Here is a 56780-nt window from a genome sequence, read left to right on the forward strand (position 1 = left end):
CGCGCTTTCGATCAGCGCGCCGGCCGTCGGCAACGCGATCAGTTCGGGCGGCAGCACCGCGCCGGCGAGTTCGGCGCAACGCATGGCGAGCGGCGCTTCCTTGGGCGCGGCGAGCGCCGGCGCAGCGCTCAGCCAGAACGCGACAGCGCCGACAGAAACCGCGGCGACCACACGCCGCTCTCGTGTTCGACGCACCCGGCGCTGCCACGCCATCATCCGCAGCCCGCGCCATTCGCGGCCGCGCGCGGCGGCTGGCGCTTCCAGCCCTGCCAGCCGCGTGCAATCATCAGCAGCGCGCCGATCGCGACCAGATCGCCGCCGAGCCCGATCAGCACGCCGCGAAAACCATGGAACATGTGCGGCGTGGCTGTATCGACGATCAGCGACACGAGCGTGCCCGCGACGAAACACACGAGCCCCGTGCGGCCGACCGTCACCACGGCAGGCAGCCGCTGCGCGAGCCACGCAATGCTTCCCATGCGCACGAACTGCGCGGCGAGCCAGGCGATAACGACGAAATTGATCACGCGGTCAGGAGAGAGGTTCTGTTTCAGTGCGCCGGGCAACGGTTGCGTCAGCACGAATAGTTTAACCACAGCGAATGTCAGCGCCGCGATCACGGCGATCCAGGTCAACGAGCGCGCCGTGCGGCTGGTGTGAAACCGCTCACTGATCGGCTGCACCCGGCACAGAATACCCAGCACGAACATGAGTTGCCAGGCAAACGGATTAAAGGCCCAGTCGGCCATGTCGTCAATGCTGAAAAACGCGGCCAGCGGCCGCGCCAACGCCCAGATCGCCACGCTCAAGGCGAGTGCCAGCCACCACGAGCGGCGCGCGAGCGGCACCGCGAACGGCACGCAGAGCGCGAAAATCACGTACATGGGCAGCACGCTCGACAGATACGGCTGGCGCCGCAGCACTGCGATATCGAATGCCGTATGCAGCGGCTGTGCCGAGAACGGCGTCCAGCCGGTCAGGTCGACCATCGGCGGATTGAGATGCAACAGCGCGAGTATGGCGCCGGACACCAGCGTCAACACGGCCGTCAGTAGATAGGCACGGTAGATCTCCCAGCAGCGTTTCACGAAGCGCAGCTTCGCCGCGCTCTCGCCGCGGCCGGCGAGCACCGCCGTATACGCCGCCGCCGATGCATAGCCGCCGAGAAACACGAACACTTCGGCGGAGTCGCACAGCGCGTAGGCATGCAACATCAGATGCGACAGCGTGCTGCCGGGAATGTGATCCAGCACGATCACGATCAGCACGACGCCGCGAAAGAAGTCCACTTCGATCGAACGTCCCGCGGGCGGACTGCCTTCGGAGAGTCCGTGACGGTTTTCCATTCGGCTTCTCTCAGGATGACACGCGCAAGCGGCGCGTAATGACAGACGGCCGGGCGCCGCTGTTGTTCGTAGGAACCCCATGACAATAAAACGTTCCCACTCATGTCGTGCGCCAAACTCCCGCGCGCTGACAAGCCGCCTTTAATTGCATCGCTCGACGCGGCGATCTGAAATGCCACTGTCGGCGTGCGGTAATCCGGAGTCGTCGGCAATTCAATTCGCGGCAAGTTTTGCGGCTTTACACGGGGCCTGCAAAACCAATCGGTAATCCTCGCGAAAAATAAATCGTTGAATCGGCCGTGCGATTTTTTTCGGTTTTTTTCATCGTACGATGGATTACCTTCCGTTACCGCCCAGTCCGGCTGCGCAGCGCGCGCCGCCCTCGCTCAGGAAGACAATCACATGAACAACCGGATTGCCGGCTTCGACGGACTGCGAGCAATTGCAGTCCTGATGGTATTTTTTCAGCACCGCCTATTCGGCGACGCCGGCGAGATCGGTCATCTCGGCGTATGGATTTTTTTCGCGCTCAGCGGCTTTCTCATCATCGGCATTCTGTCGGCGCAGCGCACGCGGATCGAAACTGCCGGCGCCCGCTTCGGCGCCGAGCTCAAGCGCTTTCTGTTTCGCCGGACGCTGCGTATCTTTCCGATCTACTACCTGATGCTCGTCGTGATGTGCGTGTTGATGGCGTTCGGCATGGCGAGTCCGGAACTCGCGAGCGGCATGCCGTATCACTTCGCTTATCTGTCGAATCTCTGGATCGGCTCGGTGCTGCATTTCTGGCCGGGACGTTACTCGCATTTGTGGAGTCTCGCGATCGAAGAGCAGTTCTATCTGGTATTCGCGCCGCTGTTATTGCTGCTGGCCGCGCGCCGGCATCGCGCGGTGTGCTGGGTGATCGTCGCGGCCGGTCTCGTCGCGTTGCTGGCCATGCGTGCGGCGCATTGGCCAGAAATCACCATTTACACGCACCCGTTGACCAATTTCTGGCTGCTGGCCCTGGGTGGAATCGGCGGCTTGACGATTGCGCGGAAGCAGGACGCATTGCGTGCCTGGCTCGGGCATGGCGCGACGTTGTTCGGCTTGAGTCTTGCGCTAGTCGGCCTGTGCGCGAGCGAGCCGGTGTGGAGTCAGTTGCACAACGCACTTTCATTCACCGCGATCAGCGCGTTGTACGGCGTTTGTATCGCGGCGCTGGTGTGTTCGGTGGCGTGCTGCCGCAATGCCGTGGTGATCGGTCTGCTTGAAACCGGCTGGCTGGCGGGGCTCGGGCGCATCAGCTACGGCTTTTATCTCTATCACAACCTGATCCCCGACCTGACTCGCAACCGTCACGCCGTCGCGCTATTCGGTGGCACCGTGCCGTTGTGGGCGCATGTAATGGGTATCGTGGCGTCGTTTGCGATTTCGCTCGTCATGGCGATGTTGTCGTGGCGCTTGATTGAAGCGCCGATTCTTCGGTTGAAGACGCGGAGTGAAGCGAAGCCGATCGAAGCGGACATGGCTTCGGTTTCGCCGCGAACACCTACCGCTTTGGCCACCCGTCGCGAGCGGGCTCGAATTGTCGAACCACGCGATCAAAGCCGCGACACCAACACCGCTTCAGACGCCGTTTGATGCCAGCACAGCTTACGTTTCACTTTCAAGCAGTGCGACTCATGGCGCGGTATCATGCGGCCTCACTGAACGGCTGCTTCCTCTCTTGCGCGATCCGCGGGCATCGAACCGGCCGACCGATAACAACACGCCACTGCCCGCGCGACATCCTCTGATCGTTCGCACGCGGCCGGCTCGCGGACCTCAACGATGTTCCATTTCAATTTCGCCGACGGCGTGCTCGGCCCGAGCCTGCAGGCGCTCGATGTCTACGCGTTGCTGGGTATTGTCGTCGCGCTGTTGCTGGGCGGCATGGTCAAGGGCGTGGTCAGCATCGGCGTGCCGCTGGTCGCCATGCCGATTCTCAGCCACTTCCTGCCCATCAAAAGCGCCGTGCTGCTGCTGTCGATGCCGATCATTCTCGGCAATATCCCGCAGGCGCTGGAAGGCGGCAATCTGCTGCCCACCGTGCGGCGCATCGCGGCGCCGCTGGTCGGCACGGTGATCGGCAATATCGTCGGCGTGAGCCTGTTGATTTCGCTGGCGCCGCATCGCGCGCAAGCGGCTGCGGGCGCTTTTCTGATGATTGCCGCGTTGCTACTGCTGGCAACGCCGCGTTTGACGCTGTCGCCGAAGTGGGCGAAGCCCGCCGGGTTCGTGCTGGGTTTCGGCGCCGCGTTGATGGAGAGCATTGCGTCGGTGCCGGGCCCCTTGCTGGCGATGTATCTGATCGCCACGGGCGCTACCGGTAAAGCGTTCACCAAGCAGATCGCGATCATTCTGGTGGTGTCGATCGTCACGCTGGTGCTCGCGTTGAGCGGCGGTGCGCATGCCAGTTGGACCGATCTGCTGATCTCGGCCTGCGCGAGCCTGCCGGTAATCGTCGGCATGCTGTTGGTGCGGCCGTTGCGCGACCGCTTGCCGCCCACGGCGTTCCGCGCGTTGGTGTTGGTGTTCGTGGTGGCGGCCGCCGCGCAGATGATCTGGAAATCCGGGGTTTTATAAGCTGTTTTTATATCCGGTTTCGGACCGCGCCGGCTGGTTAGACCAATGTGCCTGGTACACGCCTTGCTGATTGGTGAGTATTGCCCTTACCAGCAGGAGAGTTCTCGTGACCAACCTGACTCAGCTTCCGAATGAGCCCGACCACCGGGCCGATGAAGACCCCGGCAGCCCGCCGACGGACGTGTCCAAGCCCATCGGCGACGCCATTCCGACGCCCGTCGAGCCGGGGCTCGATCAGCCGCTGCCGCCAAAAGGAGAAGCGCCCCAGCCGGCTAGGGGCGATGATGACGACGACGGCAACCCGTTAGGCGAAACCGATACGCCTGCCGGCGTGCCGTCGCCGGGTCCGTCCGACTTCGCCTGAAAATTCGAAGCCGGATTCGAAGCCGGTTAAGCAGCGGCCGGTTCATGCACGATCTTCAGCGTGCTTTTATGTTCCCGGATCAGCCGGTAAACCGTCTCTCCGGGAACGGTTTCCTGCTCCAGCAATTCGTCGGCGATAGCACGCAGCACGGGTTCATACGCGTGCAACAGCCCAAAACACAATTCGTTCAGTTCCTTGAGCAGCACGTTCGCGTGTTCGATCGCGCTTTTCATTTGCAGGCCCGCGTACTGCGACGGCAACGCCGCGAGACTGAACAGATCGCCGTCACGGTTGAAGCCAAACTTCGACACCATGTCGAGACTGATGCGCGACGCCTCCTGCAAATCCGACGCGGCCCCGCTCGATGCTTCTGAAAAGGTCAGAATTTCAGCGTTGCGACCGCCGAGCAACACCTGGATTTCGTTGCGAATTTCGCTCTCGCGATATAGATGCTTATCTTGTGCCTTGGTAATCAACGCAACGCCCAATGCGCCGCCGCGCGGCAGAATCGTCACCTCTTCCAGCACACCGGTGCCGAGCAATGCCGCGACCAGGCCATGCCCCGCTTCATGCACCGCGATGCGCGTGCGTTCGTCTTCGCTCAATGCGCGCTCCGCGCCACTCACGTCGCCGATCCGGGCAATCTTGATCGCTTCCATGAAATGCTTCGACGCGATTTCGACGTCGCCGGCCTTGCGCGCGACGAGCCCGGCCTGGTTCACCACCATCGCGACCGTTGCCGGCGACAGACCGGTCGTGAGACGTGCGAGCTGGTCGTAGTCGATGTCGGTGGATTTCGATTTCAGCCGCTCTGCGTAGAAGCGGAAAATCTTCGCGCGGTCTTCACGATCGGGCAAACGAACCTGCACGGTGCGATCAAAGCGGCCAGGCCGACGCAACGCTTCGTCGAGATTGTCGGGGTGATTGGTGGCCGCGACGATGATGACGCCTTCGTTCGACGCGAAGCCGTCCATTTCCGCCAGCAGTTGATTGATGATGCGGTTGCTCTCCGCTTCGACCGGACCACCGCCGGTATCGGTGCGTTTGGCGAGACCGTCGGCTTCGTCGATGAAGATTACCGTGGGCGCATTCTTGCGTGCCAGTTCGAACAGATGCTTGACCTTCTGAATACCGACGCCGTAGTACTTCGCGCTGAAATAGCTGCCCGTGATCGAGATGAAGCTCGCGCCGCATTCGCCCGCCAGCGCCTGCGCGAGTCGCGTCTTGCCGACGCCCGGTCCGCCCACCATCAGAATTCCGCATGGCGCGCGTACGCCCATCGCGGTGAACTGCTTCGGATCGGACAGGTAGCCGCGAATGTCGGCGAGCGCCGCCTTCGCCTCGCCGGCGCCGATCACGTCGTCGAAGCGCAGTGCGGGCGCCCTGGTCAGCAGCGAAGCGCCGCCGCGCATTTCGCGGCGCATGAACCACACCATGCCGCCGATCAGCAGCAACGGCAGCAGCAGACTAATCGCATCGCGTACCTGATCGAATACCGGAATCCAGCTCGATGCCCCCGTGCGAATATCCGCGTCGGGCAGCCAGACGAGTTGATACGCGGCGGCCTGATTCGAGCTGGGTTCGCCGAGCAGCAGCGCGTGCGAGAAGGTCGCGTTGTGGTCGGTGACGAAATACCTGGTGCCGTCGCGCCTCGACACCAGAATCGCACTGGGACTCACGCCGACCGCCGCGACGTTGCCGTCGCGAACGTCGCGCAGCATTTGCGACGCGTCTTTCTCCTCGTGAGTCCATGCGGAAGGATCCTGCCGCATCTGCTTCGCGACGCCGGTCAGCGCCGGCACGGCCTGCGCGTTGCGCTGCTGGACATGCCACACACTGAACGCGAGCAATGCCACGATCAACGCCGCCCCGATCGCCATGGCGATTTTGCGTGCGCGTTTTTTCTCAAGCGAGTTCTTTCCCGGCTTCATGGGTCACTTCCAAAAACGGGCTCAGGCGAGCCCTGATACTGATCAAAATCGGGTGGGTAGAAGTTGGCGAGGGGAATCGATCGATACGACACCATGCATGAATGGAAGACAGGACAACCAATCATGCGTCCCTTATTGCGCTTCGAACACGAGTCAGTATGCCGTGCCGGCACGCGTTCAAAATCGGGGAAAAAGCCTGTTTCTACCGTCTATCCGGCATTTCAGGCGGCCGGATTTCAGGGAGCGAACGGCGCCTGAAAAGGCCTGGCGTGCTGCTCCGGCGCACAGTTTATCAGCGCTAAATTCAGTGCGTATTCTGGATACTTACTATTAGTCCGCGCCCTATTTAAAAGCGGTCGGAATTACTGCATGCGCCGATATTTTATTTATTGGGGCACGGTGCCGCCATTAGCGCATGATGCGGGTCGATGTGCGACGGGCCTCTTTGGGCCCGTTCGCATCATCGCCACTTTCTCTCAGGTTCCTCGACTTGGACTACCGATGCCCGCGAGCATCGTTTGGTCCCCTGCTACACAGCTACTGCCCCCGGTCTTTGCGACTCTTTTATTTTCGCGGCTCAGGCGGCCGAGCGATTTTGCCGGCCCACCTGAGCTTGCGTCACCAGCCGCGCCAGCAGCTTCGTAATGCGCTGCCGCTGGCTGTGAATCAACTCGTGGGTCTCTTCCAGCGCACGAATGCGCTTTGCCCAGTACTCATGGTCGAGCGTGTGTTGCGCGTCGGGCGCGTCCCCACGCGTCACAAACTCCACCACGTTCTCAAGATGCTGCAATTGGCTGTCCACCAAACTGGACGGACGCAGACCGCCGCGTTGCGCGGAGGATTGCCTGTTCGTGCCGCTCATCTTTCGTTCCCCGTGAAATGCCAGCCGGCAAAGCATGGACCTCGCGCCCATTGCGCCGCGTATGGCGGACGGCGCCTTTTTCACGCGCAGCTGCGGTTCCAGCACGGGGCAACGGTCGATGAATCTGCCGCGCCATCAGCGAAAACGATCTGCATCTAATCATGTGACGATACGGCAAGATTTTTGACACGCTTTACCATACGTCTCAGTTTTGGCCGACAGTGTGCAAAAATACGTGCTCGCCGCCGCCCTCACGCCGGAATGGCCTTTCCTGTTCGCAGTACGTTATTCATGAACCTGCGCTCCTTGCCCCCGCATCTGGCCGCCGCAGCAGCAGCCGATTCGCGCTCGTCGATTTCCACGAGCCGTTTCAGCACGCACGGGGTCGCCACGCCGAAGCAGGCGTTGGCGTGGCGCGAACGGGTGGGACATGTGGTCGACGCGCCGCCGTCGAAAGAACAGATTGACGGCGGATTTCGCGGTGAAATCGACTTGTATGCGGTCGGCGGCATGGTGTTTACCGACTGCCGCACCGATTCGATGCAACTGGAGCGCTCGGTGGCACGCGTCTCCACGGACAGACGGCGCGATTACGTGTTTCAACTGTTCGTGGAAGGCGCGGTCGGCCACGTCACGGGCATGCAGAAGAAACGCAGCGCCACGGGCTCGGTGCAAGGCATCGTCGCGTTCGACCTGAACCAGCCGTTTCGCGCCGACCGACCCGCGTCGCGGCTGCTGAGTCTGTTCGTGCCGGCTGCGATCGTGGACCAGGAACTGGACGGTCCGGCCATTCACGGCCGCATCGTCGAGCAGGGCTCGCCGCTGACCGGCCTCGTACTCGACCATATGACGGCGCTGGCCCGCGAAATACCCACGCTGGGCCCCGCCGACGCGATCGAGGCTTTGCAGGCCGGCGGCCAGTTGCTGGTGGCCGCGTTCGGCAAGCAGGCTCGCCTGACCGGCGCGAGCCGCGCCGCGCTGCAAACCGCGGTGATGGGCCAGGTGCGCCGCTACATTGAAAAGAACCTGCACCGAAGCGAGCTCACGCCTACCAGCGTGGTTCAGGCGCTGCAATTAAAACGCGCGACGATTTACCGCTGGTTCGAGCACGAAGGCGGGTTGGGCGCCTATATCCGCAACCGCCGGTTGCGCGAGGCGGCGGACGAACTAGTCCGTTTTCCGGGCCTTCAGGTTGCGGAAATCGCTTATGGGCTCGGTTTTCAGAGCGCGTCCGACTTTACCCGCGCGTTTCGCCGCGCCTTCGACATGAGTCCGCAGGACATGCGCCTGCGCGCGCTGGACCTGCAACTGCGCAACGCAGCCTAGCGTTCATTGGGCCATCAGGCCGACGGTTGCGACGGGCAGGCGCTGCACGCGCCGCGCGTCGCCGACTCGGGAAAGCCCTTCAACGCCGCCAGCGTAAGCAGCGTCGCGCCCATCAGATACCAGGCGGGCACCATCGGATCGCCAGTCCGGTTGATCAGCCACGTCACGATGAACGGCGAAAATCCGCCGAACATCACCACGCCGAAGCTGTAGATCACCGCCAACCCAGCCGCGCGCCGGTGAACCGGCAGCGCTTCCATCATCAGCACCGAACTCGGTCCGGCATTGTTCACGGCGAGCGCAACGTAAGCCGTGATGATTGCCAACGCAACCAGATCGGTCGCGCCATGGGTCAGTGCCCAGAACGCCGGCCACGCCAGAACGAGCGACGCTCCAAGCGACGCGTATTGCAGCGTCTTGCGGCTCGCGAGCCGATCGGCGGCGCGGGCAAAGAGCGGTGTCACCACCAGAATCACGAGGCCGGACAGGCACGCCGTCCACAGGCTGATCGCCGGCGGCCGTTGCAGTGTACGGACCAGGTAGGCCGGCATGTAAAACACCGTAAGATAAATGCCCACCGACGGCGCGGCCATCATCAGCAGGCCGCAGACCAGCGCACGCGGATGTTCGGCGAACATCCGCGCCGGCGAGAGCCGCGCGCGTTTCCGCGGCGCGGCCGCCGGCATGCGACGGCGCAGATACCAGCCGACCGGGCCGATCAGGCCGCCCAGCACGAACGGAATGCGCCAGCCCCAGGCGTGCATTTCCACGGGAGACAGCAACATCGTGGTGCTTGCGCCGACCAGCGCGGCGGCGAAGGCGGCCGCGCCCTGGCTCGCGCCGCGCCAACTCACCATGAAGCAGCGCTGCCGGTAAGCGGCCGATTCCATCAGCGAGGCCGACGCGGGACCGATTTCGCCGCCCGCCGCGAGCCCCTGCATGAGCCGCGCGAGAACCATCAGCACGGTCGCGGCCGGCCCGATCGACGCGTAGACGGGCAGGCACGCGATCAGCCACGTGCCAAGCGTCATTAGCGTGAGCGAGACCGTGAGGCCCGCCTTGCGGCCACGGCTGTCCGCGATATGGCCGATCATGAGCGCGCCGAGCGGACGCATCACGAAGCCCGCGCCGAAGGTGGCAAGCGAGAGCAATAACGACGACGCGGGGTTGTGAGACGGAAAGAACAGATTGCCGATTATCACGGCGGAGAAGCTATAAACGGTGAAGTCGTACGCAACGAAGCCGTTGCCGATCACGATGGCGGTGACGATGCGTCGGAGTTCGGCGCGGGTCGGCGGAGCCGTTTTGCCGGCAGCAATTTGCATGAAGTCGGGAGGACGGGGACGTCGGGAAAGTCAGGAAAGGAGAGAAAAGCACGACAAACTCTACTTGTTTAACGGCCTGACGTTACGGAACTTTACACGGCGAGCAGCGATTCGCGCGTGTCGCGCCGTGCCGGCAGGCGTTCGCATACCCATGCGTTCGTACCGTTCTCCCGCGCTGCTACACTTGCGCCACGCCGGTTGCGCCGATCTGGCGAAGCGACCGTGCGGACCGACACGACACATCGCGACACACCGCGACACGACACGAAAACCCGCCTCTGCATCGCACCGGCAACTGAAGCGCCCTTCTTCCCCGACTCCGTTTTAATCCATGCTCCGATTCGACAACCTCAGCAAGCGCTACGGCGAACGCGTCATTTTTCAGGGACTGCACTACGACAATCAGGCCGGTTGCGTTGCACTGAACGATGAATCCGGCAGCGGCAAATCCACGCTGCTCGGTGTGCTGTCCGGCACGATCGAAGCCGATTCAGGGAATGTCTGGATTGGGGGTCACGCATTGGTCAGCGCGCCGCTCGCCGCGCAAACCGCGCTGACGTATGTGCCGGAAGATTGCATGACATATCCGGATCAAACCGGCCGCGCGTATCTGCACGACGTCGCCGCGGCGAGAAACACCACCGTCGACACAGCCGCGCTGGATCTGGCGAACCGTTTCGGCCTGACGCCGCATCTCGACAAACGCTTCGAGCAGATGTCGTTCGGCACGCGCAAGAAGATTTTCCTCACGGCTTCCGTGCTGGGTGAAACCAGCGTGCTGATCGCCGATGAGCCGGTCGGCGGACTCGATGCCTCCGCGCGTGCGGTACTCGTGGAGTTGTTCACCATGCTGGGCAAAACTCGCACGGTGTTTTTCTCCAGCTACGACACGATCTTTACCGAGGCTTGCCAGACGGCCCGCATTCAGTTTTCCGACCTGGCGGTTTAAGCGCGGCTGGTATCCAACGGTGCATTCGGCGTATGCGGGCTGCTCGTCAGGCAACCGCGCACAGCGTCACTGATAACTCATCGTAAAGGTGGCCAGCCCCTTCACCGTGCCCGGCCCCACCGTCCCCGTCGAAATGTACTGCGCCGTCAGCGGAATCCGCGTGGTGCTCGCGGATGCACCCACCAGCCACTGGTTCGGATTGCCAGCCACCGCCGAGTCCGGTCCATAGCTTATCGCCGTACCCCCGCCGTTCAACACACGCAGCTGCACACCCGTCGCGGTCGATCCGCTCGCCAGCGTCAGATTGCTGCTGGTGTTGCCGGGATTGGTCGCATCGGTCAAGGTCACGTAGACGTTCGCGCCGGCCTGGCATGAGAGCCCGATACTGAGCGCGGTGTTGCCCACCGTCGTGCCGGTCGATGTGAACGCGCTGGCATTGACCGACGGCAAAGTCACACTGACCGAGGGCGTCGTGACCGTGCAGGTGGTCGCCACGATCGACGTGTTGTTCACCGAAATCGTCACCAGCGCCGCCGACGTCACGTTCAATGGAATGTTGTGACTCACCAGCGTGAACAGCTGCGGAATGTTGATCGCGCCGCCGCTCGTCACCTGGGCGGCCGTTTTGACCAGTTGATAAGTGAATGTGAAATTGCCCTGAAACGCCGCAGTCGTAGTGATCGGCGCGCCGAAGTCGCTCCATCCGCCGACGTTGAGCGTCGACAGCGTCCGGTTGCCGTAGGTCACGTCGATCACGCGAATACCGATTCCCGCCATACCGGTATTCCACACGCCCGCCACCGGGCTGCCCGTCAGTTGCGGGTAATACTGAATGTACCAACCGTTGTTGTACGGCGGCACCGTGCCCGGATTCGACGGACAGTTGACCGCAACCGTCGACGATTGCACCGGGCCGATCGCCGTGCCGACCGGCGTATCGCGCGGCACCGTCAGCGTGCCGAAACTGATCGCGGCCGAGCCGCTGATCGTGCATTGCAGCGCCGCCGCGTGAGCCGGCACACTGACGATCAACACCACGCATCCCGCGACGTAAAGCGTCAGCATGCCGAGAACGTTCTTCAGCAGCCCGAGTGACAGAAACCGGTTCATTGCGTATTCCCTCCTGCGGACGAAGCCGCTTTCGCCTCGTTCGCCACACCAGGCGTGGCCCCGCATACCGCGTCGATGTGCGCGTACGCGCCGCGGTCCTCGCCCTTCGGCGGCAAGTGATAGCCGAAGCCGCACTGCTCGTCGGCGGCGTCGCCCCACTTCACCGTGAGCGCGCCGTCGTCGGTCACGCCGCGCACGAAGATGCGGCTGTTCTGGCCGATCGCGCCCACGCTCGCGCCCTTCGCGTCGAACACCGTCGCGCCGAATGGCAACGGCGCGCCGTTCGGCAAGCGTGCCGAGATCACCGCCGCGCGACCGGTCACCGTGCCGAAGCGGATCATCACCACCGAGTTCGCGCGCGGCGCGACCTGCTGGCTGGTCGATTTGAATTCGACGTCGAGGGGAATTCCTTTCGGATCGATGTCGACCGTGTTCAGGCTGTACGGTGTCAGATACGGAATCACCGCATAACCGAAGTTGTCGATCCGCACGCCCGACGAGTTGGTGATCCGCGCGCCCTTCGCGTCCTTCGCTTCCACCACGCCGATCGTGTCGCCGAGATCGTTGGCGAACGTCACGCCGCCCGGATGCGCGACGATGGCGCCGGTCACGCCCGCCGACACCTGCGAGTAACCCGAGCCGCCGCTCGCGCTGGCGGCGAGCGTCGCATACGGGCTGCGATACTGGCCGTTCGCGCCACCCGTGCTCGCGCCCGGCGCATGATTCGCGGTCACGCCGTAGGTAAATTCGTTGTCCACGCCGGCCGAGCCGTTCAACATGGCCTGTTCCGACGACCCGCTCTGGTTGTTGTGCGTGAAGCTGGTCGACAGGGTCGGCGCATGCTGGCCCGTGCCGAGCGGAATCGACACGCTCGCGAAGATCTGATTGTTCATTTGCCCGGTCACGCCATCGCGTTGTCGGGACAGCGACACGTTGTAGCTGAAGTTAGTGCCGAGCGCGCGCAGCACGTTGTTGTAGCCGATCTGAAACTGCGTGGTCGTGCCGCCGCGATTCCAGTAATCGAGCGTCGAGCCCACCACGTAAGCATTACCCCAGCCGTTGCCGAAGCTCTGGTTCATGGTCAGTTGAATCTGGTTGCGCTGGCGATCCACCGCGCTCGGGTCCTGCCCGGCGGCGACCAGGCTGCGCGCGAGCATCGCGTCGCGCAACGCCCAGAAACCGCTCGACGAATAGCGATACGCCGCCACCGTGAAGTTCGTATTGGTGGCCGGCACCAGCTTGCTATAGCTGATGCGCACGCTCTGGCCCGTGGTATTCGTCGCGCCGCGAATCTCCGCGCGCGCTTCCGTTACGTCCACGGCAACCGCGCCCAACGGCGTGTTGACCGCCGCCCCCAGCAGGCCCGCGAGATAGCCGTCGGCGACGATCGTCCCCGCGTAGCCGGTAATGACGTTGTTGAAACCGTGCTGCACGGTGCCCTGCAGCAGGTTGTCGTGCGGGCCGATCTGCGCGTCGCGCAACTGCCCCACTGCCACGTTGAAACGCGTGATACCCGGCCGCAGCAACTGCGCAACCGACGCATACGGCACCGAAAAACTGTGCTGACTGCCGTCCGCTTCCGTGACCGTGACGAGCAGGTTGCCGCCGTAGCCGGTCGCGTACAGATCATTGATTTCGAACGGCCCCGGCGCGACCGTGGTTTCGTAGAGCTTGTTGCCGTTCTGCGTGACGCTCACGCGCGCATTGGTCATGGCCACGCCGCGAATCAGCGGCGCGTAGCCGCGCAGCGAATCGGGCAGCATGCGGTCGTCGCTCGCCAGCTCCACGCCGCGAATGCCGATGCTGTCGAACACGGCGCCGTCGGTGAAGGCATCGCCGATCGTCAACTGACTGCGAATCGACGGCAAATCGTGCTGCAGGTAGGTCGCGATGTTCTGATACGTGCGCGGTCCGTTCGATTGCCACGTCAGCGCCGAGTTCTGCCTGAAATGCCAGCTACCGATATTGACACCGCCGTTCAAGCCCAGATAAGTCTGCGTGTTCGCTGCCACCGAGCCCGAACCGGTCACGCGAAACGAATTCAGGTTGTAGCCGAGCGTGGCCGACGTCACCCCTTCGTCCCAGAACTCGGGGCTGACATAGCCTTGCGGATTGCGCAACAAGGCCGCTTGCGGAATGCTCAGATCGAGCCGCAAGTCCGACAGATCGAACGATTGCGAGGCGCCGTCGACCAACTCGGACACGTTCGCACATTGACCCGCCTGCGCTTTCGCGAGCTCACCGCGGCCCTTGTCGGACAGCGCCGAAAAGTCGAGACCGAGCCGTTCGATCAGCGGTTTGTCGAAACACGGCGCGGCGCTGGTAGCGCCTTCGCGTGCGACGAAGCGCAGCGTGTCGTGACCGACCCAATTGCCGTTCACGTAGAGGTCCACCGTGTACTCGCCGGGCGGCACCGGATTGCCGCGTTCGAAACGCGACACGTCGACGCTCTCGCCTTTGGGTTTCATCAGGAAATCGCCGTTGAACTGCACGTCGGCGAGCGTCGTGGTGTCGGCGAATGCCGGCGTCGCGTGCCATGCGGCGAGCGCGCCGAGCATTACGGCGTGGCTGCGTCTGAGCGCGAACCACGTTCCGGCGCGCGGTCGCAATTGCGCGCGCGGAGAAGGTTTCCGGGTGCGCATGATTTACTGGCCGCTCTGGTCGCGAAGACGCTTGCCGCCTACACCGGCGCCGTAGTCGTTGAGGAAGGTGTAGTCCACTTGCGTGGGCACCTCGGCGAGCGGCGCCACGCTGCCGACGTCGAAGTCCGCGCTCGCGCCCGGATCGACCATGCCGCCCTTCTCGCTCGTCCAGTTGCTTGCCCCTTCGCTGGCGACGATCTTGCTGAAGGTGACGTGATAAGGCGTCGGGTTGGTCGCTTCCAGCGCGTAGGCGCCGTTCTCCTTGCGGACGAATTTCCAGCGCACTTGCGCGGCCGCGTCGTCCGCATTGCCCGGCAATCCCGCCGGACGGAAGAAAAGTTTGATGCGCGAACGAAACGCCAATTGCAGCGAATTCGGCTGCTCCGCGGTTGCGGTACTGGCTGCGCGCGGCGGCACTTCCAGCACGTTGAGCCAGAACAGCGACTCCTTGTCTTGCGGCAATGGCTCCTGCGTGTAAATCAAACGCAAGCTCTGCCCTTTCTTCGGATCGAGACGGAACAGCGGCGGCGACAACGTGAACGGCACCTTCGATTCGTCCGGCAACGCATTCGGATTGCCCGTGTCGAGCCATACCTGAACCAGCGCCGGCGCGTCGCCCTCATTGCCGAGCTTCACCGTGACTTCACGTTCTTTCGCCTGATAGATCACCCGCGTGCCGCTGATTACCACGCCCGCCTGGACACTGCTTGCCAACCATGACAACGCGAAAACCGTCATCGCTTTTGATATTTTCTTTCGCATTGTCATTCCGCAATCCCGATCTGAAGCACGACTCTGGAGGCCAACTCGCGGCTCGCCTCGATCTCCTCGACAGCCGGCGTCCCAAGGACACCGGCTACCACCCCGTAGCGTTTTTTTCTTACTGATAGACGATCGAATACAGCACCGTGGTATTCACCGTGCCGGCGGTCGACGCGCCATTCGTCGCGACGTATTGCGCGAAATACTTCAGCGTTGCCGCACCGCTTGCCAGCGCAACGGCCTTCGAGTTCTGCGAAGCCTGTGCCGCGCCGAGCGTGATGACGCTGCTGTCACCGTTGAGCAGACCGATTTCGACGTTGGTCGCGGTGCCCGATGCGTTGATCAACTGGCCGGTCGTCGTGTCGACGGTCGCGCCCGGTTCGAAATAGGTCGACACGTTGCCCGAATTCGGCGTGCAGTTCGACAGCGCGATGTTGAACGGCGTGCGGCCCGCGGTCGTGCCGGCGGTGGCGAGTGCCGAGGTCGACACGGTCGGCAGCGTGACGGTGAAGTTCTTGCCGCCACCGTTACCGCTGATCGTGCAGGTCTGGCTGGTGATCTGACCGTTGAAGGTAATCGTGCCGTCAGCCGCGTGCGAAACGGCCGGCACGGCGGCAGCAGCAGCGATAGCCGCGGCGAAGACGCCTGAGCGCGTGATTTTCATGATGATTCCCGTTGATGATAAGTAATACGTGGTATTTGAAAGACTGCCTGTATGGCGGGTTCAGCGATGGCGTTGCGCTCAACCGACCGCGCCGGGGCTCATTATCAGGAGAACGATCAGCGGGGACAGTCAAGCAATGTCAAGCGAAGTGACAGAAGGTTGAAGCACTGTTAAAACGAGGGAATGTACGGAGATAAAAGCGACGCGCCTGCGGTTGCAGGGCAATAAAGCGGGGGGACGCTGCTGCGATTCGTTGAATGAAGGGTTAAACGAAGCGTTAAACGAAGCAGCGCCGACTACGTGATCAATGCACCATCGTCACCGGCGTGACCGTGCGGCGTGCCAGCGACGCGAGCGTGACCATTCTGCGGAAGAAGCTCATATGACTGGCGTCGATCACCATGACGTCGGGTTGCGTCAGCGCCGCGTAGTCGGCGATCGCTTGGGTGCGGTGACCGAATACTCGTTTCCAGTGATACGGCACGCCGGCTTCTTCGAGGATCGTGCGGACGTCGATTAATGCTTTCAGCATCGCGCGTTTTTCTTCCCGTACAAGCGAACTGCGCGAGTGAAACGCCGCGGCCCGTCCCTGATCGACGGGTTCGAGTACTTCCAGCAATTCGACCTCGGTGACGCCACGCTCCAGAAACAGGAACGCCGCATAACGTGCGGCTTCGACCGCACCGCCATTGTCGAGGACAGGAATCAACATTCGTATCATGGGGCACCCGTGGCCGCAACTCGATATATTTAGCTTATCCAATGCCGCGTTAAAAGCGCGTAAAAGTATGGGCTGATATTGCCGTGATCGCGTTATGCCTGGACAGCTGCGGGATTCAACTCGATATGCAGAATCACCAGCCAGCGCTTCGGGCAGTCTTCCGCGATTCGCAGTTCCTGCTTGCCTTCGCCGCTCTTCTTGACGAAGCCCCTCTCGCGCGCAAAACCGAACGCGCGGCGCGCGTCGGACTGAAGCCAGAGCGTCAGCAGTCCGCAAGTCACGCAGCTGAACAGCCAGATCGTGTCATGAGGCAACGCCGAGTCGAGTTGCTGCGCGACATACGTGAAAATGGTCGTGAGCACCTGGTTCGTGACGAAGGCAATCGCCACGACCTTGCACAGTCCGCGGAACATCATGGCCTGTTTGGGCGATGTCGCGGCCATGTCAGACTCCAAGGATACGGCGCGCTTCGACTTCGGCCAGTTCGAGCGCTTGCGCGGCGCTGTGCATGGGCCGGCCGCAACCGCGCCCGATCACCTGCTGAATCTCCTTGTCGCCGCGTCGGGTCGTCACGCGGAGTGCGCCTTTGAACATCTGCCCCGGCGCGGGAAACACGCAAGCCTCGACGGTCACGTTGCCCTTCGTTTGTTTGAATGCCATACAGCCTCCAGCGAATCTCATCGTAGTTGCGGCGAACCGCCAACCTCGGACGATACGGAAAATGCCGTAAAAAGCGGGCAACGATCGCGGTCGGCGGTGTAAAAAACCTGTGAAAACCGGAGCCTCTTAAGGGTCTGGTCTCGCAGGTTGCCGATCGATAACACGCGACGTCCCGCCTCAACCCGTTGGCAACTCACCGGTGTACTCATAGGCCACCGTGCCTTTCGGATGCTTAAACCAGCCCGGATCGCGATAGTCGTCGCGCGCGAGTCCCTCGCGCACTTTGACGACGCTGAACATGCCGCCCATTTCGAGCGCGCCGAACGGGCCGGTGCCTGTCATCATCGGCAGCGTGTTGTCGGGCAGCGGCATTTCCATGCCGCCCATCGCCCCGCCCGTGCCGTCCATCGCCATGTAGCCGGGCACCAGCTTGTTGATGCGCTGCGCGAGATCCTTTTGCGGCACGCCGATCAGGTTCGGCACCTGGTGTCCCATCGCGTTCATTGTGTGGTGCGACTTGTGGCAATGAAACGCCCAGTCGCCGGGTCGATTGGCCGTGAATTCGATCGCACGCATCTGTCCGACCGCAACGTCCGCCGTCACCTCGGGCCAGCGCGCGGACGGCGGAATCCAGCCGCCGTCCGTGCCCACCACTTCGAAGTGATAGCCGTGCAGATGAACCGGATGATTGGTCATGGTCAGATTGCCGACGCGAATCCGCACCCGGTCGCCGGCACGCACCGGCAACGCGTCGATACCCGGAAACACGCGCGCATTCCACGCCCACAGATTGAAGTCGGTCATCTCGTTGACGCGCGGCGTGAAGCTGCCCGGGTCGATGTCGTACGCGGACATGATGAACACGAAGTCGCGATCCACCCGCATCACGCCCGGGTCTTTCGGATGGACGATGAACGTGCCCATCATGCCCATCGCCATCTGCACCATTTCGTCCGCGTGCGGGTGATACATGAAGGTGCCGTGCTTCTCCAGCTGGAACTCGTAGACGAAGGTCCTGCCCGGAGGAATATGCGGCTGCGTGAGACCGCCCACGCCGTCCATGCCGCACGACAGCAGCATGCCGTGCCAGTGCACCGTGGTGTGTTCCGGCAGCCGGTTCGTCACGAAGATGCGCACCTTGTCGCCCTCCACGGCTTCGATCGTCGGGCCGGGCGCCTGACCGTTGTAGCCCCACAGATTCGCGCTCATGCCCGGCGCCATTTCGCGCACCACGGGTTCGGCGATCAGATGAAACTCCTTCCAGCCGTTCTTCATGCGCCACGGCAACGACCAGCCGTTCAGCGTGGCGACCGGCGTATAGGGGCGGCCATCGGCCGGTGCGAGCGGCGGCTGCATCGTGGCGGCGGCCATCGTGGGTGCTTCGGGCAACGACGCCGCGCCGGCCTTGCTGACCAGTGCCGCGCCCAGCAAAGCGGCACCCGAGCCGCCGAGAAAATGTCGACGTGTCACCATGTCATTGACCTTTGGGTTGACTGGATTCGTTGGACGAGGCGGTTTGCGTCGCCGGTAAGGGAGGCGTGGCCGCCAGCGCGGCAGGCGGCAAACGGCCGCCGAGCGCCTGTTGCAGATCGGTTTCGGCTAGCCAGTAATCTTTCAGCGCGTCGATCGCGCCATTCACCGCGCCGATCTGCTCACGCGAATCGGCGAGTAGTTCGAACACGCTCGCGAGCATGCCGTTATAGCGAAGCAGTACTTCGTCCGAAATGGTTTTGCGGATCGGCACGACTTCGTCGCGGTAGTGCCTCGCGAGCTCGTAGTTGCTGGTATAGGCGGAATACGCTTCACGTACCTCGGAACGCGCGTCGATCGCCGTCTCGCCCAGCCGGTTCGCCGCTTGCAGATAGATCGCTTCGGCCCGCGCCACCTTCGCGCCGCCCCAGTCGAATACGGGAATCTCGACGCTAATTTCATACCCCTGCTCGCGGCCGTCGGAGGTGGTGAAATTGTTCTGGTAACCAAGGTCCAGCGCATTGATGAAACGCGTGGCCTTGCTCAGGCCTAGTGAACTCGCGACGCTTTGCGTTTGCAGTTTCGCCGCCTGAATGTCGAGGCGGTTGGTCATGGCGAAGCGCTCGATGTCGGGCAACTCGGCACGCTGCCGAGGAAGCTCGGGCAAACGCTTGGGTAGCGCGTATTGCGACGCTTGCGGGCCCCACAGGCCCATCACGCGCGTGAGCTTTTCTCGCGCCGCCACCGCCGCCTGCTGCGCTCGCGCACCCAGCGCCATGGTGTCCGCGTAAAGGGCCTGCTCGCGCGCGTATTCCAGCTTGCTGAAATGACCCGCCTGCTGCATCCGCAACGCAAGTTCCGCGCTCGCCTGCGCCGCGTCCGTCACCTGCACCGCGTAGGCCGCGGATTGCTGCGCCGCCACTGCGTTGATGTACGCGCGTCGCGCATCGGCCGCGACTTTTAGCATCGCGTCCGCCGCGAGCAAACGGGTCCGCTCGAAGCGACGGCTTTCGATACGTGTGGCCAGCGGCATCGTCAGCACGTTCATGAGGCCGAGTGTCAAGGTGCGGCTGATGCTCAGGTCGTTGCCGCCGTGAGCGCGGCTGAACGTGAAGCCGGGATTCGGCAGCCGTCCCGCCTGAACCAGATCGGCTTCGGCGATACCTAACTCGCTGTAGGCGGCTTGCAAGCCCCGGTTGTTCAATAACGCAATCTGGACCGCGTCGTCCATCTCGAGCGGTTTGGTCAGCAGTTCGTCGGTGCGTTTGGCGACCGCGTCGCGGTCCTGATCCGTGTTGATGAACGCGGTATCTTTGCCGAGCCGTTGCGACGCCGCGTTGGAAACGGTCGCAAATCCGCCGTCCTTCGAAAACGTCGTGCAACCGGCGAGCAACGCAAGTGCCGCGGCAATGGCCAACACGCGGGGAGTGGGACACATGGGCCGACTCATTTCGGCGGCTCCTCGTGGGACGTACCGTGCATGTCAAGCCCGGCGCCAGCGCCGGCGTCGCCGCTCATGGAATGCATCATTTCTTGATGCATTCCCTCATGACCGGACGACAGTTTCGTTACCGCACGATTGAGCGCCGGCCAGTTCGGCGCATCCGGCTCGCGGTAACCCACGTAGGCCGCGAAGAAGGACGGCGCGCTAAGCGCGGGCGCCGACGCGGCGGCATCCGCCGGGTCGGGAATGACAGGGGAGGTTTGGGCGTGCACGAGCGACGGCAAGCTTGCCGTCGCGGCGAGCAGCGCCGCAATAAACGTTCGCATGAATTGTCTCGTCGTATGCCGTCCCGGCAGCCGATATGCAGCCGGCCGCCGGAGCGAATGGGAACCACGCAGCGCGAGGCTGCGAAAGAACTAGACGAGCGAGAGGCGCGGAGGCCGTTCGATGCCGTCTGTCAGAAACGACGCGACACGAACAAAAGGAGGCAGGGGAACGGTGAACTGAATCGGCTCGATCGACAAGGACGCCGCCGCGCTATTCGGGAACGCGCCGCCGAAACAGCAGGCGGCACAGGTCGAGCACGCGTGCGCATGATGTTCTCCACCGGCCGCGCCGTGATGCGGAAGATCCACGCTATTGCCCATGTCACCGGCTTGCGCGGCCATCATGGCGGCATGGTCGTGATGTTGAAGCTGACGCACAGGCGCTTTCTCGCTCATGGCATGCGAGGAATCGCATGCCATGGAGACGGCCGCGAACGACTGAACCGGAAGGCTCAGCACGAGCAGCACGACGATGAAGAGTTTGCGCCAATAAGACATGGGTACGGAGTCTAGCACGCTGATTAAGGCGGCTGTAAGGCATCGGGATTCGTATAGGTCGGCGAATTCCGATGATCACGACACCGGTCGGAAACATGCGCCAACACCCTTGACCTTACCGCAATGGGAAGGTCCAAACTTGAGTCTGATCACTTATTGACGACGCTTTGAACTCATTGGAGGCAGCAAATGGAATTCGAAATCCCGGATATGACGTGCGGCGGATGCGCCAATGCCGTGAAACGCGCGGTCACCCAACTCGACCCCGCGGCGAAGCTCGACGTCGACGTCCCCGCTAAAATCGTCAAGGTCACGTCGACGCAATCGTCGCAGCGAATCGTCGAGGTCATTGAAGCGGCGGGTTTTCATCCTTCGCCGCGAGCCTCACGAAGCGACTGATTAACGCATCGACCGAGACACCCTTTTTCCAACGGACATCCACTATGAAAAACCTTCGCGCCTTTCGTGCCCTCTGTCTATTAAGCGGCCTGGCGTTCGCCGTCGCGGCCGCGCCGGTTCACGCGCAGCAAAGCGGCACCATGCCGGGCATGCCCGGCATGAAGATGCCCGCTTCAACGGACACCGGCTCGAGCGATTCGACGCAAGCGTTCAAGGCCGCCGACGACAAGATGATGCAAGGCATGAGCGCGCCCGCCTACACCGGCGACGCCGACAAGGACTTCGTCGCGCATATGATTCCGCACCATCAGGGCGCGGTCGACATGGCGCAAGTGGAATTGAAATACGGCAAGGACCCGGAGTTGAAGCGCCTGGCGCGCAACATCATCAAGGCCCAGCATGATGAAATTGCGTTCATGCAGCGTTGGCAGGCGAAACACGGCGTGAAGTAAGCGAGAGGCCGGGGCCTGCAAAAAAAGCGCCCCGGCATTCCTGTATGCACCTCAAGCGTCGCGCCCAACGTGCGCGAGACCCTGGACGAAGTCGTGAATCCGCCCGGCGACTTCAACCGGCGCTTCGAGCGGCGATAAATGCCCGACACCGGGCAGCACCTGCATCAGCGCGTGTGGAATGCGGCCGAGCACTTCCCGCTGCAGCACCGCCACGCTATCCACGCGATCCAGTTCGCCGGCAATGATGGTTGTCGGCACATCGATCAAGGCGACTTCACGCGTCATGTCTTCCCGGCTCGTGGAGCGCGGCCACGCGGCCTTCGCTTCGGGGCCGCCGCTCAGGCTGTCTTCGATCACTTGCCGGCGATGCGCGGGACTCAATGGTTTCGCGCACAACATCCCGTCAATGGACGCTTCGACCGAAGCTTGTGTGGCATACGCGCTTTCCATCTGGGCCAACACGTCGGCCGGCAATTGCAACGGCACCGGCGGCGACGGTGCGACCAGCACGAGACCCGCCAACCCTTGCGGACGGCGCGCCGCCAGCAACTGCGCCACCTTGCCGCCCATCGAATGGCCAATCAGCACGAAGCGCCGCAGCGCGAGCGCGTCGATCACGCGCTGGGCGTCGTCGGCGAGATCGGCGAGCGCGTAACCGGCGGCCGGCCTGTCCGAATCGCCCCAGCCGCGGTGATCCGGCGCGACCGTCCGGTACACGTTCGGCAACGCGGCGATCACGTCGTGCCACGTGCGCGACGAGCCGCCCCAGTAATGCAGAAAGACCAGAGCGGGCGTGTCGCCGCCGTCGTCGAAACCCAGTTCCCTGACGTGAATCCGTACACCGTTCGAGTCGATTTTCATTTGAAACCCCCTGCACGTTGAGCATGTCTCTGCTCGTTATCAAGCATTGAGGTCGATGGTAGATTTAATCGTCTCCCGCGATAATCCCGGTTCCATTATCATGATTCGATCGTAAAACTATCGACTGGAGTCGTAATGGACCGTTTCGCCAGCATCGCGGTGTTCGTGGCTGCGGTGGACGAAGGCAGCCTCGTGGCAGCGGGCCGGCGCTTCGGCCTATCCGCGTCGATGGCCGGCAAGCACCTGAGCAGGCTCGAAGCCGACCTCAAGGTCCGGCTCATGCAGCGCAGTACCCGCAGCCTTAGCCTGACGGACGCCGGCCGCGCGTATTACGCCCGCTGCAAACGCATTCTCGATGAGTTCGACGACGCCAACCGCGAGGCGAGCGACGCGCAGCGGATCGCGAGCGGCATGTTGCGCGTCGCCGCGCCGGTCACGTTCGGCGCGATGCATATGGGCGACGTCGTCACGCGGTATCTGAGCGATCACCCTCAGGTCGATATCGACATTACGCTCGACGATCGCTACGTCGATCTGCAAAACAATGGCATCGACGTCGCGATCCGTGTCGGGCGCTTGCCGGATTCGCAACTCGTCGCGCGTCGGCTGGCGCCGTGCCGGATGGTGATCTGCGCATCGCCGGCCTTTCTCGCGCGCGAAGGTGTGCCGCACACGCCCGGCGACCTGGCCCGCGCGCCGCGTCTCGCGTTCAGCGAGGCCGTGTCGGCGGGCGAATGGACGTTGCTGGACGAGCAGAATCGCCATCATGTGATCGGCGGGCCGCTGCGCATGCAGGCCAACAACATGCAGATGCTGGTGGCGGGCGCACTCGCCGGCATCGGCATTGCGTACGGTCCCACCTTCGTCTTCGGCGAGCACATCAAGGCGGGCAATCTCGTCGTACTGCTGCCGGGTTTCAAGGCGCCCGAGCTGACGATTCACGCGGTTTATCCGTCCGCGCGTTATGTGCCCTCGAAGCTGCGACGGTTTATCGAAAGCCTCGTCGAGGCATTCGGCGACGAACCGCCTTGGGATGCGTTCTAGCCCGCCACTCGACGTTACGCGTCGACCATCCCGGCACAGGCCTGCCGTACCTGTTCGATCAGCGAGGACCACCGTCCGCCCAACGGCTGACGAAACAGCCGTATCGTTCCCGGATACCACGGCGAGTCATCGCGTTCGAGCATCCAGCGCCAGTCGACGGACTGCTCCGGCAGCATCACCCAGCAGCGCGTGCCGACCGACGCGGCGAGATGCGCAATCGCCGTATCCACGCAGATCACCAGATCGAGTTGCGCGATGATCGCGGCGCTGTCGGCCATGTCTTTCGTTTCAGAACCGAGATGCAGCAGCGGTTGAGCGGTGGGCGGCGATTGCGCCTCGTCCTCGCCGTCGCCTTTTTGCAGACTCACGAAGCTCACGCCGGGCACACGCCAAAGCGGCGCGAGCGTCGCGAGAGACGACAGTGAGCGGTTCGCGTCGTTCTGGTGGAGCGGATTGCCTTTCCAGACGAGTCCGATTTTGCGGCCTGGAGGAAGCATGGCGAGGCGTTCGCGCCAGGCGTCGACGAGCAACGGATCCATGGACAGCCGCACGGGCGGCGGAATCGTTTCCGTCGTTGTCCGCAGGTAAAGCGGCGCGCTCAACGGACTGGTCCAGTAGTCGTAACGCGACGCCGCTGCCCAGCCCGCCTCGTGCGTCAGTACCACGTCGACGCCCTCGACCGTGGCAAACAGCCGATGCAGCGACGCCGCGCACACAAACGCGACCTGCGCCGCGCCTTGCGCCTTTAGCAGCGGCAAATAGCGGCCAAAATGAATCGCATCGCCGAGTCCGCCTTCCTGCCAGACCAGCAGCTTTTTCCCAACCAGCGACTCGCCTTGCCAGCGCGGACGTCCAACAACCTTCTGCGTCTTGTGCTGCATCGACCCGGGGTCCGCGTGACGCGCGTCGTACAGCCGCCAGCCTTCGTCGAAGCGCTCCATGCCCAGCAGCAGCGTGGCCAGCGCGAACCGCGCCATGTGATAGTCGTCGCGAACGGCGAGCGCCTGCCGGTAGGCCGCCTCCGCTTCCGGCAGACGGCCCAGTTCCTTCAGGACGTTGCCGAGGTTGCTATATCCCATCACGAAGTCGGGCCGCAACGCGATGGCTCGCTGATAGGCGTCGGCGGCTTCGCTCCAGCGGCCTAGCGGTCTCAGCACGGTGCCGAGGTTGTAATGAAACTCGAGACGATCGGGCAGAAGCCGCGACGCCTGCCGGTACGCGCTTTCCGCTTCGGCCATGCGCGCCTGGTCCTGAAGGAGTGAGCCGAGCTGGTTGTGAACGTCCGCGAGATCCGGGCATACATCGAGCAATTGGCGCAATAACGCTTCCACGTCGGCCAGACGGTTGAGTCCTTTCAGCAAGGTGGCGAGGTTCAGGTACGCATCCGCGAAACGAGGATTCGTTTCGATAGCGCGGCGCCAGTAAGACTCGGCGTCGGCGATCTGACCCAGGCCGAGCGAGCTGACGGCCGCGAGTTGCAACGCCTCGGCTAATTCCTGGGCGGGCAACGGCGGCCGCAAGTCGAGCAGCGGCTTCACCTTGTTCAGCGCATCGACGAATCTTGCCGACGGATCCGGCGGCTGCGCTACCGCTTCATCTTGTGGGGTGCTGGAAGCTTCGCCAGGAAAAGACGGACACATAACCGGTCGATCAGCGCTCGATCTTCGACATGACCGCCGTGGTCGCATCGTAGCGATAACCCTTCTGCGCCAGTTGCTGGGCCATCGTCGCGCCGATCAGTTTTTGCTGCGTGTCGCGCGATATCAACTCGTGATCCGGCTTGAGCCGCTCCAGTTCCGACGCGAGCCGTCGCACCAGCACCACTTCTCCGGTGCTGCGCGCGTCGATGAAGATGATCCGCTCGCTCGCAAGACCCAGACGTTGCTTGAGATCTTTGGCATGCGCCACCCATTGCTCGGCATTCGCGTGAAGCTCGTCGAAGGCCTTGGTGTGCGCTTTGGCCTGGGCTGCCATTTGACGCTGCAACGCGGCGATTTCCTCGGCGCTGTCGGTCTCGTCGTCTTTGACGTCTGGCTGCGGGTGGCGCCGATTATGTTTGGCGGCGGCGTGCGGTCGCTCCGCGATGCGCTGCTGAAGTTGCACGGCATGCTGCTCGGCGGCGTCCGCGCGTTCCTTCGCGGCAGTGGCTTCGTGCGAAAGGCGCGTCAGTTCGGCGCTCGCGGCGGCCGCCGCCGCAGTCAGCGTGGCGACATGTTCGCGACTCGCGTCGAGTTCCGCCGACTGCGCCTGACGGCCGTTGTCCAGTTCGGCGAGTTGCTGCCGCGCGTGATCGTGTTCCTGCGTGAGTCGCGCGATCTCGGCCTCTTTACCGGCGACACGCCCGGTCAGTACTTCATGCGCCTGGCGTTCTTCCTCGAGCGTGGTTTTCGTCGCGGCGAGCGCCGCGCTTTCCGCCGACACACGCTGCTCCAGTTCCTCGATACGTGCCTCGGCGGCTTGCGCGCGCGACATGGCCGTCGCTGCCTCCTGCGCAGCACGTTCCGCCTCCGCCGACGTAGCCTGACCGCTGTCGCGCAACATGGCCGCCTGCTGCTGCGCGTGATCGCGTTCCTGCGTGACCCGCGTTATCTCAGCGTCTTTGCTTGAGACGAGTTCGCTTAATACGTCATACGCCTGGCGTTGTTCTTCGAGCGTGACCTGGGTGGCCTCAAGCGCCGCCGTCTCCGCCGACGCCTGCTGCTCCAACTCCTGAATTCGCGCCTCGGCAGCTTGCGCGCGGGACGTGGCCGAAGCCGCGTCGTGCGACCATCGCTGCGCCTCTTCCGACTTCGCCTGACACGCGTCGTTCAACGTCGCGATCTGCTGCTGCGCGTGATCGCGATCCTGCGTGACGCGCGCGATCTCGGCGTCTTTGCCGGCCACCACCATGATCAACGCCGCGCGAGCCTGCCGCTCTTCTTCGAGCATCGCATTCGTGGCCGCGAGCGTGGCGCTTTCCACCGACGCCTGCTGCGCCAGTTCCTCGATGCGCGCTTCCGCCGTCTGCGCACGCGTCGTCGCCGCGGCGGCGTCTAGCGACCACCGGTGCGCCTCTTCCGACTTCGCCCGATACGCCTCATCCGACGTCGCGAACTGCTGCCGCGCGTGATCGCGGTCCTGCGTGACGTGCGCGATCTCGGCCTCCTTGCCGGCGATCACGGCGATCAGCGCTTCACGCGCCTGGCGCTCCTCTTCAAGGGTCGCGCGGGTGGTCTCCAGCGCGGCGCTTTCCGCCGACAGACGCTGCTCCAGTTCTTCGATACGCGTCTCCGCGGCTTGCGCACGAGAAGTCGCCACAGCTGCGTTTTGCGACCAGCGGCTCGCTTCTTCCGATTTCGCCTGACACGCGTCGTCCAGCGTGGCGACCTGCTGCCGCGCGTGGTCGCGTTCCTGTGTGATTTGGGCGATCTCAGCGTCTTTGCCCGACACCACCGCGATCAACCCGTCACGTGCCTGACGTTCGTCGTCCAGCGTCGCTTTGGTGGCTTCCAGCGCGGCGCTTTCAACCGACGCGCGCTGCTCCAGTTCCTCAATGCGCGCCTCGGCAGTCTGCGCGCGCGACGTGGCCGCCACCGCGTCCTGCGACCACCGGTCCGCCTCGTCCGATTTCGCCTGACAGGCCTCGCCCAACGCCGCGATCTGCTGCTGCGCGTGATCGCGTTCCTGCGTGAGCCGCGCTATTTCGTCGTCTTTACCCGCCGCAACCGCCACCAGCTCTTCACGCGCCAGACGTTCCGCTTCGAGCGTCGTATTGGCGGCTTCGAGGCTCGCGTTGTCCGCCAACGCGCGCTGCTCCAATTCCTCGACGCGCGCCTCACCCGCTTCCGCGCGACGGCTTGCCGCCACCAGCTCCGCTCCGAGGCTCAAGGCCGTGTCTTCCGATACCGCCAGCGCACGCGTCTGCGCGGCGAGCCGCTCGCGCCCCGCTTCGACTTCTTCAATGGCCTTCTGATACTCGGCGAACGCCTCGTCGCGTTCCGACAGCGCGGCGTCGAGATGCTCGCTCAGCGCGCCGAGGCGCTGGTTGAACGCTTTCTCCGCCTCGTCCTGCGAAGCGGTCCAGATGCGATCCGCGGCGCTCATGATGGTTTCGGCTACCCCGGTCGGCAAGCCGCTTTGCACCTGCAGGTCCGGCGTGCTGGGCAGGCGCGCTTCGCGCCAGCGTTGCAGCGCCTCGACGATCGCCACCAGCGACCCGCCTTCGAGTTCTTTCCAGATGGCGACGGGCGAGACGCGTTTGTCTTCGTCGACCATGCGATCGGCGATCGCGGCGACCCGCTCATCGGTGATTGTGTCTACGTCCCTGGACATAAATGCCTCAAAATCAATGTGGCCGGGCGGAAGAGATAAAGTCTCCCATACGTTACTACGTCCCGCCACACTCTCGACGAAAGGAAAATGACAGCTACCACGCTGTGGGCCGGCGACCGGGTTCGTGCCGTCAGGCACGAGCGCTGCCTTCGACTGGCTGCCGTATCGCGAGCTTTACATTCATCCGCGAATCCGGCTAGCCGTGTTCGATGACAGGTATCAGGTTTATTCGGCCACGCAAGGACGCGCTTCGCGCTGCCGCAATAGCGCTTCGAAACCTTCCACGGGCAGCGGGCGGCAAAAGTAATAGCCCTGATACGCGTGGCACCCGGCGGCCGCCAGGAAGTCCCGCTGCGCCTCGGTCTCCACGCCCTCGGCGATCACGCCGAGGCCCAGGCTGTGCGCGAGCGCCACGATGGTTCGGGCGATCACGGCGTCGTTCGGATCGACCAGCACATCCCGCACGAACGAGCGGTCGATCTTCAACTGGTCCAACGGCAAGCGCTTCAGATACGAAAGCGACGAATAACCAATGCCGAAATCGTCGAGAGAAAAGACGACGCCTTTCGCCTTGAGCGCCGTCATCTTCTGAATAATGTCCTGCACGTTGTCCACCAGCACGCTTTCGGTCAATTCCAGCTTCAGGCGGTGGGGCCTCGCGCCGGTTCGACCGATAATCGCCACGACCTTGTCCACGAAGTCCGGTTCGCGGAACTGCTGGGCGCTAACATTGACCGCGATCGTGAGATGCGCCATGTCGGCTTGCCGGGCCCACGCCGCCAGTTGCGTACAGGCCGCCTCCAGCACCCAACTGCCCAACGCGAGAATCAGCCCGGTTTCTTCCGCCACCGGAATGAAATCGGCCGGCATCACGATACCGCGCTGCGGATGCTGCCAGCGCACCAGCGCTTCGACGCCGGTGATCCGGTCGGCGTCGATCTGCGCCTCGTAATACAGCAGGAACTGGTTCTCTTCGATCGCCGTGCGCAGCCCCGCATCCAGCGCGGCCCGCTCCATCACGACTGTCTGCATGTCGGGATCGAAAAGCCGCACGGCATTGCGGCCTCGTTCCTTGGACTTGTACATGGCCAGATCGGCCTGTTTCAACAGTTCGTCGATCGACGCCTGATGGCCGATGAACACGGTTGCGCCAATGCTCGCGGTGCTACGGTATTCGATTTCGCCGAGCTGATACGGACTGCCCAGCACCGCGAGAATCGTCTCGCCGAGGGCTTCGGTCTGTTCGGCAGCCCGCTGCCGTTCTTCATGCAGATTGCCGAGCACCACCACGAATTCGTCGCCCCCCACTCGCGCCACGGTGTCGGTGTCGCGGACGCTGACGGCGAGACGTTGCGCAACCTGCTGCAGCAGCAGGTCGCCTTTGTCGTGGCCGAGCGTATCGTTCAACGTCTTGAAGTGATCCAGATCGATGAACAGCAACGCACCGCACGCGTCGCTGCGCGCGCTCGCCGTCATCGCCTGCTTCAGGCGCTCCAGCAACAAGGTGCGGTTCGGCAAACGGGTCAGTGCGTCGAAGAACGCGAGTTCCTTGATGCGCTCTTCCGCGATCTTGCGTTCGGTAATGTCGTGGTGGGTGCAGACATAGTGGCTGACAATGCCGTTCTCGCCCATCACGGCGGAGATCGTGAGCCACTTGGGGTAGACCTCGCCGTTCTTGCGGCGGTCCCAGATTTCTCCCTGCCAGCCGCCGGCGCGATGAATCGTTTCCCACATGGTGCGGAAGAACGCGACGTCGTGACGGTCCGAGCGGAGTACCTGCGGCGTTTTGCCGACGATTTCTTCGGCGGTGTAGCCGGTGCACTCGGTGAAGGCTGTGTTCACGCGCAGGATTTTAGCGCCGAAGTCGGTGATCATCATCGGCTCCATCGAGTCGAATGCCACCGCCGCGATCCGCAGTTCGGCCTCGGCCTGTTTGCGCTCGGTGATGTCCCGGCCGCTGGTGCGAAAGCCGATGCGATTGCCCCGTGAGTCGCTGATCGGTACCCACGAGACGGACAGCCAGATCAGCGTGCCGTCCTTGCGAACGCAACGAAATTCGAGGTCGTCGCCGCGAATGCCCCGCAGGCCCTTCTGAATTTCAGGCATCACGCGCGTAATATCCGCCGGATGAATTACCGTGCCGGCAAAATCCGGCATCGCCATGCATTCGCCGGCGGTATAGCCGATGTACTCTTCCACGGACGAATTGATCCAGCGCGGCTTGCTGTCCGGGCCCCACCAGACTTCCCAGTTGACCGTGCAATCGGCGATCGCGCGAAACTTCTCCTCGCTCTCGCGCAGTTCTCTCGTCATCGACGAAGCGAGCCGCAACGCGCGGCCATGGCCGGTCATCATGAGCCAGGTGAGCAGCGCCAGCAGCAGGCTCAGGCCCGTGCCGGTGGCGGCGATCTGCAGCGCGGCATTACGGCCGAAACGGGCCTTGAAATCGTCCTGGGCGCTCATCGACAGCGTCCAGTCGTGCCCGCCGACCACCAGGTATTCATTGGCCGACATGTCGGTGGACAAGTGTCCCGCCGACCCGGGCGTTCTGTGCAGCAGCGCCGCGGGCGACGGCTCGACGCCGTCGTAAATCGCGATCGAGAGGCCCGGCGGCTGCTCGCCGTACAGACTGGCGACCACGTCGTGCATCCGGAACGATGCATAGACCCAGCCGACCAGATGCGCCCGTCGCTGGGCGACGGTTTCCTGCGGCTGCCCGCGTGCGTAGACCGGCAGATACATGATGAAGCCGGGGCGCGCATTGGGCTCGGTATCCACCACCAGGCTGACCTTGCCGGACACGGTGGCCATGCCGGAGTCGCGCGCCTGCTCCATGGCGCGCCGGCGCACCGGGTCGGCCCACGCGTCGAAGCCGGGCGGCATGCGATTCAGGCCGACCGACGGCGAGCGTTGAATGACGGGCGCGTAATCGTCGCGCGCGCCTTCGGGGAGAATGGCGTAGCCGCGCACGCCCTGGCGACGCATCGCGCCGATGTGATCGTTCTTTTGCGCCGCCGGCACCCATGCAACCAGACCGATGGCCTGAATACCGGAGAAGTTGGCGTCGAGATTGAGCGTGTCGACATAGTCGCGAAAGCGCTCGCGGTCCATCTCGCCGCCGGCGGCGAACAGGCTCTGCACGCCGCGCAACAACAGCTCGTACGTGCCCATGCGCTGTTCGATGCGGCTGACGGCATCGCCCAGCGAGAAGTCGAACTGCGTGAGCAGCTCATGACGCGCGGCTTGCCGCTCATGGTCCCACAGCACCCACGTCACGCTGAGCGCGGCCGACAGGACCAGCAGCGGCAGAACGGCGATCCGCGCCCAACTCACGGCGGCGTCGGGAAATCGACCATCGCATCGGCGAGGTCGGGTTTGAAATACTTCTCGAACAGGCGCCGCACGGTGCCATCCGCGCGCATTTCATTGACCAGCGCGCGCCACTTGCCGCGCTCGGCCGGCGACAACGCCCGCTTCGACATGATCAGGCCATGAGGTACGGCAGGATCGTCGAATTCCACGATGGTGGTCACGTCGCGGATGTTCTTTTCGTCGATTGCAGGGTAATCGAAAGGCTCGATGATCATGCCTTGAATGCGCCGGAGAATCAGCGCCTGATACAGCGGATCCAGACCGCCCGCCTGGCTGACGCGGTTCTGGGCGGCCAGCGCGTCGACCAGGCGGTTCGCCGATTGGCTGTAGCGGAAGCTGCGAATCACGCCGAGCTGGAATTGACTGTTGCGTTCGAAATCGACCGGGCGTTGAATGCCGGCGTCTTTGCGCACCAGCAAATAGTATTTGTTGCTGAAGTACCAGGCGAAGTCCGCGTACTGATTGCGTTCGTCGTTGGCAATGCCGGACAGGCTGAAATCGAGGCCGCCGGATTCGATCAGCTTCCAGATTCTGGCCCGCGACATGAGGCTGACACGAATCTGGCAGCCGCTGCGGCGCTGTAGTTCGTCGGAGAAATCCTTGTCGATCCCGCTGTCCGTATCCACGGAATAGAGCAGGCCATGATCGTGTAACGCGAGCGTAAAGGTACGCGAACAGTCGGGACCTGCGGCGAAAGCGCTACTCAAACAACTCAGCGCCAGCAGCAGGCCACCAAGGCCGTGTCGAATCACAGTGGCTCCATCGTGCGAAGGAAGGTGGCTTAAATAACGCGTTCGATCCGAGGACACGCTTCACGCAGTATCGGCAACGCGCTGCCGTTCTTGAGCGGCGGTCGTATTTTGGCAGCTATTGTGGCGGGTTTGTATTGTTTACGTCGGAATTTTGCAGGGGCGCGAGCGGCGCCGTACATAGTGGCCCACCTCAATGGCAGCTTGACGATTGCCATCCACGCAAGCTCGAAAGTTCGCGTTTAGCGAGGTAGCAGGCCGGCCCGCTGTGCGGCGAACTGGATCGCGTAAACCGCGGAAGCGGTGACCACGCCCGTCAACAACACGCCGAGCAGTCCGAGCAGGACTGCGATGATTCGCCCCAGCGCGAAGGTCGGCACGACGTCGCCGTAGCCGATGGTCAGCGCCGTGACCGCGCAAAAGTACAAGGTCTCACCGAGCGACGACGGCGCTCTCGACGCCGCGCCGACGGTCCCGCCGAGGTAGTACATGGCGATCGAAAGCATGAAGAAGATCGCCAGCAGGATGGCCAGAATGTGGCGCAGGAGCCAGAGAACCCGCGTGAACTCAGCAATCGCGTCGTGCGCCCGGATCTGGGCGCGGGCATTGCCGTGGGCAGAAGGGTCGTCCATGTGATGAACCTCGCGGATTAGCTGGCTTCTTTTTATGGCCAGGAAGAAACCTGAAAGCAGAGGGACTGCCCGGTCGACTGCGTACATTGCCCGCTATCGTTGGGAATAGCAACCTGGTCGACTGCCGCACCGACGCATCGGGCAATTCCGGCGGCATGCAAGCGTGCCTCTCTCTTCAGGAGAGCGTTCGTTTGCCGCGCATTACACTACTGCGCAATAGACCAACGCGCGGGCACGGCCGGTGCCGATGCCACCGCAACCATCGCCTGGAGGAAAACCCATGAGCGTCCCTGCCCATTCCGCGTCCGACTTTCGGCGGCAGCGCGCCGTCGGCATGGCCGGCATCGCGGTCGCCTCGCTGTTCGCCTCAGGGCTTTGGCTCGGCATCGAGCTGGGGATGTCGCCATTGGCCGGCATGGACAACCTCGGCGCGCGGATGCTGCTGACGCTCAAATGCTGCTGCGCCGCCGTGCTGTTCTGCCTGGTGACGGGTATCGAAGCCGTCGCGCACGAGCGATTGACGTCGCCTGCATTCGATCCGCTGGTGGGCTTCGAGACACGCCGGTTGCGCGTCAATCAACGGTACCTGCAGAACACGCTGGAACAGATCGTCGTGTTCGCCGCCGCGTTGTTCGGGCTGGCCGCCTACTCGCCCGACGGCTCGTCCATGCGTGCGGTCGTGGCGACGACCGTACTCTGGATCGTCGCGCGCGCCGCGTTCTGGCTCGGCTATCATCGCAGCGCGGCGTTGCGCGGGCTTGGCGCACCGGGCATGGCGATCAGTATGATCGTGCTGCTTTATGTGGTGAGCCGGTTTGGACACGAGATCGCGGGGACGATCGGGGCTGTGGTGCCGCTCGTTGCGTTTGTCGCGATCGAGGTGGTGTTGTTTTGGGAGACGCGGCCGGTGAGGGACGATTGATTTGAGAAGCTCGATCGAGCCGGCCGTCCGATGCGATCGTGAGCGGCCCCTACGCATCTCCGATACAACTATTGCCGCACTGCCACAAACGCCTATCAAGCACGCATGGACCGCCTATGCACTTCGAAGAAGCTAATCGGACGCACTCTTCACGTTCGATGGCGCGCGCGATCCGGGCAGTCCCTAACAGAAGCTTGTCTTCAACGACTTCACTTCCATGGAATTTCATGTCATCGCGCCCAGCATCGAACTCACGCTGGAGCAGCCCTTTGTCGAGATCGTCAACCGCAACGCTTGCATCGACGCAAGAACGTCATCCAGGGTCGCGTCGACCGGGCACGACATGACCGTCTTTCACAACGACGGACAATTTCTCGCATGGGAACTCTTCAACTGCCTGAAGTGGTTGTGGCGCGGTGACCTCAAAACGACAAAGCGCTACCTCATCAAACTGGGCAAAGCGATTGAGGCTTCTGAAGGAGATCCTCAATCCGCCTCCGAATAGCAGCGAGACAATCATGTTGAACGGCAAACGAATTTCAATGGTGGCCGCCATGGCTACCAACCGCGTAATCGGCGCGGCAAACGATATTCCGTGGAAAGTACCCGGCGAGCAACGCCGCTTTCGCCAACTCACGGAAAGGCATCTCGTCGTGATGGGACGCCGCACTTATGAATCGATTGGCCGGCCGCTTCCCAATCGGGATGTACTGGTCATCGGCACTCAACCTGTCGTTGCCGCGGAAAACGTGACGACCTGCCATTCATTTCAACAAGCCGCCGAACACATCGCAAACGACAGGCGTGGCGAAGTTTTCATCGCGGGCGGCGAGAAGATCTATCGCCTGTTTTTGCCGTACGCGGACACGATCCATCTCACCGAAATCGATTTGACGCCACCGGGCGACACGCTATTTCCAGAACTTCCCGCAGCGGACTTCGATTGCATCGAGAACATCCGTGTGGACGGACCTACGCCCTATACCTTGCTGACCTACCAGCGTGTCGCATAGATCGCGAAGCCACAGCCCTGCTCGCCAGCGCGCGCCGCTTCGACCGCCGCGTTCAACGCGAGAATATTGGTCTGAAACGCAATACCGTCGATGATGCCGATGATGTCCGCGATCTTCGACGAGCTCTCGCTGATCTCGCTCATCGTACCGACCACGTTCGTCACGACCTGACTGCCGTGCCCGGCGATGTCGGAAGCATTCGCCGCCAGACCGCTTGCCTGACGCTCGTTCTCCGCGTTCGCCCTCACCGTGCCGGTCAACTCTTCCATACTCGCCGCGGTTTCCTGTAACGAGGCCGCCTGTTGTTCCGTGCGCGATGAAAGATCCGTATTGCCGGAAGCAATTTCCTTCGACGCCGTGCTGACCGATGCGACCGATTCCCGCACTTCGGTCATGACGCCTTTGATCCGGTCCATCAACTGGTTGACTTGAGTTGTTGAGCATCAGCTTCGTTTTTCCCGACGATCTCTTTACAACCGCACCACGACGAGTATCGTTAGACAGGACCTTCTTGACTGTCCGAATTAGAGCCTTACAATTTCGCTCTTTGATAATAAAAATGGACCACTCGATGACCGCCCTGTTTTTCAAACGCAGTTTGACGTTTTCCATTCCCTTGTTACTCATCAACCTGGCGCTTCAATATCACGAGGCCGGCACCCTGACCGGCTACGAAGTCGCCGTAAGCCTGGTCATATTCCTGCTCGCAGGCGTGTTATTCGAAGCGATGGATTCATGGCGCAAGCGCAGGATCGCGAAAAGCAGATTCGCATTTATTGCGGAGACAGCCGTCTGGACAGTTATCGCTATCGGTCTGTTCGTGTTCTTTTACCGAATGAGTTGAGCGGTGCATATGCCGGGCGCGCTATTCATTTTCGCGCTTCGAGTTGCGGCCGGATCAGCGCTTCGAACCATTCGATAAATGCATTCAGGCGTCGCGACCGCTGGCGCCGGTGCGGATATAACAACGAAACGGGCATGGCCGGCGCGCGAAAGTCCGGCATGACTTCAACCAGTTCGCCGCGATCCAGCAAGTGCTGCACATCGAAGCGCGGAATCTGTATCAGCCCGACCCCCGCGAGACAGCAGGCGATATAACTCTCGGCATTATTCACGACGACCTGCGAAGTCACGGCAACGCTGCGAAGTTCGCCGTCAACGACGAATTCCCACGGCTGTTCCCGCGCGGTGGTGGGCGACGCATAGCCCACCATTTCGTGTCCTTGCGCGAGTTCGTCCGGCAGACTCGGCGCGCCTTTCGCGCGAAGATAATCGGGGCTCGCGCAGTTGATCACGGTGAAATGGCCCAACGGATGCACCACGAGACTGCTGACCTGAAGATGACCCGCCCGGACGACGCAATCCACGCCTTCGTGAACAAGGTCGATTGCGCGATCGGTCGATCCCAGTCCTAATTGCAAACGTGGATAGCGGCGCAGGAAACCGGGCAGCGCGGGGGCGATCAAACGGCGGGCGATCCGGCTAGGCACGTCGACGCTCAAGCGGCCGGACACTTCTTTCTGGCGCGTCTGGAACAACGAGTAGATGTCTTCGACATCGCCGAGCAACGGCCGTACGCGATCGAGCAATTGAATGCCGTCGGCAGTGAGTTGCACACGCCGCGTGGTGCGATGGAGAAGCCGCGTCGCGAGGCTCGACTCAAGCTCCTGAACCGCCGCCGACACCGACGCGCGCGGCAAATCCAGCGCATTGGCCGCCTTGATGAAACTCCCCATGTCCGCGACCTGGACGAAGATGCGAAGCTGGTCGAGTTTATCCATCGGTGCTTCCTTCAAGGCTTCGTTCGACGGCACAGCGGGCCGCCGCGGCTAGCCTGAGCAGCCACGGCGCCGCATGTCGGGATTACTTCGTGGTGTAGCCACCGTTGATCAGAATGGTTTGACCGGTAATCCACCAGCCGTCGCTCACCAGATGACGAATGAACGGAATCACGTCTTCTATATCGGTCAAGCCGGTTTTGGAAAACGACGACAGTGCCGCTGCAGTCTTGTGATACGCCACGGCATCTTCGCCTTCGGCGGGATAGAAGAACGGTGTATCCATCGGTCCCGGTCCAATCGCATTGACCGAAATGCCGCGCTGCCCGAATTCCTTCGACGCCGCCCGCGTGAAATGCTCGACCGGCGCCTTGGTGCCTTCATACGCGGCATAAAACGGCGTGTACGCGCCCAGCAACGACGTGACGAGCGTCACCACCTTGCCATGGTCGTTGACGTTCTTGCCCGCCTCTTTCAGAAAGAAGAAAGCGGATTTCGCGTTGACCGCGCTCATCTCGTCGTATTCCGCCTCGGTGATTTCGACGAAAGGCTTTTTGAGTACCTTGCCCACGGTATTGATCGCGATGTCGGGTTTGCCCACGGCCGCGATCGTGTCGGCGAATAGCTTCTCGACGGCGCTCGCGCGCGTCAGATCGGCCTGAAATGCGACAGCACGTGCGCCCGCTGCCTCGATGGCGGCCACGGTTTCGTCGGCGGCCGCCTTGCTCGACGCGCTGTTGTAGTGAATCGCCACCGCGGCGGCGCCTTGCCTGGCCAGATCCCGCGCGATCAGGCCACCGAGATTTTTCGCGCCACCGGCGATCAGAACGATCTTCCCTTTGATTGAATGGTCAGCCATGGGGTTCTCCATCTGTGATTGGTAGGGAGTTCGAGTCTAATCGCCCGATGTCGATAGATCAGGCCTTGTTTTCTGGATAGATCATCCAGAGAACCCGACCAATGACGGAGATTGGCGGCTCGTTCTGGAGAACCTGGTCGACGGAAATCATTGAATGCGCCTTTGCTCTGATCAAAGTGGAGCGTGCGGCTTCCGGTAGGTCAGACCTTGCTTCGTACCGCCCGACCGCCCACTTGCACCGCGCCGCTCCGATAACGAGCCTGCAGTGTGCACGGTTGGCCGCATGCATCGCCCTGCAGCAAGGTGATGTTTCGCTCGAGCAACGATGCCAGCGCACCGGCCGCCACACCCGTTGCCGGATCTTCCGCGTGGGGCGCGAGATGGTTGAAATTGCGACCCGCGTAGACCCCGTCATGCAGGCGGCAGTAAACGTATAAGCCCGACACGCCCTGCTCCCGTCCCCAACCGACGATACCCGGCAGATCGGGCTGCAAGGCGTCGAGCACGCGTTGATCGGCCACTTCCACCAACAGCTTGGCGCTGCCCACCGACGCGAGCCTCGGCAAGCCGATCAGATTCGCCGGCTCGGTCTGAAGCAGATACGCCGCGTCGGCGACCCCGACACTCAGCGGTGGACAACGCTGCGGACTCACTTCGACAAAAATGCCTGAGTCGATACGCGCGGCCTCGAGCACTTGTGCGCGCATGCTCGTGACGAACCGGGCCTGCTGAATCTCCGGATTGCGCTCGAAGAACACCGCGCTGGCAGCGAGCGTTGCATGCAGGCAAAGCGGGCTGCGCATGTGCGGATAGAAATAATCCAGTTGCGTCTCACCGGCCGAATTCGTGTCCACGAACACGGTCGCCGCCGCGTTTTGCCGCTGGGCAAACGCGAGGCGCTCGGCCTCGGCCAAAGCCGATTGCTCGACCACGATAGCCGCGTTGCCGGTTCCGTCATGACGGCCAAAGCAAAGCATGCGATGGAGTTTCATTGTTTTCATCTGCGTGCGATTTAGAGTGGAAATTATCCTTCAGTTCATGCTGAATCGCTTCCTTAAATCGCCGACGCGTGATTACAATTCGCCGTCGCGGAAAATCACGGTTTGCCCAGAATGACAAATAACATCGACCACGCATCCATAGAATCGAAACCCGCTTGGGTACCGGGATTGAATCGACGCACGGCACTGCGCTTCTGCGTCAGCGGACTGGCTTTCCTGATAGCCGGTTGCGGACCTTCTATTCCGGACGAGATCCAACCTGCCGTCGATCACTATCACCTGAGCTCCGTGGCCGCGAGCGATCTGACCAGGATGGATACCTCGCGTGCGCTCTCGCAGCTAGCGCGAGAGTCGTGCAATAGCGACGCAATGGGCGCATTGAGCGCACAGCTCCAACGGGCCGGCTACCGGCGCGAAGCCGCCAACGCGCTGACCCAGTTCGTGGACCAGTGCGGCCGCGCGGACGGCTTTCTGGATGCCGCGGCGCAAGACCTCATCGCCGTGCGCGACTATCGCGCAGCCACGGCAGTGGCCGACCGTCTCGTGCAGACCAACTCCGTCAATCCGCAGTTTTACTTCACGCGCGGCCGTGCGCGGGAAGGCGCGCAAGACTATGAAAAAGCGCTCGCGGACTACATGCAGGCCATCGCGCTTTTGCCTGATCTGTTGAACGCCAACGGCGACCTGTTCATGCGGGCCGCGGACATGCAGGCGAAAGCGGGACACTATTGCGAAGCGGTCAGCGTGATCCGTATGTGGACGACCGCCGAGCCAAGTCATGCGAACTATCCGCAGGTGAACCAGCAGATCGCGGCTTATGCGGCGCATCAGTCCTGCCAGTCTTCGTACGCTGCCGGCAACGACACGTTCGCACGCAAAGCCGGCACGACGATTCTCGTCAAGGCGCTCGTGAATGGCGTGAGCGGCACGTTTATCGTCGACACGGGCGCGACGTATGTGCTGTTGACGCGCAACTTCGCGCACCGCGCGCAAGTGCCGCTCGACACCGCCCGCCAGATCCAGATGACGACGGTGAACGGCCAGCGGCAAGCGCTGTTGACCTCGGCATCGTCGATCAAGGTTGGGCGAGCCGAGGCCGAACGTGTCGAGCTGACGGTGGACGGCCCCGCCGCGTCGTCGCTGGGCAACGGTGTGGATGGGTTACTTGGGCAGTCGTTCCTGTCGCGGTTTCAGACGCAGTTCACGCCGACGCAATGGTCGATTCGGCCGGCGGGGTCGAAGGGCTAGACAGGGCGTGCGCGGCGCGTCGTGCCCATCTAGCCAGGTGCGGTATCAAGGCGCCGGCATGAATTTGAACGACGGCGTCGCGACGAATGATCCCGAGACCTCGCCGGAGAAAACCTGCCCGGCGTCGATCGTCAGCTTCATCACCGGCGCGCCCGGCTTCAGATTCAGATTGTGCAGCGACACCCAAAACGTGTCCGGCCGCGTCGACGAGTCGAAATAGTAGACGAGGTTCTTCTGGTCGGACACGGTGCGCCAGATCGTCGACGATAGATTCGGCTGATCCGGCGTCGAAATACCTAGCGGCACGCTGACCGACCGCATCACACTCATCACGCCGGCCACGGCCTGATAGGCATACGACCGGTTCGGCACGCCGGCAATGTAGTTCGGGTCGAGTTGTTTGGGGATCGCGTCGAGTAGAAACGACGCCCGCACGAAGCGGTCGGCCGCGCGATTCGTACCCGGCAGAAACGTCAGGCCGCCCACGCCCTTCCAATAGGTATCGAGCGCGAGCTGTTCGCTATAGATGGGCGAATTCGTCATGATCTTGAACGCCTTGCCATGATGAATCACCAGTTTACCGTCGAGGTATTCAAGGATCGCCGAATCGCCCTGCGCATCGGAGAGCGAGAGATGGATCGTCAACGGCTTGCCGTTCGGCAACGGCGGCGCAATGATCTGAAACGGCTCGCGACTCAGCACGTCCAGCGCCTGGGCGACCGTGGCGAAATTGTCGAGCGCATATTGCGCCCATAGACTGATCGACAAAGGCGCGCGTTTTACGTCCGGTTTGCCGAAATCGGTCTCGGAGAGATACAGCGCATTCGCCACGAGCCCGCGTTCGTTCATTCCGTCGACGCTGCCGATCTCGTAGCCGGACACCACCACGCTGCCGTATTTCGACGTCCAGCGCGGCGAGCGTGGACCGGCCGCGCCGTCGCGTTCAATGCCGGCGGGAAAGACCCACAAGTTGGAACGCATGTCTTCGGACCAGTCCATCGACCGGCCCGTGATGACGAGGCCTTCGTCGCCGGTATAGAGCACGCGGGTGCAGCTTTGCGCACTGTCGGTGCCCAGCAGGGCAAGCGCCACGAGCGTGACGAGCGCGACAGCGGAAATCGTGGTGCGAAAGCGGCTTGCGAAGCGGGACATGAGGTGCTCCTTTGCTCTTCGTTACGCTGCGACGACGCCGACGCGCGAGACTCTTCTATACGCTCAATGCCCACTTCCCGCCTGCGTCGAAACCGAATCGACATCCGGCCCGAGGCCGCCCTGCAGGCGCCGCGCAAACCGTCCGCCCTCTTACTGCGCTTTTCTCGCGGCACACGCCAGCATGGCGTCGCCAATCACATGCTCGCCCCGTTCGCCAAGCGCCGCGCCGGCACCGTGGATATCCCGCGCGTCTTTATTCTGGCCCAGCTTGAGCTTGCCGACCAGTTGCGTAATCTCGATCTCGATGCCGACAATCGCCTTCAGCATCGCATCGATATAGTCGCTCGCGCTATCCGTCATTTTCCACGGACTCGGCTGCGACGCCTCATGAACGCGCGTCAGGCGCGCAACCAGGCCGCGCACGTAGCGCTCGTCGTCGTGGATCGTGATGCGGCCGTGCGCATGCACCACGCGGTAGTTCCATGTCGGCACCTGCTTGTGAAACTCGTGCTTGCTCGGATACCACGTTGGCGAAATATAGGCATCGCCCGCACGAAACACCACGAGCACTTCGTCGCCATTGCTTAACTCCTGCCAGATGGGATTGGCGCGAGCCACGTGTGCTTTGAGCACGCCGTGGGGTTTTTCGTCGGCGTTGAGTTCGAATGGCAGGTGATTCGCGTCCAGCCCGCTCCTGCCGTGCGAAAACAGCGTGCCAAACGGGTACGCCGCGATCAGTGCGTGCAGCACCTCGGCGCGCGGTTCGTTGAATTGAGGCGGGATGTACATAGAGGCTCCGTTCGGCGCGAAAGGTTTTGCGTCGTTCAGGAAATTTTCGCGGTAAGCTGGATTGATTGGTAGAGCCAGTTTCAAGCAATTTCCCTGAACCAGAAATCAAGCCATGGCCAGAAAGCCTAAAACCGTCGAGCTGCCGTCAATCGGCACGCTGGATCGAAGCGCCGGCCATCTCGGGCGCCAACTCGCGCAGGCACTGCGCCGTGCCGTCAATCGGGGCGACCTCAAGCCCGGCGAGCTGCTGCCGTCCACGCGCGCGCTCGCCACGTCGCTGCACGTCGCGCGCGGCACCGTGATCGAGGCGTTCGATCAGCTGATCGCGGAAGGTTTTCTGACCTCGCAGCCGAGAGCCGGCACGCGCGTGGCGCAAGCGCTGGCGCAGGCGCCGGCCACCCGTGCAGGCGAGCGCCTGTCTTGCGTCGAGCCCGCGCTGTTGACCGAGCGTGCCCGCCTGTTCACTCAAGTAGCGCGTCAATTTTCGGTCGTGCCGGCGGCGCCCTTCGCGGTTTCAGTGCCGGTCGGCCCGGCCGCGCCCGACGATATCTGGCGACGGCTCGGCAATCGCCTGCGGGCGCGCGGGGCCGGCGCGCCTGCGGGCTATGGCGATCCGCAGGGAGCACGCGAGCTTCGCGAGGCGATCGCCGATTACGTGCGGAAATCGCGCTCGGTCCGCTGCGAGGCCGACGAGGTGATTATCACGAGCGGCACGCAACAAGGCCTTTACCTGTCTTGCCAGGTGCTGCTGGATGCCGACGACTCGGCGTGGGTGGAAGACCCCGCGTACAGGGGGATCACCGCGATTCTCGAAAGCATCGGCCGTCCGGAGCGCATGATCCGCGTGCCTGTCGATGCCGAAGGGATGAACGTCGATGCCGGTATCGAACTGGACCCGCACGCGCGCGCGGCATTCGTCACGTCGTCGCACCAGTACCCGCTCGGCATGCCGATGAGTATGGCGAGACGCGGCGCGTTGCTGGCCTGGGCCCGCGCGAATCGCGCGTGGATCGTCGAGGACGACTACGACAGCGAGTTGCGTTACGCGGGACATCCGTTTCCGTCGCTCCAGGGTCTCGACCCGGATCGGGTGATTTATCTCGGCACGTTCAGCAAGATCCTGTTTCCGTCGTTGCGGCTGGGTTACGCCGTGGTGCCGAAGAACCTGGTCGAGGCGTTCTACGGCGCACGCGTGCTGATGGATCGCCACCCGCCGAATGCCGATCAGCACGTGCTCGCGGCCTTCATCGCGGAGGGGCATCTGGACCGGCATATCCGCCGCATTCGCGGTGTCTATGCGGACCGCCGCGCGCGCATCATCGAGACGATCGAACGTGTGTTGCCCCCCGACGTTGCATGGCTACAACCGTCCGATCAGGGCATGCATATGGTGCTGTGGCTGGGTGGCGGCGTCGACGACAAACGCGTCGCGTCGTTAGCCGCGGAGCACGGCGTTGCCGTGCGGGCGGTGTCGCCCATGTACGCGGGCGGCAACGGCCCCATGGGTTTGATTTTGGGCCTGGGTGGCTTCAGCGACGAACAGATCGAGATCGCCACCGGAGACCTCGCGCGATGTATTGCCACCGTAGCGCGCGACACATTCCGCGCCCCAACAACCCGGCCAACAAAAAACCGGCGCGGCGTAGTGCCTGATTGAAACCAGCAGCACGCCCCGCGCTATTCGACACGCCTGCCCGCCGCGGACGCGAGATACGTGCGCACGAGTTCGCGAATTTCAGCGAGGAGCATGGCCCGCATGGCCGGCTCTTCGTTGGCGGTAATCACCACGCTCTTGAGCAGCTGGAGCAGAACGACCGCCATCACTTTCGCCTTGCCCGCACTCAAAGCAGGTATCGCCTTGCTCAGGATATCCGCGATACCGCCTCGCATCGCCACGCGAAACCGCGTGCGTTCGTCGACGCTGCCGCCGCGCGCATCCACGAGAGACACCGCAAAGCTGCGTTGCGACTGAAGCACCAGCATGAAGTCGACGAACGCGTCGGCCACCCCATCCAGTGTCATGTCGGGAACCTGGCGTGCCATGTCGGCCAGTCCGTCCTGAACGTGGAGCGCGTACCGCAGCAGTAGCGCGTCGGCAAGCGATTCCTTGGAGGGAAAGAATCGATACAGTGAACCGATCGCGGTCCCTGAGCGCGCCGCGATCTCGGTCATCGTGGCGGCGTCATAACCTTTTTCGGTGAACACGGCGACCCCGGCTTCCAGGATCGCGGCGACGCGCAGACGCCCCCGTTCTCGTTTGGGTTCCGAAGCGCGCGCGGCGTCTGAGGCAGGCTTGGGCGAAATCATGGCGATGGACCGATATGCGAGGATTTGATAGGCATTCCTCGCATATTAGCACGATCAATTTTCACGAATCGTCGGTCAAGAACGCGGCGTATTCTTTCAATTCGCCTATCTCTCGGCCTGGTAGTTTGACATATGAGAGGATGTCCTCTACTATTTTTTGAGAGGATGTCCTCGCAAAATCGTGATCGACAGGTCAGCCCGATTCTTTCTCCCCTTTCGAGGTAATCACATGCAGCAGGTTTGGTCGTTTCTCGCCGGAGCGCTTCTGTGCAATTGCGTCCCCCATCTGGCGGCCGGATTACAAGGCTTTCCGTTTCCCACGCCGTTCGCCAAGCCCCATGGCGTCGGCGATTCTTCGCCTGTCGTCAATGTCGTCTGGGGCTTTGCCAATCTCGCTGTCGGCGTGCTGATCGCGGCTCGCCATACGAACATGGCGGAAATCGGCGTGGACGCACTCGCGGCTCTCGTGGGCGCGCTTGCCATCGGCGTCTTCATGGCGCTCCATTTCGGCAAGGTGCAACGCGACAAGCGAGTTCGCTGAGGTTTCGTCGGCGCACACGGCGTGGTCCCTTTCACAGTCGCCGGGCAATCTGCTAGACTCCCTCCTGCATCCAGAGTTAGTACCGAACGGTACAAACGCCAACCTGCCTCCCCGGGCAAGGTGGTTGCCTCAAGGCGATGCGGCCGATAGTCGGCAACGAAGCGGGAGCGGCATAGCTGGCACCGGTTCGAATTTAATCTTCATCCGGAGTCGCTATGAAACGGGATCTCTCCTCGTCAACCGCATTGAAATCTGAAGACAACTGGTCGCACTGTCTGCCCGGTTTCCGTCTGACCCACACGCTCCATCTCGTCTCCGACGTCAATCTCGACGTGGTCGCTCAGGCCGCCGCGCATCTCAAGAGCAAGCACGCGCCTGTCAATCACTGGGCGGTGGTCAAGCGCGGCAAAATCCTCGAACAAAAAATCACGCTCGACGACATCAGCGAGCAACAGGCCAGGGTATTGCGCGAGCACCTGCTGAGTCTCGCAGACGTGTTGCGCGTTCGCCTGGAACATCGATTCGTGCGATGCGACGCAGACGCTGAACCAGCGCCCGTCTCGTCATAAAAGAAATTGCGCCACGCCGTCCGGGCGTTCCGGTCCGCTTAATTCGACGGCCCGGGCGCGCGCGGGCGATTCACCAGCGTAACGAGCACGTAGCTCATGATCGTCAGCATGAACCACGCGCCCAGCTTGCCGATCGACACCATCGACCAGCCTTGCAGTTGGCTCGGGTACAGCCATGCATGGCTAAACGTGCCGATGTTCTCGGCGAGCCAGATAAACACGGCGATCAGGAAGAAGCCCAGCAACAAGGGCATCCGGTGATAAACGGAGCCGATGCGAAAGTAGACCTGGCAGCGGCGAAAGGCGAATGCCACGCCGAGCATCAACAGGTATCGGCAATCGAACCAGTAATGGTGCAGAAAGAAGTTCGCGTAGATCGCCGCCGACAAAGCCAGCGTCACCTTCAGCGGCGGATGCGCGGTGAAGCGCAGATCGAACTCGCGGCAAGCCCGTGTGATGTAGCTACCGACCGACGCATACATGAACCCGCTGAACAACGGCACGCCGCCAATGTGCAAATACGAAGCCTCCGGATAGACCCATGAGCCCACTGCGGTTTTGAACAGTTCCATGCCGGTGCCCGCAACGTGAAACAGCAAGATCACCTTGACCTCGTCCCACTCCTCCAGGCGCAGCCAGACCAGCAGAATCTGAATCGCCACGGCTGAAAGTGTCAACACATCGTATCGGGGGATCACCGCATCCGCCGGATACCAGAGATGCGTGCCGATCAGCAATGCGACCATGAGGCCGCCGAACAGGCATACCCACGCCTGCTTGATACCGAACACGAGGAACGTGTGCAGCGCCGACGGTGAGTGTCCAGGGCCACCGGGTACGCGCAGAAGTCGTGAGATGAGGGCCTCGAGACGAGGACTGCCTCGAAATGCGTGGGTGTCCAGTTGCATGGTTCGGATTTTTTTTGTTTAGTTCGAGCGCGTGTCGACGCGCATGACATGGATCGCCCCGTCGCGAGCGTGATCGCGGTGCGCTGCAGCAGTGTAGCCGGGTTGCGCGGCTCGGCTTTTCTCATTGCGCATACCGACCCAAGATTGAGCGCGGGAAACGCCGCGCCGTTTCGACGGTTCCCGCTACACTCACGCGATCGTCACCAAGTTGAAGTCCAGGCCAGGCACGGCGGATTCGGCGAACGCGCGATAACGCGTGAAAGGAACACACGGCATGCCCTCGGACCCGGATCACAACGCACATAACGCACGCAACGCCCCGCGCGCGACGCTCGAAAGCGCCCTCGCCGCCACGCCGCGCGACGCGGCCCTGCATCGCACGATGGCCGACGCGCTGCGTACCGACGGCGACGAACTCGGCGCGCTCGCGCATCTGATCGCGGCTCAAACGCTCGACGCCTACGCGGCCAATCAGCCGGACGCGACGACCGCGATGCTTTGCGACGTCGCGACGGGTTACATGATGAAAGGTGACGACGAACGCGCCGCGCATTGGTATCGGCTCGTGCTGGCGCTGGACCCGAACGTCGCGATCGCGTATCTGAACCTCGCCGCCATCCACACCAACTCTGGCGAACTCGCCGATGCGCACGCCTGCCGCGAGCGCGCGTACGCGTTGCAGCGCGTCTACGTCGAACGCGTGGGTTCGCCCGCGCTGAACGTGTTGATTCTTTGCGTGGGCAGCGGCATCGGCAATATCCCGTTCGACGCGCTGTTTCCGACCACCGTGTGTTGCCGGATCAAATACGCAATCGACCACGCGCGCGAAGAAGAAGACGCGCAGCTTCCACCGTACGACCTGGTTTTCAATGCAATCGGCGACGCCGACGTCGCGGCCCCGCTTGCCGCGCGGCTCGAACGCTTCGCGGCACACTGCGAGCGGCCGCTGCTCAATCCGCCGTCGAGCGTCGCCAGAACGTTTCGTCATCAGCTTGGCGCGTTGCTGGCCGGTCTCGACAATGTAGCCGTGGCACCCTGCGTGCGAAACGACACGCAGCCCGCATCGCGCGACGAACTCGAACAGCGCCTCGCCGAAAGCGCGCTGTCGTTTCCGCTGCTGGTCCGTCCGACCGCCACTCATGGCGGCGAGGGCATGTTGCGCTGCGACTCGCTCGCCGCGCTCGAAGCTCGACCCGACGCGCTGACAGGTCCGCACTATCTGACCGGCTTCACCGACTATCGGTCGACGGACAATCACTACCGCAAATACCGGGTGATTTTCGTCGACCGTCAGCCGTTTGCTTACCACCTCGCCATTTCGCCGGACTGGATGGTCCACTACTTCTCGGCCGACATGGAACGGCACGCATGGAAACTCGACGAAGAAAGACGTTTTCTCGACGACGCGCGCGCCGCGCTCGGCGACCGTGCATGGGACGCCGTCACGGCCATTGGCCAACGACTCGACCTCGATTACGGCGGCATCGATTTCACCTTGCTGCCCGATGGCCGCGTGTTCGTCTTCGAAGCGAATGCAACCATGCTCACGCATTACGAGCGCGGCAACGGGCCACTTGCGCATAAGAACGCGTATATCGAGCGTATTTTCAATGCGTTCGGTGCGCTGCGAGCCAACCGCGCTGGTCGCAAAAGGTAAGATGGCGCCTCCTGGCCAACGCCGCGATCGACTAAGAGCGGCCTGCAAAACCAATTCCCATTCATCATGCGGCTCCAGAAGCACAACCCGATCGTCCATGCGCGGCTCCAGTCCACGGCATGCTTCGCCGCACTATGCTTTATGCATGGCACAGCGCTAGCCGATTGCATCGACGACGCCGCGGCTTTTCAACACGTCAACGTGAGTTTGATGCGCGGAATCGCGCAGGTCGAATCGGGCATGCAGCCGAATCGCATCAATACCAACAGCAATGGCACGACCGATATCGGACTGATGCAAATCAACAGTTCCTGGCTGCCGGTGCTGGCGCGCGAGGGCATTAGCGAACAGAGCCTGTTCGATCCTTGCACCAATGCTTATGTCGGCGCGTGGATTCTGTCGGAGAACATTCGCCAGTTCGGGCCGAACTGGAACGCCGTCGGGGCCTACAACGCGGCGTCGCCCGATAAGCGCCTGAGCTATGCGCGCAAGGTCTATGATGCGGTTCAATCCATCTCCGCTTCGCCGGATTCATCCATGCCTATTCTCCCGCCTTCCTTTACGCCGCCGCAGACTTATAGCCCATTCACGAGCCTCGAAATCACGCCCGTGCAGAGCGGCCGCCCCCGCGCCGGCACGGTTGCCGGCGCGAATGGCCTAAGCGGCGCAACCGGCGCCAGTTCCACGATCGCGGCCTCGGCGGCGTACAACTTCGGCTGGACCGTCACCGGCGCGGATCAGGCAAAGCCCATGCAGGTTTTCGACGATGGTTCGAAGGTGTTCGTCCAGTTCGTCGACATGAAACACATTCCGGCCATTTTCGCGGAGACGCCGAACGGGCGCGTGCTGCTGCGCTGGGATCTGCAATTCCCGTATGCCGTGATCGCACGCCCGGAGCAGACGCTGATTTTCCAGAGCGGAACGTTCGAAGCGCGTGCTTCGCGCACGCCCGGCGCCGCGCAGTCGGCGGCTAGTGCGCCGAGCCGCGATGCGGTGCCGGCAGTTGCGTCGACAGCGGCGTCGAGCGCGATTGCCACGTCGACGAGCCGCGATCAGAAATCGGCCCGCGCAGCATCGACGGACGCGCTCTGGTACGTCAGCAGTCCGACGACGAGTAAGCCGCAGCCACAAGCGAGCACGGCGCAGGCGGTTCCGTTGCAAGCCGCGGCGGAGCCGCCGAGCGCGCCGCCTGCTGCGCCGGCGCCGAAGGCCAAGCCCGCTCCCTCGACTGACGCGCTTTGGTATATCAACGCCAAATGATCGCGCGCGGGTAGCGGGTGCTGGTGAGCGGGGCAACGCCCGCGTCGGGCCGAGTTCGACAGCCCCGCAAAACTAGGCCGCACTGCCCAACCGCGCAGCCCACGCTTCAAACTCCGCATACAGCGCGGACAGCGATTCGTCATTGCTCGCTATCCGCTGCGCGCCGTGGACGATCGAGATCGACGCGTCGAGATCGCCCCGTTGCAGGGACGGCGTGGCCTGCTCACTTCGCCTGAAAGCCTCCTGACTCTGCTGCCACGCGTCGGCGGCGGAACGATTACATTCCGCGGCGAGATAGCTCACGTTCAACGTCTCTCCCGTCAAGGCGAACAACGTCTGATCGAGCGTCGCGCTATTGCCGGGCGCCCAATAATGTTCAGCGAGCAGCGGCCCGACCGCCGGATTGTCGACGATATAGCCGAGCGACTGGATCAAATAGGCGCGCGTTTGCGCCGCGGCCATCCTGGCCAGCAGATAGCCGTGGTAATACACGGCGATGTCGTGATAAATCGGATGAGGGGTGGCCAGCACGTAGTTGGTGTGCCCCGCAATGCCGAGAATGCGCTTTGTCACCGACCGGGCAAGTTCGAGTATCGAGTCCGGCGTGCGCTGCGCGTCGTCCATGTTGTACAGCGCCCATTCGAAATACGTCGGAACCAGATCGCGCCGTTCGCTGTAGGCCAGAAAAGCCTGACGCGCTTCGACGCGTGCGCGAATCGCTTCTTCCGGCATCGGCTTGCCGGCGGCGTCCATGGCGTAGCGTCGCAGCCAGCAGGGATCGGCGGGCAATGCGTCGAAGAACTTGGCCTGCGCTTCGAGCAAAGCGGGCGAACTCGGGGCGAATTCCTGCGCAAAACAGGGCGAATTCCGCGTGACGTTGGCGTAATGCGCGGCATGGCCGGCCTCGTGAAACAGCACGTTGAGCCCCTGCAAACCGGCACCCGCCTGCTGCGGCCGCGCCGTCGACGTGAAGCGAACGTCGGCCGGCATCCAGCCGTGGGTGTCGTCGCGATAGCCCGGCGTGGGGGCAATGCAAAAGCCTGTGGGGAATTTGCCTTGCCGGTCCAGCAAATCTATCTCCAACCGGGCACCGCGATACGACACGCCCATGCGGCGAAACGATTCGGCCCAACGTTCCAATGCTTTTCCAAACGGGAAATAGGCTTCATGCCTCTGTGAATCGCCGCCCCGCATCAGGTACATCAGATTGCGCGGCAGCAATGCCTGCTCGCCGTGCTCCGACACCAGCCGATGCAACGATTGCTGATGCGCGTCGCGAGTACTCGATTCGAAGCCGTCGAAGATCTCGAATAACTGTTCGGGTGTCATGCCGCTATTCATTTGCAATCGATAGTCGAAGAAATTGCGGTAGCCAAGTTCTCGCGCCAATTCATTGCGCTTGCCGACAATATCGACAAAGCCATTCTCCACCACCCAGCGTTCGAGCCCGTGCAGCGCTTCGTGCGAGCTTTGACGCGAGGAAGCGTCCGGGTTAGATGCCAGATTGCTTCTGAGCGCTGCGGGCGAAGCATTCTCACGACGGCCTTCGGCGCCGATGTGATTCATCGTGTACGCCTGACGTCGCGCGTACAGGTCGACGTCCCGTTCGGTCAACTCGGACAGCAACGCAGCGGCGCGATCGGTGCCGATCGCATTGGCCTCGAATACGGCGACCCAGCCGCGCAATCCACTGACGAGCGCATCGCGCTCGGGCGAGGCTGCGGCGGCATCCAGCACCGACAGATACTCGCGACACCGAGCGAGACGCGCCGCGTCGGCAGCGTACATCTTGCGACGCAGCGAGGCCGCGCCCAGTGCCTCGTGCTCGTTGCTTTGACCGGTGTGAGTCGCCCAGTAGAGCTCGCCTTCCGTGCGCAGCAGTTGCAGATAGTGTTGATTGAGTTCGTCAAAGAACGCGCGAGCGTTTTGCATGTGAGGGGGTGGGGTTAAAACGTCTGAAAGAGGAGACGACACGTTTTATTTCGTGGCCCAGCGAACGAGCCGCGCATGGCGATGGCGGAATAGAAACTTGAGCACGCCGAGCATGCCGCGCCGCCACAGGGGTATCGTTGCGCCGGGCCAACGCAATTCGAAGGTCAGCCGGTCATGCACCTCGCACCCTTCGTTTGCGTCGCGAACAGTCCGCTCGTGCACCCACGAGCGGATGCCCAGCATGCGCGACGTTTCCTTGAACCGGTAATCCGGTCCTACGTCCACTTCGGCTAGCGTCAGATCGTCGAAATCCACCGGGAGCCAACCGAATGCGAGCAGCCAGCTTCGGCCAAGGTACTGGCCACGCGGTACCTGATCGATCGTCTTGCCGCGCAAGCCCGACGGCGTGGTCATGCGCAACCAGGGGAACAATTCGTCGTTGATGCCTTCCGGTGTCGTCACGCGACGCCACACGTCGAGTGCGCTGAGTGGCAGCGTCGACTTCTGTTCGAACGTCAATTTCATTTTTTGGGCAATGGCGTTGGACGAGTTCAAGCCGGCAGTTACCGCGCAATGACCTTTCTCATCGACGGTGCACGATGCAGCGCAAAATTCTGCCGCTCATAGAAGGGAACCGCGTCAGGATGCGCGTCGAGAAACACCGCCGTCATGTCGCGTGCCCGTGCATCGGCTTCGGCATAATCCATCAGCGCGCGGCCAGCGCCGCTGCCTCGTACATCGGCATCGACAACGAGATCGTCGATATGCAGATGCGCACCGCGTGCGAGCGTATGAACCGGCCGCATACCCATGACGCCGACCAGCGTGTCACCTTCAAATGCGCCAACGAGTTCATAGCCGGTATGCGTCTGACGGCGTACCCGTTGCAGGAACTCCGCTTCATCCAGCGAGCGCAACTGCACGATGACGGGAAACGCTTGCGGCCATTCAGTCGGGGTAAGGCGTCGGACATTGAGGCGGGTGCGGCCACTTGCGGTCATAGCGCTTCAATCCATTCCGTTTGAAGAATCCCTATTCTTGCATAAGGTGTCCAGTCCGGAACACGCGGCAAGTTCGTCAGCGACGATTGGCGGTTGTTTCAGGCAACCACGCGCCATGAAACCCCGCGGGAATTCGCCTGGGCAAGCGCACGCTCGCGAGCGGATCGCCCTCTATCTGGCGGCCGTCGAGAATCACCACGTCGGTCGTATCGCTCGCCTGCCGATAGGCACACACGAGCAGCCAACCGTCGTCTTCACGCGTCGCGCCGGGACGCGGCACGAATACGGGTTCGCTGTTCTGATCTCCTTCCGGCACCCTGTAGCGTTACTGCGTGCCGCGTTCCAGGTCATAACGCACGACGCCACGCATTTCCGTATTAGTCGGTTGCTCGACCGCGTATAGAAACCGATAAGGCTGACCGGTCCGCGTTTCGTTGATACGAGGCAGTTCGATACCGGTATCGTCGAGCGGGGTTTCATCGACCGTACCGCGATCGAGATCGATCACGTAACGCCACAGCACGCCGAGCGGGTTGTCGAGAAAACCCGCACCGCCAGGCGACACGCCCAAGTATTCCGGATAGCGGACGACATCCAGCACGACGGTCGTTGCGTTCACATCGTAGGCATTCACCACGTGCTGGATCAGACACGGCTTGACTTCGAACCAGCGCATCGCGCCGCCATGACGCGGCATCACACCGATCCGCGCCTGACGATCGTCGTGCCAGCGCAAAGGCATCCGGTAGCCGCGCGACAGCATCGAAAAGTCATACGCGACGTTCAGGTCGAACAGGATGCTGCGCGTCGCCGTGATCGCCATGTCGTGCATCATCGAAGGCGACCGGGACGGCAGTTCGATTTCCATATCGACTGTCGTGTTGCCGTGCGCATCGGTCACGCCGTAACGCAACCACGGCTTGTCCCAACCGGCGCGAAACGTCATCAGTTCGCCCGTCAGGGGATCGATCTTGGGATGCGCGGTCACACCTTGCATCAGCCCCGCATGATTGCGAGCCGCGCCGAGCGTCTTGAGTTCGGCCGTAATGGCAAGCGGCGCGCCGCCTTCCGCGAGCGCCAGTATTTCACCCGCATGAACGAGCACGTTGACGTTCGGATTCGTATCGAGCACGGACGACGTAGCCGCGAAATCCTGTGCCTGTGCCCAACGCTTTGTGCGCGCCCAGCGATTGCAATAGCGCACGGCACGCCCCTGCTGAAATGAAACGGCGTGCAGCATCGCGGCTTCCGGCCACCAGGACAACACGTCGTTCCCTGCAAAGCGGCCGCTCAACGGATTGGGGCCGTTGCGCACCAGCACGCCGTTGAGTTCCGGCGGCAGCGTGCCTGTCACGGGCAAGTCGATCAGATCGACTTCATCGACAACCGGCGCCATGGCGCCGGCGTTCAGATCGAGCGTGGTCATGCGCGACCTCCACCAGCGCGTGAATGCAACGCCGTCAACAACGCGAGGCAGACGCGCCCTTTGGACAAACCGTGAAAATTGAAACGAGCCTTTGTCGCCACATTGATCTCCAAACGGACAATGCCGCATTTATACCCGGGTAAATATAGAGAGTTAATAACACCCGGGTAAAATAATGACAGCAGCGGCTCGTCTTGACGCCGCCCGCCACGCCTTCTAGCATGGTCCGCTCTACAGAACGTTCTTCTCCCATGCAAAACGAAGATTCAGACAAAGGTGGCGGCGTCGCGGCGCTCGATCGCGCGTTCGCGATACTCGGCGCGTTCGAGTCGGGCGAGAAAGGCGTATCGCTCGCGGACCTGGCGCGCCGCACCGGCTACTACAAGAGCACGTTGCTGCGCCTGCTCGGCGCGCTCGATCACGGCGGCTTCGTGCGCAAGCTGGAAGACGGGCGCTATTCGATCGGCCCCGAACCGCTACGACTCGCGCAGATCTACCAGGAGTCGTTTCATGTGCGCCATGTCGTCGAGCCGCTGCTTCAGCAACTCGCCATCGATTCGGGTGAAACGTCGTCGTTTTATGTGCGCCAGGGCAGCCACCGGATCGTGCTGCATCGTGTCGAGCCGGCGCGTGCGGTACGGGTATCGATTCGCGAGGGCGAGCGCTTTCCGATCGATCGCGGCGCGTCGGGCAAAGTGCTGCTCGCGTTTTCCAAGCCCTATAAAAAGGGTTTCGACGACGTGCGCGATCGAATGTGGGCGGTGTCGTACGGCGAGCGCGATCCGGACACCGCGTCGGTATCGGTGCCGGTGCTCGGCCTGGGAGGGGAACTGGTCGGCGCGCTGACCGTGTCGGGACCGCGGGAACGGATCGGCGCCGTGGAGTCGATGCGTGCCGCGTGCAAGCTACTGCTGAGCGCTTCGGCTCGGGCGGGCGCGGCGCTCGGCGGCGATTCGTCGATGTTTGCCCATGGCCTCAAGCTCGCGGATCAAAACGATTTCGCGGCGCCGTAGTTAGCGACGGCTGCCGGCAAGCCATGGTCGGCAACCATCGGCTTGCGATTCACGCCGCCGCGCCTTGCAGGCGGAACACGTTGACCACATCGCGCAGCATCTGCGCCTGCTCCTGCATCGACTGCGCGGCGGCGGCCGCCTGTTCGACCATCGCGGCATTCTGCTGGGTCGTCTCGTCCATCTGCGCAATCGCCACATTCACCTGCTCGATGCCGCGGCTCTGCTCTTCCGACGCCGCCGAAATCTCGCTGATGATATCGGTCACGCGCTTCACCGCATCCACCAGCGAATGCATCGTGCCGCCTGCTTTCTCGACGAGCGCCTTGCCGTCGTTGACACGCTCCACCGAGTCCTCGATCAGGGTCTTGATCTCTTTCGCCGCGTCGGAGCTGCGGCGCGCAAGATTGCGCACTTCGCCCGCGACCACCGCGAAACCGCGCCCTTCCTCGCCTGCACGCGCTGCCTCGACGGCGGCATTCAACGCCAGAATATTGGTCTGAAACGCGATACTTTCGATCACCGCGATGATGTCGACCACGCGCGCCGAACTCGTCGCGATGTTCTGCATGTTCGCGACGACCTCCTGCACCACATGACCGCCGTCGCCGGCCAGCTTCGACGCGTTGCGCGCCATCTGGTTGGCCTGCACGGCATTGTCGGCGTTCTGCTTCACGGTCGCGGTGAGTTGCTCCATGCTCGCCGCGGTTTCGCCGAGCGACGAAGCCTGCTGTTCCGTACGCGCCGACAGGTCGAGATTGCCCGCCGCGATTTCCTCGGCCGCGACCGTAATCGTTTCGGTACCGCCGCGAATCCGCCGGATCGTATCGGCAAGACGGTGTTGCATGCGTTGCATCGCGAACAGCATGCTCTGCTGATCTTCCTTGCCAATCGACACCGTGCGCGACAGATCGCCGTCGGCGATGGTTTCCGCCACCTGTGCCGCGTAGGCCGGTTCACCGCCAAGACTGCGCTTCACATTGCGAATGATGAGCACGAGCGCGACCGTGCTGAAGCTGCCCGTCACCAGAATGGTGAGCAGATAACCCAGCAACGCGTTGCGGAATGCCGTGTTGATGTCGTCCACGTAGACGCCGGAAATCAGATACCAGTCCCACGGCTCGAAGCGTTTGACGAAGCTGATCTTCGGCACATGCTCGGTTTTGCCCGGCAGTCGCGCCATGTAGTCGACGAAACCTTGCCCCTGAGCCTGAGCGACTTTGACCATGTCGACGAACAACAGCTTGCCGTCGGTATCGGTGTAATGGGTAACGTCTTTGTTGCGCAGATCCGCAAGCGTGGGGTGCATGATGACGACTGGCGTCGCCGTCGTAATGATCATGTAGCCATTGCCCGGGTAGCGCATCACCGACAGGCGCGCCATGGCCTGCTGTTTCGCCTGCTCCAGCGTGAGTTGATGCTGATCGACGAGCCGCGCGTAATCGGCGACGATGCCGTACGCGGATTCGACGACGTTCTGCACCGCCGCCTTGCGATCCGACAGCATGGTCGCGCGCGATTGCCACGCCGCCCAGCCGCCCAGAAGCAGCAGGCCGAGCCACGTAATCAACAGGGCCAACCACAATTTCGTATTCAAGCTCAGTCGATTCACGCCGTTTTCTCCGTCACCCGCCGGCGCGAAGTCATTGCCCGCGCCAGGCACAAGCCCGCTGGCGTCGCGCGGAATGCGCCGACCGGCAGAGGGTTGTCGCTGTATAACGGCATCACCGCGCATAACCTGAATCAGGAAATCCCTGAAAAATGCGGCTTGTTTTGTGGTATCGCTCGCTATCGGCGGCCTTTCGGAGAAGGCTTCCTAAAACTCACTATGTGAGATTCAAGCCGCCGTCTGAGAGCAGGATCTCGCCCGTCAGGTAATCCGACGCCACCAGCATGGCGACAGCTTGAGCGATGTCGTCGGGACTGGCGGCTCGACGCATTGGCGAGCGCTCCTTCCAGAGTTCTTGCGCCTGCGTCCAGTCGGCCGTCAGCGGCGTATCGACGAGACCCGGCGCGACCGCGTTCACGCGAATCTCCGGCCCCAGCGAGAGCGCGAGCAAGCGGGTCATATGGTTCAACGCGGCCTTGCTCGCGGCATACGGAATCGAGGCTCCCTTAGGACGCACGCCGGCATGCGAACTCACATTCACCACGCTGCCGGCGCGACCACGCCGAGCTGCCGCGCGCAAGGCCGACTCCGCCTCGGCCACCAGCCGGAACGGCGCCACGACGTTGACTTCGTGCAGTTCCTGCCAGACGGCGGCCGTTGCGGCAGCCAGGTCCGCGTGCGGAATCACGCGGCTAATTCCCGCGTTGTTCACCAGAACGTCGAGTTGTCCCCACGCGTTGATGGCTTGCCGAACGAGTCTCACGCGATCGGCGTCGTCAGCCAGATCGGCCTGAACGTAGATGGCGGATTCGAGCTCGTCCGCGAGCGCCTGCCCCGCCTCCGCCGAACTGCGCGAATGCACGACAACGGAGAAGCCGTCTTGCGAGAGCCGCCGCGCGATGGCCGCGCCGATACCCGAGGTCGAGCCGGTGACAAGCGCTACGGGGCGTGGTGTTTTCATGAGAATCCGGTAG

Annotated in this window: 53 protein-coding genes, 2 pseudogenes and 1 riboswitch (1 of these 56 only partly in view); of the genes and pseudogenes, 19 read left to right on the top strand and 36 right to left on the bottom strand. The window is 62.7% G+C overall.

What is annotated here, in order from left to right:
* Positions 1 to 216, bottom strand: partial view of a tannase/feruloyl esterase family alpha/beta hydrolase gene (locus tag B0G83_RS18390; protein WP_105508797.1) — the 5' portion only. 1461 nt of this gene lie to the left of the window's left edge; the window shows 216 of its 1677 coding nt (coding positions 1-216); its start codon is at positions 214 to 216; the stop codon falls past the left edge of the window.
* On the bottom strand, positions 213 to 1346 hold the full coding sequence (locus B0G83_RS18395) for an OpgC domain-containing protein (RefSeq protein ID WP_105508798.1): 1134 nt from the start codon (positions 1344 to 1346) through the stop codon (positions 213 to 215). The genes B0G83_RS18390 and B0G83_RS18395 overlap by 4 nt, the downstream gene beginning before the upstream one ends.
* A 402-nt stretch (positions 1347 to 1748) precedes the next feature.
* Between B0G83_RS18395 and B0G83_RS18400 the strand changes: the two genes are divergently transcribed.
* The 3 genes from B0G83_RS18400 (at position 1749) to B0G83_RS18410 (ending at position 4314) form a co-directional block, all read left to right on the top strand.
* Entirely contained in the window at positions 1749 to 2966 is a 1218-nt protein-coding gene (locus tag B0G83_RS18400; protein WP_105508799.1) for an acyltransferase, read from the top strand.
* A gap of 189 nt (positions 2967 to 3155) precedes the next feature.
* The gene (locus B0G83_RS18405; protein WP_105508800.1) at positions 3156 to 3950 is read left to right on the top strand and encodes a sulfite exporter TauE/SafE family protein; all 795 of its coding nucleotides are present in this window, start codon (positions 3156 to 3158) and stop codon (positions 3948 to 3950) included.
* Between the two features lie 106 nt (positions 3951 to 4056).
* On the top strand, positions 4057 to 4314 hold the full coding sequence (locus B0G83_RS18410) for a hypothetical protein (protein WP_374954920.1): 258 nt from the start codon (positions 4057 to 4059) through the stop codon (positions 4312 to 4314).
* Positions 4315 to 4340: 26 nt separating this feature from the next.
* On the opposite strand, the gene B0G83_RS18415 is transcribed toward B0G83_RS18410, so the two are convergent.
* Together B0G83_RS18415 and B0G83_RS18420 are read right to left on the bottom strand one after the other, a co-directional pair.
* Positions 4341 to 6245, bottom strand: a complete 1905-nt coding sequence (locus B0G83_RS18415; RefSeq protein ID WP_105508801.1) for an AAA family ATPase — start codon at positions 6243 to 6245, stop codon at positions 4341 to 4343.
* Between the two features lie 577 nt (positions 6246 to 6822).
* Positions 6823 to 7107 carry a hypothetical protein gene (locus B0G83_RS18420; protein ID WP_105508802.1) on the bottom strand — a complete coding sequence of 95 codons (285 nt, stop codon included), beginning with the start codon at positions 7105 to 7107 and terminating at the stop codon, positions 6823 to 6825.
* 291 nt (positions 7108 to 7398) lie between these two features.
* On the opposite strand from B0G83_RS18420, the gene B0G83_RS18425 reads away from it, so the two are divergent.
* Positions 7399 to 8433 (top strand): helix-turn-helix domain-containing protein, encoded by a 1035-nt coding sequence (locus B0G83_RS18425; RefSeq protein ID WP_105508803.1) that lies wholly within the window; start codon positions 7399 to 7401, stop codon positions 8431 to 8433.
* Positions 8434 to 8447: 14 nt separating this feature from the next.
* Here B0G83_RS18425 and B0G83_RS18430 read toward each other — a convergent pair whose 3' ends face one another.
* The gene (locus tag B0G83_RS18430; protein WP_105508804.1) at positions 8448 to 9758 is read right to left on the bottom strand and encodes an MFS transporter; all 1311 of its coding nucleotides are present in this window, start codon (positions 9756 to 9758) and stop codon (positions 8448 to 8450) included.
* 331 nt (positions 9759 to 10089) lie between these two features.
* Between B0G83_RS18430 and B0G83_RS18435 the strand changes: the two genes are divergently transcribed.
* The gene (locus tag B0G83_RS18435; RefSeq protein ID WP_105508805.1) at positions 10090 to 10707 is read left to right on the top strand and encodes an ATP-binding cassette domain-containing protein; all 618 of its coding nucleotides are present in this window, start codon (positions 10090 to 10092) and stop codon (positions 10705 to 10707) included.
* 66 nt (positions 10708 to 10773) lie between these two features.
* Here the strand turns inward: B0G83_RS18435 and B0G83_RS18440 are convergent, their stop codons facing one another.
* The 11 genes from B0G83_RS18440 to B0G83_RS18490 form a co-directional block, all read right to left on the bottom strand.
* Positions 10774 to 11817 (bottom strand): fimbrial protein, encoded by a 1044-nt coding sequence (locus B0G83_RS18440; RefSeq protein WP_105508806.1) that lies wholly within the window; start codon positions 11815 to 11817, stop codon positions 10774 to 10776.
* Positions 11814 to 14459: a fimbria/pilus outer membrane usher protein gene (locus B0G83_RS18445; protein ID WP_105508807.1), complete on the bottom strand. Its 2646-nt coding sequence runs from the start codon at positions 14457 to 14459 to the stop codon at positions 11814 to 11816. The genes B0G83_RS18440 and B0G83_RS18445 overlap by 4 nt, the downstream gene beginning before the upstream one ends.
* Before the next feature lie 3 nt (positions 14460 to 14462).
* Complete coding sequence (locus tag B0G83_RS18450) at positions 14463 to 15221, bottom strand: molecular chaperone (protein ID WP_258167944.1); 759 nt, start codon at positions 15219 to 15221, stop codon at positions 14463 to 14465.
* A 118-nt stretch (positions 15222 to 15339) separates the two neighbouring features.
* Positions 15340 to 15885, bottom strand: coding sequence for a fimbrial protein (locus B0G83_RS18455; protein WP_105508809.1), 546 nt, complete (start codon positions 15883 to 15885; stop codon positions 15340 to 15342).
* A 304-nt stretch (positions 15886 to 16189) separates the two neighbouring features.
* Positions 16190 to 16597 (bottom strand): universal stress protein, encoded by a 408-nt coding sequence (locus B0G83_RS18460; protein ID WP_374954921.1) that lies wholly within the window; start codon positions 16595 to 16597, stop codon positions 16190 to 16192.
* A gap of 101 nt (positions 16598 to 16698) precedes the next feature.
* A complete protein-coding gene (locus B0G83_RS18465) occupies positions 16699 to 17049 on the bottom strand; it encodes a hypothetical protein (RefSeq protein WP_258167945.1) in 351 nt (116 codons plus the stop codon).
* Between the two features lies 1 nt (position 17050).
* Positions 17051 to 17266: a hypothetical protein gene (locus B0G83_RS18470; RefSeq protein WP_105508811.1), complete on the bottom strand. Its 216-nt coding sequence runs from the start codon at positions 17264 to 17266 to the stop codon at positions 17051 to 17053.
* Positions 17267 to 17443: 177 nt separating this feature from the next.
* Complete coding sequence (locus B0G83_RS18475) at positions 17444 to 18739, bottom strand: multicopper oxidase family protein (protein ID WP_105508812.1); 1296 nt, start codon at positions 18737 to 18739, stop codon at positions 17444 to 17446.
* A 1-nt stretch (position 18740) separates the two neighbouring features.
* Positions 18741 to 20174, bottom strand: coding sequence for a TolC family protein (locus tag B0G83_RS18480; RefSeq protein WP_374954922.1), 1434 nt, complete (start codon positions 20172 to 20174; stop codon positions 18741 to 18743).
* Between the two features lie 8 nt (positions 20175 to 20182).
* Positions 20183 to 20506: a hypothetical protein gene (locus B0G83_RS18485; protein WP_105508814.1), complete on the bottom strand. Its 324-nt coding sequence runs from the start codon at positions 20504 to 20506 to the stop codon at positions 20183 to 20185.
* 90 nt (positions 20507 to 20596) lie between these two features.
* Positions 20597 to 21004 (bottom strand): hypothetical protein, encoded by a 408-nt coding sequence (locus tag B0G83_RS18490; RefSeq protein ID WP_258167946.1) that lies wholly within the window; start codon positions 21002 to 21004, stop codon positions 20597 to 20599.
* A 189-nt stretch (positions 21005 to 21193) separates the two neighbouring features.
* Between B0G83_RS18490 and B0G83_RS18495 the strand changes: the two genes are divergently transcribed.
* Positions 21194 to 21403 (top strand): heavy-metal-associated domain-containing protein, encoded by a 210-nt coding sequence (locus tag B0G83_RS18495; protein WP_105508816.1) that lies wholly within the window; start codon positions 21194 to 21196, stop codon positions 21401 to 21403.
* Positions 21404 to 21447: 44 nt separating this feature from the next.
* Positions 21448 to 21855, top strand: coding sequence for a DUF305 domain-containing protein (locus B0G83_RS18500; protein WP_105508817.1), 408 nt, complete (start codon positions 21448 to 21450; stop codon positions 21853 to 21855).
* A 51-nt stretch (positions 21856 to 21906) separates the two neighbouring features.
* Here B0G83_RS18500 and B0G83_RS18505 read toward each other — a convergent pair whose 3' ends face one another.
* Complete coding sequence (locus tag B0G83_RS18505; RefSeq protein ID WP_105508818.1) at positions 21907 to 22716, bottom strand: alpha/beta fold hydrolase; 810 nt, start codon at positions 22714 to 22716, stop codon at positions 21907 to 21909.
* Positions 22717 to 22851: 135 nt separating this feature from the next.
* On the opposite strand from B0G83_RS18505, the gene B0G83_RS18510 reads away from it, so the two are divergent.
* Positions 22852 to 23760, top strand: a complete 909-nt coding sequence (locus B0G83_RS18510) for a LysR family transcriptional regulator (RefSeq protein ID WP_105508819.1) — start codon at positions 22852 to 22854, stop codon at positions 23758 to 23760.
* 14 nt (positions 23761 to 23774) lie between these two features.
* Here B0G83_RS18510 and B0G83_RS18515 read toward each other — a convergent pair whose 3' ends face one another.
* The 5 genes from B0G83_RS18515 to B0G83_RS18535 form a co-directional block, all read right to left on the bottom strand.
* Positions 23775 to 25400, bottom strand: coding sequence for a tetratricopeptide repeat protein (locus B0G83_RS18515; protein WP_105508820.1), 1626 nt, complete (start codon positions 25398 to 25400; stop codon positions 23775 to 23777).
* Positions 25401 to 25410: 10 nt separating this feature from the next.
* Positions 25411 to 28071, bottom strand: coding sequence for a DNA-binding protein (locus B0G83_RS18520; RefSeq protein WP_105508821.1), 2661 nt, complete (start codon positions 28069 to 28071; stop codon positions 25411 to 25413).
* A gap of 225 nt (positions 28072 to 28296) precedes the next feature.
* Positions 28297 to 31404 (bottom strand): EAL domain-containing protein, encoded by a 3108-nt coding sequence (locus tag B0G83_RS18525; RefSeq protein ID WP_105508822.1) that lies wholly within the window; start codon positions 31402 to 31404, stop codon positions 28297 to 28299.
* Positions 31401 to 32195, bottom strand: a complete 795-nt coding sequence (locus B0G83_RS18530) for an ABC transporter substrate-binding protein (RefSeq protein WP_105508823.1) — start codon at positions 32193 to 32195, stop codon at positions 31401 to 31403. The genes B0G83_RS18525 and B0G83_RS18530 overlap by 4 nt, the downstream gene beginning before the upstream one ends.
* A gap of 239 nt (positions 32196 to 32434) precedes the next feature.
* Positions 32435 to 32911 (bottom strand): potassium channel family protein, encoded by a 477-nt coding sequence (locus B0G83_RS18535; RefSeq protein WP_308701468.1) that lies wholly within the window; start codon positions 32909 to 32911, stop codon positions 32435 to 32437.
* Positions 32912 to 33104: 193 nt separating this feature from the next.
* Between B0G83_RS18535 and B0G83_RS18540 the strand changes: the two genes are divergently transcribed.
* From B0G83_RS18540 to B0G83_RS18550, 3 genes are all read left to right on the top strand, one after another.
* Positions 33105 to 33746 carry an MAPEG family protein gene (locus B0G83_RS18540; RefSeq protein WP_181156945.1) on the top strand — a complete coding sequence of 214 codons (642 nt, stop codon included), beginning with the start codon at positions 33105 to 33107 and terminating at the stop codon, positions 33744 to 33746.
* A 217-nt stretch (positions 33747 to 33963) separates the two neighbouring features.
* Positions 33964 to 34251: a hypothetical protein gene (locus B0G83_RS18545; RefSeq protein ID WP_105508825.1), complete on the top strand. Its 288-nt coding sequence runs from the start codon at positions 33964 to 33966 to the stop codon at positions 34249 to 34251.
* 13 nt (positions 34252 to 34264) lie between these two features.
* Positions 34265 to 34759 (top strand): dihydrofolate reductase, encoded by a 495-nt coding sequence (locus B0G83_RS18550; protein WP_105508826.1) that lies wholly within the window; start codon positions 34265 to 34267, stop codon positions 34757 to 34759.
* On the opposite strand, the pseudogene B0G83_RS18555 reads toward B0G83_RS18550, so the two are convergent.
* Positions 34753 to 35124 (bottom strand): annotated as a pseudogene (locus B0G83_RS18555) (methyl-accepting chemotaxis protein); the annotation flags it as partial. The gene B0G83_RS18550 and the pseudogene B0G83_RS18555 overlap by 7 nt on opposite strands.
* Positions 35125 to 35330: 206 nt before the next feature.
* On the opposite strand from B0G83_RS18555, the gene B0G83_RS18560 reads away from it, so the two are divergent.
* A complete protein-coding gene (locus B0G83_RS18560) occupies positions 35331 to 35603 on the top strand; it encodes a hypothetical protein (RefSeq protein WP_146120257.1) in 273 nt (90 codons plus the stop codon).
* Between the two features lie 25 nt (positions 35604 to 35628).
* Here the strand turns inward: B0G83_RS18560 and B0G83_RS18565 are convergent, their stop codons facing one another.
* The 3 genes from B0G83_RS18565 to B0G83_RS18575 form a co-directional block, all read right to left on the bottom strand.
* Positions 35629 to 36540, bottom strand: a complete 912-nt coding sequence (locus B0G83_RS18565) for a LysR family transcriptional regulator (protein WP_105508829.1) — start codon at positions 36538 to 36540, stop codon at positions 35629 to 35631.
* Positions 36541 to 36622: 82 nt separating this feature from the next.
* Positions 36623 to 37396, bottom strand: a complete 774-nt coding sequence (locus B0G83_RS18570) for an SDR family oxidoreductase (RefSeq protein WP_105508830.1) — start codon at positions 37394 to 37396, stop codon at positions 36623 to 36625.
* Between the two features lie 200 nt (positions 37397 to 37596).
* The gene (locus B0G83_RS18575) at positions 37597 to 38388 is read right to left on the bottom strand and encodes a PhzF family phenazine biosynthesis protein (protein WP_105508831.1); all 792 of its coding nucleotides are present in this window, start codon (positions 38386 to 38388) and stop codon (positions 37597 to 37599) included.
* A 177-nt stretch (positions 38389 to 38565) separates the two neighbouring features.
* On the opposite strand from B0G83_RS18575, the gene B0G83_RS18580 reads away from it, so the two are divergent.
* A complete protein-coding gene (locus B0G83_RS18580; protein ID WP_181156947.1) occupies positions 38566 to 39645 on the top strand; it encodes a retroviral-like aspartic protease family protein in 1080 nt (359 codons plus the stop codon).
* 45 nt (positions 39646 to 39690) lie between these two features.
* Here the strand turns inward: B0G83_RS18580 and B0G83_RS18585 are convergent, their stop codons facing one another.
* Together B0G83_RS18585 and B0G83_RS18590 are read right to left on the bottom strand one after the other, a co-directional pair.
* The gene (locus B0G83_RS18585) at positions 39691 to 40797 is read right to left on the bottom strand and encodes a linear amide C-N hydrolase (protein WP_105508833.1); all 1107 of its coding nucleotides are present in this window, start codon (positions 40795 to 40797) and stop codon (positions 39691 to 39693) included.
* Between the two features lie 150 nt (positions 40798 to 40947).
* Entirely contained in the window at positions 40948 to 41586 is a 639-nt protein-coding gene (locus B0G83_RS18590; RefSeq protein WP_105508834.1) for an FMN-binding negative transcriptional regulator, read from the bottom strand.
* A 112-nt stretch (positions 41587 to 41698) separates the two neighbouring features.
* Between B0G83_RS18590 and B0G83_RS18595 the strand changes: the two genes are divergently transcribed.
* Positions 41699 to 43243 carry a PLP-dependent aminotransferase family protein gene (locus B0G83_RS18595; RefSeq protein WP_105508835.1) on the top strand — a complete coding sequence of 515 codons (1545 nt, stop codon included), beginning with the start codon at positions 41699 to 41701 and terminating at the stop codon, positions 43241 to 43243.
* 20 nt (positions 43244 to 43263) lie between these two features.
* Here the strand turns inward: B0G83_RS18595 and B0G83_RS18600 are convergent, their stop codons facing one another.
* Entirely contained in the window at positions 43264 to 43893 is a 630-nt protein-coding gene (locus B0G83_RS18600) for a TetR/AcrR family transcriptional regulator (RefSeq protein ID WP_105508836.1), read from the bottom strand.
* A gap of 181 nt (positions 43894 to 44074) precedes the next feature.
* Between B0G83_RS18600 and B0G83_RS18605 the strand changes: the two genes are divergently transcribed.
* On the top strand, positions 44075 to 44434 hold the full coding sequence (locus B0G83_RS18605) for a hypothetical protein (RefSeq protein WP_374954923.1): 360 nt from the start codon (positions 44075 to 44077) through the stop codon (positions 44432 to 44434).
* 61 nt (positions 44435 to 44495) lie between these two features.
* Positions 44496 to 44605: riboswitch (SAM-I-IV-variant riboswitch) on the top strand.
* Positions 44606 to 44649: 44 nt separating this feature from the next.
* Positions 44650 to 45003, top strand: a complete 354-nt coding sequence (locus B0G83_RS18610; RefSeq protein WP_105508838.1) for a hypothetical protein — start codon at positions 44650 to 44652, stop codon at positions 45001 to 45003.
* Positions 45004 to 45041: 38 nt separating this feature from the next.
* Here B0G83_RS18610 and B0G83_RS18615 read toward each other — a convergent pair whose 3' ends face one another.
* Positions 45042 to 45911, bottom strand: coding sequence for a DUF817 domain-containing protein (locus tag B0G83_RS18615; RefSeq protein WP_105508839.1), 870 nt, complete (start codon positions 45909 to 45911; stop codon positions 45042 to 45044).
* 274 nt (positions 45912 to 46185) lie between these two features.
* On the opposite strand from B0G83_RS18615, the gene B0G83_RS18620 reads away from it, so the two are divergent.
* Positions 46186 to 47568 carry a RimK family alpha-L-glutamate ligase gene (locus B0G83_RS18620; protein ID WP_105508840.1) on the top strand — a complete coding sequence of 461 codons (1383 nt, stop codon included), beginning with the start codon at positions 46186 to 46188 and terminating at the stop codon, positions 47566 to 47568.
* Between the two features lie 66 nt (positions 47569 to 47634).
* Entirely contained in the window at positions 47635 to 48828 is a 1194-nt protein-coding gene (locus B0G83_RS18625) for a transglycosylase SLT domain-containing protein (protein ID WP_105508841.1), read from the top strand.
* A 72-nt stretch (positions 48829 to 48900) separates the two neighbouring features.
* On the opposite strand, the gene B0G83_RS18630 is transcribed toward B0G83_RS18625, so the two are convergent.
* The 4 genes and pseudogenes from B0G83_RS18630 to B0G83_RS18645 all read right to left on the bottom strand — a co-directional run bounded on the left by B0G83_RS18630 (position 48901) and on the right by B0G83_RS18645 (position 53187).
* Entirely contained in the window at positions 48901 to 50760 is a 1860-nt protein-coding gene (locus tag B0G83_RS18630; RefSeq protein ID WP_105508842.1) for a M3 family metallopeptidase, read from the bottom strand.
* A gap of 45 nt (positions 50761 to 50805) precedes the next feature.
* On the bottom strand, positions 50806 to 51285 hold the full coding sequence (locus tag B0G83_RS18635) for a hypothetical protein (protein ID WP_105508843.1): 480 nt from the start codon (positions 51283 to 51285) through the stop codon (positions 50806 to 50808).
* 38 nt (positions 51286 to 51323) lie between these two features.
* The gene (locus B0G83_RS18640; RefSeq protein WP_105508844.1) at positions 51324 to 51761 is read right to left on the bottom strand and encodes a GNAT family N-acetyltransferase; all 438 of its coding nucleotides are present in this window, start codon (positions 51759 to 51761) and stop codon (positions 51324 to 51326) included.
* Positions 51762 to 51837: 76 nt separating this feature from the next.
* Positions 51838 to 53187, bottom strand: a pseudogene (locus tag B0G83_RS18645) (carotenoid oxygenase family protein).
* Between the two features lie 251 nt (positions 53188 to 53438).
* Between B0G83_RS18645 and B0G83_RS18650 the strand changes: the two are divergent.
* Positions 53439 to 54200 carry an IclR family transcriptional regulator gene (locus B0G83_RS18650; RefSeq protein ID WP_105508845.1) on the top strand — a complete coding sequence of 254 codons (762 nt, stop codon included), beginning with the start codon at positions 53439 to 53441 and terminating at the stop codon, positions 54198 to 54200.
* Between the two features lie 49 nt (positions 54201 to 54249).
* On the opposite strand, the gene B0G83_RS18655 is transcribed toward B0G83_RS18650, so the two are convergent.
* Both B0G83_RS18655 and B0G83_RS18660 read right to left on the bottom strand, forming a co-directional pair.
* Positions 54250 to 55809, bottom strand: coding sequence for a methyl-accepting chemotaxis protein (locus tag B0G83_RS18655; protein ID WP_105508950.1), 1560 nt, complete (start codon positions 55807 to 55809; stop codon positions 54250 to 54252).
* A 214-nt stretch (positions 55810 to 56023) separates the two neighbouring features.
* A complete protein-coding gene (locus B0G83_RS18660) occupies positions 56024 to 56767 on the bottom strand; it encodes an SDR family NAD(P)-dependent oxidoreductase (RefSeq protein WP_105508846.1) in 744 nt (247 codons plus the stop codon).
* Positions 56768 to 56780: the final 13 nt, after the last annotated feature.

This window comes from Paraburkholderia sp. BL21I4N1, from assembly GCF_002973525.1.
Classification (GTDB): Bacteria; Pseudomonadota; Gammaproteobacteria; order Burkholderiales; family Burkholderiaceae; genus Paraburkholderia.

Coding starts and splice junctions, on each gene's coding strand:
- B0G83_RS18420 (WP_105508802.1), bottom strand. CDS start 7,107: ATGAGCGGCACGAACAGGCAATCCTCCGCGCAACGCGGCGGTCTGCGT.
- B0G83_RS18475 (WP_105508812.1), bottom strand. CDS start 18,739: ATGGTGACACGTCGACATTTTCTCGGCGGCTCGGGTGCCGCTTTGCTG.
- B0G83_RS18615 (WP_105508839.1), bottom strand. CDS start 45,911: ATGCAACTGGACACCCACGCATTTCGAGGCAGTCCTCGTCTCGAGGCC.
- B0G83_RS18415 (WP_105508801.1), bottom strand. CDS start 6,245: ATGAAGCCGGGAAAGAACTCGCTTGAGAAAAAACGCGCACGCAAAATC.
- B0G83_RS18435 (WP_105508805.1), top strand. CDS start 10,090: ATGCTCCGATTCGACAACCTCAGCAAGCGCTACGGCGAACGCGTCATT.
- B0G83_RS18465 (WP_258167945.1), bottom strand. CDS start 17,049: ATGGCCGCGACATCGCCCAAACAGGCCATGATGTTCCGCGGACTGTGC.
- B0G83_RS18535 (WP_308701468.1), bottom strand. CDS start 32,911: ATGTACGCAGTCGACCGGGCAGTCCCTCTGCTTTCAGGTTTCTTCCTG.
- B0G83_RS18590 (WP_105508834.1), bottom strand. CDS start 41,586: ATGTACATCCCGCCTCAATTCAACGAACCGCGCGCCGAGGTGCTGCAC.
- B0G83_RS18440 (WP_105508806.1), bottom strand. CDS start 11,817: ATGAACCGGTTTCTGTCACTCGGGCTGCTGAAGAACGTTCTCGGCATG.
- B0G83_RS18450 (WP_258167944.1), bottom strand. CDS start 15,221: ATGCGAAAGAAAATATCAAAAGCGATGACGGTTTTCGCGTTGTCATGG.
- B0G83_RS18425 (WP_105508803.1), top strand. CDS start 7,399: ATGAACCTGCGCTCCTTGCCCCCGCATCTGGCCGCCGCAGCAGCAGCC.
- B0G83_RS18600 (WP_105508836.1), bottom strand. CDS start 43,893: ATGATTTCGCCCAAGCCTGCCTCAGACGCCGCGCGCGCTTCGGAACCC.
- B0G83_RS18430 (WP_105508804.1), bottom strand. CDS start 9,758: ATGCAAATTGCTGCCGGCAAAACGGCTCCGCCGACCCGCGCCGAACTC.
- B0G83_RS18460 (WP_374954921.1), bottom strand. CDS start 16,597: ATGTTGATTCCTGTCCTCGACAATGGCGGTGCGGTCGAAGCCGCACGT.
- B0G83_RS18470 (WP_105508811.1), bottom strand. CDS start 17,266: ATGGCATTCAAACAAACGAAGGGCAACGTGACCGTCGAGGCTTGCGTG.
- B0G83_RS18485 (WP_105508814.1), bottom strand. CDS start 20,506: ATGCGAACGTTTATTGCGGCGCTGCTCGCCGCGACGGCAAGCTTGCCG.
- B0G83_RS18545 (WP_105508825.1), top strand. CDS start 33,964: ATGGAATTTCATGTCATCGCGCCCAGCATCGAACTCACGCTGGAGCAG.
- B0G83_RS18575 (WP_105508831.1), bottom strand. CDS start 38,388: ATGAAACTCCATCGCATGCTTTGCTTTGGCCGTCATGACGGAACCGGC.
- B0G83_RS18635 (WP_105508843.1), bottom strand. CDS start 51,285: ATGAAATTGACGTTCGAACAGAAGTCGACGCTGCCACTCAGCGCACTC.
- B0G83_RS18510 (WP_105508819.1), top strand. CDS start 22,852: ATGGACCGTTTCGCCAGCATCGCGGTGTTCGTGGCTGCGGTGGACGAA.
- B0G83_RS18660 (WP_105508846.1), bottom strand. CDS start 56,767: ATGAAAACACCACGCCCCGTAGCGCTTGTCACCGGCTCGACCTCGGGT.
- B0G83_RS18640 (WP_105508844.1), bottom strand. CDS start 51,761: ATGACCGCAAGTGGCCGCACCCGCCTCAATGTCCGACGCCTTACCCCG.
- B0G83_RS18610 (WP_105508838.1), top strand. CDS start 44,650: ATGAAACGGGATCTCTCCTCGTCAACCGCATTGAAATCTGAAGACAAC.
- B0G83_RS18395 (WP_105508798.1), bottom strand. CDS start 1,346: ATGGAAAACCGTCACGGACTCTCCGAAGGCAGTCCGCCCGCGGGACGT.
- B0G83_RS18625 (WP_105508841.1), top strand. CDS start 47,635: ATGCGGCTCCAGAAGCACAACCCGATCGTCCATGCGCGGCTCCAGTCC.
- B0G83_RS18405 (WP_105508800.1), top strand. CDS start 3,156: ATGTTCCATTTCAATTTCGCCGACGGCGTGCTCGGCCCGAGCCTGCAG.
- B0G83_RS18495 (WP_105508816.1), top strand. CDS start 21,194: ATGGAATTCGAAATCCCGGATATGACGTGCGGCGGATGCGCCAATGCC.
- B0G83_RS18585 (WP_105508833.1), bottom strand. CDS start 40,797: ATGTCCCGCTTCGCAAGCCGCTTTCGCACCACGATTTCCGCTGTCGCG.
- B0G83_RS18455 (WP_105508809.1), bottom strand. CDS start 15,885: ATGAAAATCACGCGCTCAGGCGTCTTCGCCGCGGCTATCGCTGCTGCT.
- B0G83_RS18565 (WP_105508829.1), bottom strand. CDS start 36,540: ATGGATAAACTCGACCAGCTTCGCATCTTCGTCCAGGTCGCGGACATG.
- B0G83_RS18650 (WP_105508845.1), top strand. CDS start 53,439: ATGCAAAACGAAGATTCAGACAAAGGTGGCGGCGTCGCGGCGCTCGAT.
- B0G83_RS18505 (WP_105508818.1), bottom strand. CDS start 22,716: ATGAAAATCGACTCGAACGGTGTACGGATTCACGTCAGGGAACTGGGT.
- B0G83_RS18490 (WP_258167946.1), bottom strand. CDS start 21,004: ATGTCTTATTGGCGCAAACTCTTCATCGTCGTGCTGCTCGTGCTGAGC.
- B0G83_RS18620 (WP_105508840.1), top strand. CDS start 46,186: ATGCCCTCGGACCCGGATCACAACGCACATAACGCACGCAACGCCCCG.
- B0G83_RS18500 (WP_105508817.1), top strand. CDS start 21,448: ATGAAAAACCTTCGCGCCTTTCGTGCCCTCTGTCTATTAAGCGGCCTG.
- B0G83_RS18560 (WP_146120257.1), top strand. CDS start 35,331: ATGACCGCCCTGTTTTTCAAACGCAGTTTGACGTTTTCCATTCCCTTG.
- B0G83_RS18445 (WP_105508807.1), bottom strand. CDS start 14,459: ATGCGCACCCGGAAACCTTCTCCGCGCGCGCAATTGCGACCGCGCGCC.
- B0G83_RS18570 (WP_105508830.1), bottom strand. CDS start 37,396: ATGGCTGACCATTCAATCAAAGGGAAGATCGTTCTGATCGCCGGTGGC.
- B0G83_RS18550 (WP_105508826.1), top strand. CDS start 34,265: ATGTTGAACGGCAAACGAATTTCAATGGTGGCCGCCATGGCTACCAAC.
- B0G83_RS18595 (WP_105508835.1), top strand. CDS start 41,699: ATGGCCAGAAAGCCTAAAACCGTCGAGCTGCCGTCAATCGGCACGCTG.
- B0G83_RS18400 (WP_105508799.1), top strand. CDS start 1,749: ATGAACAACCGGATTGCCGGCTTCGACGGACTGCGAGCAATTGCAGTC.
- B0G83_RS18480 (WP_374954922.1), bottom strand. CDS start 20,174: ATGTGTCCCACTCCCCGCGTGTTGGCCATTGCCGCGGCACTTGCGTTG.
- B0G83_RS18520 (WP_105508821.1), bottom strand. CDS start 28,071: ATGTCCAGGGACGTAGACACAATCACCGATGAGCGGGTCGCCGCGATC.
- B0G83_RS18630 (WP_105508842.1), bottom strand. CDS start 50,760: ATGCAAAACGCTCGCGCGTTCTTTGACGAACTCAATCAACACTATCTG.
- B0G83_RS18540 (WP_181156945.1), top strand. CDS start 33,105: ATGAGCGTCCCTGCCCATTCCGCGTCCGACTTTCGGCGGCAGCGCGCC.
- B0G83_RS18515 (WP_105508820.1), bottom strand. CDS start 25,400: ATGTGTCCGTCTTTTCCTGGCGAAGCTTCCAGCACCCCACAAGATGAA.